Source organism: Pseudomonas pseudonitroreducens (assembly GCF_021603645.1).
In the GTDB taxonomy this organism is placed as follows: Bacteria; Pseudomonadota; Gammaproteobacteria; order Pseudomonadales; family Pseudomonadaceae; genus Pseudomonas; species Pseudomonas pseudonitroreducens.
Genome location: NZ_BQHJ01000004.1, coordinates 1 through 56,749, shown reverse-complemented (window position 1 = coordinate 56,749; position 56,749 = coordinate 1). Strand labels below are relative to the sequence as shown.

Below are 56,749 nucleotides of genomic sequence, written 5' to 3'. Positions count from 1 at the left end.
GCCCTGGGCGTGACCAAGCAGGCACTGAATGTGCCGTTGCGCCAATTGCTCGAGCGCGACCTGATCCGCAGCGAAGCCTGCGACAACGACAAGCGCCGGCGCCTGCTGGCGCTGACGGCCGAAGGCAGCAAGCTGGAGAAGGCCCTGCGCCGTGAGCAGGAACAGCTGCTGCAGCGTGCCTTTGGCGAGGCCGGGGAAGAAGCGGTGAACGGCTGGCTGGCGGTGAACCAGGCCATCGCCAGGTTGCAGCACCACGACTAGCGGGCGCCACCTTCCAGCTCGCGCGCGGCACGCAGGAACATCAGCGCCAGCGGCAGCAGGCTGGCCATCGCCAGCGCGGTGCCGGGCAGGAACAGCAGGACGCTGAGCAGGCACACGCCGGAGGAAACCTCCAACCAGCCCATGACCTTCACCGACGGGTAGGGCAGCTCGATCTTCAGCAGGCGGATGCCGTACCACAGGGTGACGATGCCGGTTGGTACGAACAGGCCCATGAAGCCCATCAGCGCGCCATTGAATTCGCCGCTGAGCTGCTCGTCGAAGATCAGGCTGTAGAGCTGCATCAGTAGCGCGACAGCGATTGACAGCCCGACCGGCCAGGCCAGCCCGCGGGCATTGAAGCGATCCTCGAGAAAGCGCCGGGTGCGCCACAGCAGGAAGCAGCCAAGCAGCGTGCTGAGCACGCCAACCCAGAGCTCGTAGCCTTGCCAGGTGGCCGATTCATGCAGCGCGGTGGCGAAGGACAGGACGAACAGCACCACATTGCACAGCAGCAGCGCCAGGCTCAGGCCACCGAGCAAGCGCAGATGGCCGGGGTTCCAGCGTCCGCCGAGGAATGCGCGCGGAGCGCTCTGATCCACCAGCTCGACCTTGGGGGCGGCGTAGGGATTCTGTTCCATGCTGGCGATTTTCCATCCGTTGCGCGGCTTTCCCGAACCATACCGAGGCACTCCCGCACACGCCACTGCCACTCGCACTGTACGGGCCACTCGGCCACTGGCTGTTATGGGACAGCTTCGCGGTGGCGGGATTAGTCTGGCTCCAGAACAAGACCGGTACCCCGCCATGCCCCTCGAACTCCTCGGCGCCTTCGTGCTGTTTGCCTTCGTCACCTCCATCACCCCCGGCCCCAACAACATGATGCTGCTGGCCTCGGGCGTGAATTTCGGCATCCGCCGCACCATTCCGCACATGCTCGGTATCAGCATCGGCTTCCTGCTGCTGGTGGTCGCCGTGGGCCTGGGCCTGCACCAGCTGTTCGAGCGCATCCCGGCAACCTACACGGCGCTGCGCTATGCCGGCGGCGCCTACCTGCTGTATCTGGCATGGAAGATTGCCCGCTCTGGCGCCCCCGAGGCGAAGGGCGAGAATGCCGCCAAACCCATGACCTTCCTCCAGGCCGCCGCCTTCCAGTGGGTCAACCCCAAGGCCTGGGTGATGGCCGTGGGCGCCATCGCCACCTACCTGCCAGCCAACAGCTGGATCGGCAATGTGGTGTTGATCGCTACGTTGTTCGCCGTGGTCAACCTGCCCAGCGTGGGCGTCTGGACCATACTGGGCAGTCTGCTGCGACGCTGGCTGGAAGACCCGCTGCGGCTGCGCCTGTTCAATCTCGGCATGGCCGCCCTGCTGGTAGCCTCGCTCTACCCTCTGTTCACCCGCACCTGATGGAAGTTCGTGCATGACTGACAGCACTCCCGCCGCCGCGCCCTTGCGCCCGCTGGCCGACTCCTCCCCCGCCGCCATCGTCGCCGGGTTCGTCGCCATGCTCACCGGCTACACCAGCTCGCTGGTGCTGATGTTCCAGGCCGGCCAGGCCGCAGGGCTGAGCACCGCGCAGATTTCCTCATGGATCTGGGCGCTGTCCATCGGCATGGCGTTGACCACCATCGGCCTGACCCTGCGCTACCGCACGCCCATCGTCATCGCCTGGTCCACCCCCGGTGCCGCGTTGCTGATCAGCAGCCTGCCGGGCGTGCCGTATGGCGAGGCCATCGGCGCGTTCATCGTCTGCGCCGCGCTGATCACCCTGTGTGGGGTCACCGGCAGCTTCGACCGCCTGATGCGCCAGGTGCCGGGGTCGCTGGCCTCTGCCCTGCTGGCCGGCGTGCTGTTCCGCATCTGCATCGAGATCTGCAACGCCGCGCAGCAACAGACGGCGCTGGTGGTGGCGATGTTCGTCAGCTACCTCGTCGCCAAGCGCCTGTCGCCACGTTACGCGGTGTTCGCTGCGCTGCTGGTTGGGGTCGCCCTGGCCGGTTTCCTCGGCCTGCTCAACTTCAGCCACTTCCAGCTGGAGATCGCCCGCCCGGTGTGGACGACGCCGAGCTTCTCCCTGGCCGCCACCATCAGCATCGGCATCCCGCTGTTCATCGTCGCCATGGCCTCGCAGAACATGCCGGGCCTCGCCGTGCTGCGCGCCGACGGCTACCAGGTGCCCGCTTCGCCGCTGATCTCCACCACCGGCATCGCCTCGCTGTTGCTGGCGCCCTTCGGCTCCCACGGCATCAACCTCGCAGCCATCAGCGCGGCCATCTGCACCGGCCCGGAAGCCCACGAGAACCCGCACAAGCGCTACACCGCCGCGCTCTGGTGCGGACTGTTCTACGGCATCGCCGGCATCTTCGGCGCCACCCTGGCCGCCCTGTTCGCCGCGCTGCCCAAGGCGCTGGTGCTATCCATCGCCGCGCTGGCGCTGCTTGGCTCGATCACCAACGGCCTGACCAACGCCATGGCCGACGCGCGCCAGCGCGAAGCGGCGATGGTCACCTTCCTGGTCACCGCTTCAGGCTTCACCCTGTTCTCCGTCGGCTCCGCCTTCTGGGGCCTGGTGGCGGGCCTGCTGACACAGTTGGTACTGAACTGGCGCCGCGCCGGCTGAGTGAGCTCTGCTAGCATTCGGGCGTTTCCAGTCCACGGATCGCCCGCATGCTGCACACCCTGGCCGTCGCCAATTACCGCTCGATCAACTCGCTGGTGCTGCCCCTGGGCCGGCTGAACCTGATTACCGGCGCCAACGGCAGCGGCAAATCCAACCTCTATCGCGCCCTGCGCCTGCTCGCCGAGACGGCGCAGGGCGGCGTGGTCAATGCACTGGCGCGCGAGGGCGGGCTGGAATCCACCTTCTGGGCCGGCCCGGAAAGCCACTCGCGGCGCATGCGCACGGGCGAAGTGGAAGTTCAGGGCGGCCCGCGCAATGAGGTGAAGCGCCTGCGCCTGGGCTTTGCCGGCGAAGACTTCGGTTACGCCATCGCCCTTGGTCTGCCGCCGCCACCGGTGCTCAGCGCTTTTGGCCTGGACCCGGAAATCAAGCACGAGAGCATCTGGGCCGGCCCCTGGTACCGCCCCGCCGCGCAACTGGTAGAGCGCAACGGCCCGATGCTGCGTGCCCGCGAAGGCCGCAGCTGGCAGGTGCTGGAACAACACATCCCGACCTTCGACAGTCTGTTCACCCAGATCGGCACTGGCTCGGATTGCGCCGAAGCCCTGCTGCTGCGCGAGCAGATTCGCGGTTGGCGCTTCTACGACCACTTCCGCACCGACGCCGACGCCCCCGCGCGCCAGCCGCAACTGGGCACGCGCACACCGGTGCTGCACCACGATGGCCGCGACCTCGCCGCCGCCCTGCAGACCATTCGTGAAATCGGTGATGCCAGTGCACTGGAGGCCGCCATCAGCGATGCCTTCCCGGGTGCCGAGTTGCTGATCGACTGCCAACCGGGCGGGCGCTTCGCCGTGGCGCTGAAGCAATACGGCCTGCTGCGGCCATTGAGTGCGGCCGAACTCTCCGACGGTACCCTGCGCTACCTGCTGCTGGTCGCCGCCCTGCTGACCCCGCGCCCGCCGTCGCTGATGGTGCTCAACGAACCGGAAACCAGCCTGCACCCGGACCTGTTGCCAGCGCTGGGGCGGTTGATCATCGAGGCCTCCAGGCACACCCAGGTCTGGATCGTGTCCCACGCCAGCCGGCTGATCGCCACGCTGGAAGAACACCCCGAGTGCAACTGCCTGCACCTGGACAAGGAGCTGGGTCAGACGCGCATCCGTGACCAGGGCATGTTCGATGCACCGGCCTGGCACTGGGCGGACTAGGGCTGCTCATGTGTATCCGGGGAGCCGAGCCGCGGGATGACGTGGCGCTTGCGATACCCATCCTGCTGCGTGAAATCGATGGGTATCGCTGCGCTCCACACCATCCTACGTCGGGTTCACCCGGCAGACCGTGCAGTCGTAGGATGGGTGGAGCTTGCGATACCCATGCTGCTGCATGGAATCGATGGGTATCGCTGCGCTTCACGCCATCCTACGTCGACACCGTGCAGGCGCTGCGCTGTGAGGGGATTCGCAAGCAGGCTCGCTCCCGTGAACACCTCTGGGATGCGAGGGAGGAGGAAGGCATCCCGTCAGTTCCCACGGGAGCGAGCTTGCTTGCGAACCCGGTTCCTCAGGCCTTCAGCGCACTTGGCAAGGCGGCGCCCATCAGGCGCTGCTGCACGCGCCAGAGGAACGCCGTTTCGAAGGCCACACGTTCTGTGTAGGTCTCCTGTTCATTGCGACCGATGAAGAAGGCCACCCACAAGTCGGCCTGCTGTTCCTCATCGTCGATCCAGCGCTCGACGCGCCGGACCGCTTCGTTCATGGCGGCCTGGCAATCGACTGGCCATCCCAGCGCCAGCCCGGGCTGGCCATCGGCCGGCGCTACCTGGCTCCAGAACTCGCCAGGGTGATTCGGTAATCGGCTTCCCATGTCTCGACTCCTTGCAAGCCGTGCGGGTATGCAGCGGGTATGTATCGAAGAACAGCCAAAGGGCCGTCAGGCCGGCAATGCACCCGACGGCCAGCCGCAAGCCTCAGATACTCGGCCGAGTGAGCATCGAGAATCGGCAAGCAATGACATTCGATAGAAGGAATCTCACGGGACAAAGCCGGTGGTGCTCGGGCGTAAAAGCGGGGTAATGCATCTTTCAGTACTCCTGCAAAGGGTTAACCCACCTCATCTCTTTCCACGGAGTAAGGAGGCGGGCCGCGCAAGGGTGGAAATACCGGCTTTGCAGGAGCCCCGGCCGGGCCGAAGCCCGCCTCGCACGACCCGCCATAACAGCAACTGACGGGCGCGTAAATAGCGCCAGCCAAACTGCCTTGGCGCTACTGCACCTGCAAAGAAAGCCCGGGTTTCCACGCCCAGGTCACGACAACCGTCGCGACCCGGAAACCTTACCGGCGGCCTTGCAAACGCAGCAATGCGGGATGCTACAGGCTCTTCCGATGGGTGTGCAGGACGCTTCCTGAGTACCTTGTCGCATTTGCCTAGGATCATCCCGCGTCATCCAGTGCCTGGTGGACGACGACATTCTGGGCCCGTTCGGACCAGAGAAGCCTGGCAGCTGTGTCATCCGCCTTGAGCCCCGACGACAGGTGCCGCTGACGCGAACCCCGGCCACAAGGACCCTCGGCCGAAGACAGGATCGAAGAAGCTTGCCGCCCGAACGGATACGTCTCCTGCGACCCGTGAATCACGCACGGGGTAAAGTCGGGCAGCGCAGGTTCCGACAATTCCGGCGCTGATCAACCTGCCCTCCTCCATTCCACAGGAAGCAAGGCAGAACCGGGCAACCGTGATGCCGAGCCGCGCGCGGCGTCGGTGCCTACTGATAGGACAGGGTGAACGTGGCGACGGCATTCGCATCGCCGCCCCGCACCACGGCGTCGGTCTTGATGAAATTGGCCGTGAACGGGACGTCCAGCGCACCGTCAGGCGCCGCGCCCAGGGCAATCTGCCCGGCATTCCCGGCTACCGAGGAGTCCGGCCCGAACTTCACCGGCGTTCCCAGGCGCCGTACTTGCAGGGCTACACCGCTGGCCTGTTGCGGCGAGGCAGAAAGGCCGAGGCGGTCGCTGGTGTTGCCAGGGTTGCTTGAGTCGGTGAGGGTCATGAAGACGTTCATGCCCGAAGAGCAGTCCAGGCGGATGTTGAAGGACGCGTTGCCCGCCGTGGTTCCCACCGGCCCGGCGAGTTTCAGTACGCTGATCTCCCCGACCGGGACGGTGAAGTTCTTCGAGCCCGCATCCACCGAGCAGGTTTGCGCAGTGATGGTCGAGGACGTGATCTTGATCGGCGAAGGCGTAGTCGTGGTGCCAGTGCTCTTGTCGATCAGGCTGAACTCAGCAACCTGCTTGCCGATGAGCACACCGGAACTGATCGGCTCCCCGGTCGCAATCAGACGAACCGAGGCAGACGCACTCCAGATGCTGCCCCAGCCACGGTAGAGATCAACCGCTGTCGAACCAACGGGTTTCCAACTGGAGGAGCTGAAGGACTTGGCCGACAAGATGATCCCTACTCCAGGCAACCCAGTCTCGAACAAGCTGTAGGTCACCCCACCATCCAGGACGGTTTTCCCCGTCGGTTGAAGTGCTGTTCGGGCCTGCAGCCAGACGTTACTGGTATCGCTGGCCGAGCAATCTGATTGCACTAGTTCAGAGGAAGAGGTAATCCACGCCGTCAGCACAGTGCCGAATTTTCTATCGCGGGGTACCGAGATACTCGGCGGCAGGTTCAAGGTAATACCCGCCGTGGGGGCACAGGTCAGGTCGGCCTGGGCCGTATCGGCGAACGCCCCCAGCAGGATGCCGGCGAGCAGGCTGAACGAGGCGAGAAGGCGACGATTGGCTTTCATGACTGCTCTCCCTTGAACCGCGCCGGCAGCCCGGCAATCACTTGCAGGTTTCATTGAGGGTCTCCATCGGCGCACTGGCGCCGCCCGCGGCGCGCGGAGCAACGCGATAGTTGATCGAGCACTGCGCGGCGGAGTCGAGAGCAACATGCAGTACGCCTTGATCGGCATCGACCCGCACAAATATCTTGCCGCCCTGCCCGACCATGCCGACTTCCTGGCTCTGCTCGTCGCGCACCGTGGCGCCGAACGGCAGCGCGCTGCCGTCGGCCCGGCGGCTCTGGATCAGCAACGCATGGCCCTTGACCGTGTCGTACTTGACCAGCATCACTGCACCGCTGCGCGGGACGACATCGTGCAGGGTGCTCTTGAGCTCCACATCGTCATCGAGCCCTTTGGGATCGAGTTCGACCGTGTTGACCCGGTATGGCGCCAGGTACGGCACTACGGCCTGGCCCTGGCCGTCGAGCTTGACGTTGGCGGCACTGGTCACGCTGGCTCCGGCAGCGCCGGGGGCATCGACGATGGCGATGCTGTCACCCAGGCTCTGGCCGAAGGTGACGCCGCTGGGGTGCGCAACCACCGAGCCACTCATGCCAGCGGAAAGCTGGCGGTAGTCGGAACTCTCGCTGACCGAGCCGTTCAGGGTACCGAAGGAGGTACGGTACTGGCTGTTGGCGCCGACGCTGGAGCTGCTGTCACCGGTGTCGGGACTGTCATGGGCCGCGGTGAGGCCGTAGCTGACCTGGCCCTCCTTCCCGGCGGTGCCGCTCAGCGTGCTCTGCAGGTTGCTCGAACCCTTGCTGCTCTGGCTGTAGCTGCTGCTCAGGTAAGGCCGGTTGGTGCCTGCCTTGCCGATCGGCAGCGACACGCTGAACAGGGTCCGGTTGTCTGCCGTGCCGTAGGCATCCTGGGTCCGGGCGGCACTGACCGAGGTGCTGCCCCAACTCCAGTTGTGGGTGTAGCCGGCCTGGTACTGGGTGTCGAAACCGGTGTCGTTCCAGTAGTTCTGGCGCGAGCCGTTGACGTACAGGTAGCCGCGGCTACCGACGTTCTGGCTGACGTTGACCTCACTACGGCTGCGGGTGCGGCGGATGGCGTCGACGCCGCCCTGGCTATCGCCGTATTCGTCCAGTTGGTCGCGGGCATTGAGGGCGTCGCTGAAGCCGAAATAGCCATCGGTGGAGTAACGGTAAGCGGCCACCGTGAAGTGCGTGCCGGTGGTCTGCAGAATCTTGTTGTAGCTCAGTTGCAGCGATTGGCCGGTAAAGGTCTGTGCTTCAAGCTTGGTGCTGGCGTGGGTAATGTCTGCCCCGAAGGCGCCGTACTCGGTGGTCAGTACACCACCGAGCAAGGCCGCTGCGTAGCCCTCGGAGGCCGTTGCGCCGGTGTAGCCGGTGACGCTGTTGGTCAGGCCGCGCTGGTAAGTGGCTTGGGCAACCTTCGGTGTTGAACCGTAGCTGAGGTCGCGGGCCTGGCCGGCGCTGAGGGTGTAGCGGGAAACGCCCGGGCGCAGGGAGCGCGCGACGGAGGAGAACGGCACGGTGAAATGACTTTCCTGGCCATCGGCCTCGGTGACGGTCACGTCCAGGTCGCCGTTGTCGCTGGTGGGGTTGAGGTCGTTGATCTCGAATGCCCCCGGGGCGACGGTTACCTCCTGGATGACATAGCCGTTCTGGCGGATGGTGACGCGCGCGTTGGTGGATGCAACGCCCCGCACCACCGGCGCGTAGCCGCGCTGGGAGTCGGGCAGCATGCGGTCATCGGTGGCCATGCGCAGGCCGCGGATCGACACCGAGTCGAACAGGTCGCCGTCAGTGAAGGCGTCGCCCAGGGTCAACTGGGAGCGCAGGCTGTCGATATCGCGCTGGGCATAGGTGCTGAGGTTCTGGAAGTCGCTGCCCGAGTCGCTGTCCCAGTTCAGTGAGGAGCGCTGGCGCAGCCGCCAGTCACCCAGGTTGACGCCGCCGTTGAGGCTGGCGTAGGCGTTTCGGTTGGTCTCGCCGTGTGTGACGCTCTGGTAGGCGTTGGTGTTGTAGTCGAGAAACGCCGCATTGACGCCGCGGTCCCAGCGCTCCGGGCTGACGTAGCCGCGCGGATTGCTGCGCAGGAAGGCCTGCGGAATGCTCAGGAGCAGGCGCTGCTCGCCGGCATCGAGACTGGAGCTGGCGCCCTGGATCAGGGTCGGCAGGTCGACACAGGCTTCGGCGCTGGCCTCGGCGACTGGCGGCAGTTTCTCCAGGTTCACGCCGACCGTTTCAAGCTGCAGCCGGGTCAGGCAGGCTGCGCCACGCCCCGATTGGCCGGCGGCGATGAAGCGAATGTCCTGACGCCCCACCGTCTGCTCATTGACCCAGACGTCGAGCGTATGCACACCGGGTTCGAGGGTGTTGCCTTCGCGAAAGCGGCTCAGGTTCAGCGACTGGGCTCCGTGCCCCCAGAGCATGTCGTTATCGAAGGTGACTGCGTCGCCTTCCGCTGCATCGGCCATGCCGCCCGACAGCGCCAATGCCAGCGCCAGAGCCAGCGGCTTGAGCGCGAAGGCAAAGCGTTGAGCGGGATGGCGTCTGCGCGTATTCATGGCTCACCTCGGTTGCTCGCGAGTACGTCCGTGGACGAGTTTTTTCGGGCATGAGCAGCCCCCTCCCGGCAAATAGCGGGTGAGGAAGAGGGCTGGGAAACTTAGGGCTTCAGGGCTTGCGAATACTCGGCAATACCGCCGAAATCGTTGATCGCGGAGTAGCTGACCTTGCCGCCATTGGCATTCAGCGCGGCGCCCTTGATCGGCAGTTGCTTGTGCTCGCCGGGGGCGATCAGGCTGGAGTTGATGTCCAGTTCCACGTCGCGGCTCTGGCCACCACTGCTGAGGCTGACCTTGCCCAGCGACACGTAGTAGGGGCTGGCGTTGAAGCCCTCGGGCACGGAGCCCTGCAGGCGCCATTGCAACTGCTCGGCAGCGGCCGTCGCATTTCCTGCCAGGGATGCCGGGCGGTAGAACATCTTGATCCGGCTACGGAATGCCACCTTGAGCCGGTTTTGCCCGTCATCGGAGGACGGTGGTACTTCCAGCACGTTGAGCCAGAACAGCGACTCCTTGTCCTGCGCCAGGCTCTTCTGCCCGGTGTAGCGCACACGCAGCGCCTGGCCCTTGGCCGGGTCGATACGCGCAATCGGCGGGGTCAGCAGAAACGGTGCGTCAGACGCATCCGGTGTGGCCTGGACGTTGCCTTCATCGATCCAGGACTGCACGAGCATCGGCGATTGGCCGTCGTTGCTCAGTTTCACCGTGACTTCGCGCTGGTCGGAGGGGTAGATCACCCGGGTGCCGGTAATGACAATGGACGCCTGGGCCTGGCCTGCCAACATGCAGCCAGCCAACAGCATCGCGTGCAATACACGACGGCTCAGCAGAGATACTTTCATCGTTGGGACCTCGCCAGAGTGGGGGCGGATCAGGGAGTCCGGGAGCCATTGGCATTCGACGGCCCCCGGCGGCAACCGGTGTTACCCGGCTATTACGGGTAAATGATCGAGTAGGTAACGCTGGACTTGACTTCCCCGGCACCCGGAGTAGCCGATTTGGAGTAGTACTTCACGGTGAAGGGCATATCGGCCTGCTCACCGCTAATGGTGGTGAACGGGATCACCGGCTTGCCACCCAGGTTCAGGGCGCCAGCCTGGCCATTCCGGTAGATAGCCAGCTCAACATCAGCGGGGCCGGTGCCGGTGTTTTTCAGGTTGCCCAAGGCGGTTACGTTAGGGCCCGGTTCGAAGAACACAGCGACACCGGGGCCACCGGCAACTTCAGTACCCGTGCAGTTGCTGAGCTTGATGGAGAAGTTGGTGTCACCACCGGTGGTGCCAACACCCTTGAGGGAGGTTTTGGAAACGGTCGGCAGGGTGACCGAACCATCACCGGTACCTGCACCATTCACCTGGATGGTGCAGGTGACGTCCTCCACCTTGCCGGTGAAGTTGATGGTGCCATCGGAGGCCTGAGCCTGCATCACGGATGCAGACAGGCCAGCCAGGGTGGCGAGAGCGATCAGGGATTTTTTCATCTGAGAGAGTCCTACATGAGTGAGTTGGCTCCCAGCACCGACATTGGTGAAGGAGAGGGCCAGATTTTGACGTCAGCCCGAAACTCCTCCAGCCGTAACATCCCCATCACCGTGTAGGAAAAATCTATATCCCCTCATTAATTCCCAGACTGGACCGTAACCCTCGGCCCAGAGCCTCCGGCGCCCTCCGCTGGAGCATCACCTGACGCTCTCGGCGGCCGCGTAATACTCCAGTAGGCGGGCGAGTTTGCCGACTCAGGCAGGCGCTCGCTCCGACGCGGTGGTCGCCACGCCACGACTGACCCACCAGCCGAATATTCCAGCGGTGAAGAACATCAGCACGCCATAGATGGCGGCCGGGATGGCCATGGTCTTGTTGTTCAGCAGCATGGGGCTGAGCGCCAGGGCGATGGCGAGGGTGCCGTTGTGAATGCCGATTTCCATGCCGATGGCGATGGATTGCGGCTTGGAGAGTTTCAACAGGCGCGGAATCCAGTAGCCCACGGCGAGGCTCAGCAGGTTGAAGCACAGCGCTGCCGCGCCAACGATGGGCGCATAGGCGAGGAAGGTCTGCCAGTCCTTGGTCACCGCCACACCGATGATCACCGCCAGCAACAACGCGGAGAGAATCTTCACCGGCTTCTGCAGCGCCGCCGCCACGCCCGGCAGCAGACGCCGCACGAGCATGCCGATGGCCACGGGGCCGAGGACGATGGCGAACACCTGCAGCACCTTGCCGAACTGCAGCGGGATGGTCTGGCCGTCATTCATGAAGTACAGCAGGGACATGTTCACGATCAGCGGCATGGTGAGGATGGCGATCACCGAGTTCACCGCAGTCAGCGTGATGTTCAGCGCCACGTCACCATGGGCCAGGTGGCTGTAGAGGTTCGCCGTGGTGCCGCCGGGGGATGCGGCGAGCAGCATCATACCCACGGCCAGCGCGGCTTCGAGGGCAAAGCCGACGGTAATGAGGAAACACGCCAGGGGCAGCAGGATGATCTGGCAGACCAGACCGATGAGCACTGGCTTGGGATAGCGCACCACGCGGGCGAAGTCGGCGACGGTGAGGGACAGGCCGAGGCCCAGCATGATGATGCCCAGGGCGATGGGCATGAAAAGCGTCAGCAAGGGATCGTTGGTCATTGTCATTATTCTCCAACTGGGGTGGGCCGATTGTTTCGGCCTCTTGGGCGCTTGTAACTGGCCTTGCAGGCCAATACCACTTCATCGTGTAACAGAATGCGAAGTCTTGTAGCGAACGCGATGGGATCTTGCGGATGGGGCGGTGCAGGAGCGGCCATACGCGCGATCACGGGCATGGCCTGCTCCTGGACGTTGATGCCGAGATCAACGCTGCGTAGGAGCGGACTCCGTCCGCGATCGATTCCCCGCCGCTCCGAACTGGCCGGCACCCCATCGCGGACAGAGTCCGCTCCTGCGAGATACCTCTGCGCTCGGGCCGGCCCTCACCCTAACCCTCGGCTTTGGCATCCTGCGTCGCTCTACCTCCTGCATCCATGCAGTCGTCTCCCGGAGGGAGAGGGAACCAGTCGGTGCAGGGTGAAACCATGGCGTCAGTCGGCACGATCTGCCCCCTCTCCCCTTGGGAGAGGGCTGGGGTGAGGGGAATTCAGTGGCACAGAGTGACCGAAGAAGACAGTTGCTCCTACGAGATGATCGGCGCTCGGGGGTGCACCACGAGGATCAGATCGCCGTGGCCCCGCCATCCACCGGCAGCGCGATGCCGGTGGTGAAGCCAGCATTGTCGCTACACAGGTAGAGCACGGCGCCGGCGATTTCCTCGACGCGACCGACGCGGCCCACCGGGTGCATGGCGGCGGCGAACTCGGCCTTCTTCGGGTCGGCCTCGTAGGCGCGGCGGAACATGTCGGTGTCGATCACCGCCGGGCACACGGCGTTGATGCGGATTTTCTTCTTCGCGTACTCGATGGCGGCGGACTTGGTCAGGCCGATCACCGCGTGCTTGGAGGCGGCGTAGATGCTCATTTTCGGCGCGGCGCCCAGGCCAGCCACGGAGGCGGTGTTGACGATGGCGCCGCCGCCCTGCTCCAGCATCACCGGAATCTGGTGCTTCATGCACAGCCAGACGCCCTTCACGTTGACGCCCATGATGGCGTCGAACTCGCTTTCCGCGCCGTCGGCCAGCTTGCCCTTCTCGATCTCGATGCCGGCGTTGTTGAAGGCGTAGTCCAGGCGGCCATAGGCGGCCACGGTGCCCGCCACCAGCGCCTTGACCTCGGCGTCGCGGGTCACGTCGCAGCGGATGAAGGTGGCCTCGCCGCCCGCAGCGCGGATCAGCTCGACGGTGGCTTCGCCGCCCTTGGCGTCGACGTCGGAAACCACGACTTTCACGCCCTGCTGGGCGAAGGCCTGGGCGGTGGCGCGACCGATACCGTTACCGGCGCCAGTGACCAGGGCAACCTGGCCGGAAAGCAGCTGACTCATGAGCGAACCTCGAAGCGGGTTGAGAAATAACCGCTGCAGTCTAGCCAGCGCTCCAGCGGCGCGAAGCACTATCAGGCGGGGCGACGTCGCTGCATCCACGGCGATGATGATTCGCGCAAAGCCGGATCACTGGGACCGATGGACGGACATTCCTCCGGCGGACGGAACTTGCCCCGGCGCGGCAGGCGGACTATCACCTAGGCTTTCCCCCTGACTGAGTCCACTGCCATGTCTGCCCAGATCAACCGCCAGTTTCAACTCGCCCAGCGCCCGGTCGGCGCCGCCACCCGCGACACCTTCGCCTATGTGGAAACCCCAGTCGGCGAGCCCGGTCCCGGACAGATCCTGGTGAAGAACCAGTACCTGTCGCTGGACCCGGCCATGCGCGGCTGGATGAACGACGCCAAGTCCTATATCGCCCCGGTGGCCATCGGCGACGTGATGCGCGCCCTGGGCGTAGGCAAGGTGATCGCCTCGCAGCACCCGGACTTCAAGGTCGGCGACGAAGTGAACGGCGCCCTCGGGGTGCAGGATTACTTCCTCGGCGAGCCGAAGGGTTTCTACAAGGTCGACAGCCAGCGCGCGCCGCTGCCGCTGTATCTCTCGGCGCTGGGCATGACCGGCATGACCGCCTACTTCGGCTTCCTCGACGTCGGCCTGCCCCAGGCCGGTGACACCGTGGTCGTCTCCGGCGCCGCCGGCGCGGTGGGCAGCGTGGTCGGGCAGATCGCGAAAATCAAAGGCTGCCGTGTGGTCGGCATTGCCGGCGGCGCCGACAAGTGCCGCTACCTGATCGATGAACTGGGCTTTGACGGCGCCATCGACTACAAGGCCGAGGACGTCCATGCCGGCCTCAAGCGCGAGTGCCCCAAGGGCGTGAACGTGTTCTTCGACAACGTCGGCGGCGACATCCTCGACGCCGTGCTGGCCCGCCTGGCGCCCAAGGCGCGGGTGGTGATCTGCGGCGCGATCAGCCAGTACAACAACAAGGAAGCGGTGCGCGGCCCGGCCAACTATCTGTCGCTGCTGGTCAACCGCGCACGCATGGAAGGCATGGTGGTGATGGATTACGCCCACCGCTTCCAGGAAGGCTTCAAGGACATGGCGACCTGGATCGGCGAAGGCAAGCTGAAGTCGAAGGAAGACATCGTCGAAGGCCTGGAAACCTTCCCCGAAACCCTGGCCAAGCTGTTCAGCGGCGAGAACTTCGGCAAGCTGGTGCTGAAGGTCTGAGGCGCCGTAGGAGCGGACTTCGTCCGCGATGGTCTCCGGCGCGACGCGGGCCTATCGCGGACGGAGTCCGCACCTACCCGAAGCCGATCATCGGCAGGCAGCGGCAAGCTCGCTCCTGCAGTTTCCCTGCATTTCCGTTCGTGGTGGCGTTACGGGCCCGGCCGGTCGGCCGGATCGCGGATGTATCCGCTCCTACAAGAGCAAAAGCCCCTCCTCCTGGCCCTGGCTGCGCTCCCCGTTCTTGAGGGAGAGGGGACCGGTTGTGCCGGCTTAGATCATGCCTTCATCCTGCACCGAACTACCCTCTCCCTGAAGGAATCGAAACCGATTGTGCCGGCTGACGCCGTGGTTTCATCCTGCACCGTACTGCCCCCTCTCCCCCCGGGAGACGACTGCATGGATGCAGGAGGTAGAGCGACGCAGGATGCCAAAGCCGAGGACTGGGGTGAGGGGCAAGCCCGGCAGCGGAGCCGCCAACCGATGACCGTCCTTCTTTCAGACCTCTATCTCGATGATTTCCGACAAGCTCTGAGGCGCCTTTCCAGCTAGGATTTCCCTTGGCCGATTCCAAGGAAGATCCCCGATGTCCCTCGCCCGCTGGCTGCCCGGTCTGGACAGCCTGCTGCACTACCGCTACGACTGGCTGCCGCGCGATATCCAGGCCGGCCTGTCGGTGGCTGCCGTGCAGATTCCCACCGCCATCGCCTACTCGCAGATCATCGGCTTCCCGCCCCAGGTCGGGCTCTACGCCTGCATCCTGCCGATGCTGATCTATGCGATTGTCGGCAGCTCACGACAACTGATGGTCGGCCCGGATGCCGCCACCGCCGCGATGGTCGCGGCGGCCATCACGCCGCTGGCGGCAGGCAACCCGGAGCGGCTGCTGCAGTTGTCGATGATCGTCGCGGTGCTGGTGGGCATCCTGTCCATCGCCGCCGGCTTCGCCCGCGCCGGTTTCGTCGCCAGCTTCCTCTCGCGGCCAACCCTGGTGGGTTACCTCAACGGTATCGGCCTGAGCCTGATCGCCGGGCAGCTGGGCAAGATCCTTGGCTACCACAGCGAAACCAGCGGCTTTGTCCGTGGCCTGATCGCGCTGGCGCGCAACCTCGCCGATACGCACCTGCCGACGCTGGCACTGGGCGTCGGCACCCTGGTGCTGATGATCCTGCTGCCGCGACGCTACCCGAAGATTCCCGGAGCCCTGGTGGGCGTGTTGTTCGCCTCGGTCATCGCCGCCCTGTTCGGCCTCGACCAATACGGCATCAAGCTGCTCGGCGAGGTGCCGCAAGGCCTGCCGCACCTGAGCTGGCCCAAAACCAGCGTCGAGGAGGCCGGCAGCCTGTTCCGTGATGCCATGGGCATCACTATCGTCAGCTTCTGCAGCGCCATGCTCACCGCGCGCAGCTTCGCCGCCCGCCACGGCTACGCCATCGACGCCAACCACGAGTTCATGGCGCTGGGCATGGCCAACATCGGCGCGGGGATATCCCAGGGCTTCGTCATCAGCGGCGCCGACTCGCGTACCGCGGTGAACGACATGGTCGGCGGCAAGAGCCAGATGGTCGGCATAGTCGCCGCGCTGGTGATCGGCCTGGTTCTGCTGCTGTTCAGCAAGCCGCTAGGCTGGGTGCCGATGCCGGCGCTGGGCGCGGTGCTGCTGATGGCCGGCTGGGGCCTGATCGACTTCCGCGCGCTGCGCGGTTTCTGGGCGCTGAGCCGGTTCGAGTTCGGCCTGTGCGTACTGACCACGGTCGGCGTACTCAGTGTTGGCGTGCTGCCGGGCATCTTCGTCGCCATCATGCTGGCCCTGCTGCGCCTGCTCTATCTCACCTATCGCCCGCACGACGCGGTGATGGGCTGGGTGCACGGCATCGACGGCCAGGTGGAGATCGAGCAGTACCCCAACGCACGCACCTTGCCGGGGCTGGTGATCTACCGCTTCGACGCGCCGATCCTGTTCTTCAATGCCGACTACTTCAAGCAGCGCATCCTCGAGGTGGTAGCCCGGACGCCGCATGCCCGCGCCGTGCTGCTCAATGCCGAAGGCATCCTCAACCTGGATATCAGCGGCCTGACGACGCTGCGCGAGGTGCAGCAGACCCTCGACGCGCAGGGCGTGCACCTGTCATTGGCGCGGGTCACCGGCGAGACGCTGGGCCTGCTCAAGCGTTCGCAACTGCTCGGCGAGATAAAACCGCCGCTGGTGTTCAGCTCGGTGCGCGCGGGCGTCAACGCCTACCGGCGCTGGCACCAGCAGCGCAAGCGCGAGCAGGAAGCCGCCGAGCGCGCCGCGGTGGCATCACAGCCGGAACTGCCCGACCAGCCCTTGTAGTTCGCGGCTGAGCTGCGCCAGCTCGACGCTGGAAGACGCCGTGGACTGCATGGCCTGCGCCGATTCGTCGGCAATGCCGCGGATGCTGGTGACGCTGCGGCTGATCTCCTCGGCCACCGCGCTCTGCTGCTCGGAGGCGGCGGCGATCTGCTGGTTCATCTGGTGGATCACCGCCACCGCCGCGGCGATGGTGCCCAGCGCAGCCTCGGTCTGCACCGCATCACCCACGGTCATCTCCACTAGCGCGTGACTGCGCTGCATGCGCTGCACCGACGTATTCGCGCCACTCTGCAGGGCGGCGATCAGCGTCTCGATCTCGGCGGTGGACTGCTGGGTGCGCCGCGCCAGCGCCCGCACTTCGTCGGCGACCACGGCAAAGCCCCGGCCCTGCTCCCCCGCCCGCGCCGCCTCGATGGCCGCGTTGAGCGCCAGCAGGTTGGTCTGCTCGGCGACGTTCTTGATCACGTCCAGCACGCTGCCGATGCTCTGGCTCTCGCGACCCAGCTGCTCGATGCTCTGCGTGGCGGCACGCACGGCTTCGGCCAGTTGCTCGATGCGGCCGAGGGTCTGGCGTACCACGTCCTGCCCGCTGGCGACCTTGCCGTCGGCCTGTTCGGCAGAACTGGCGGCTTCCTCGGCGTTGCGCGCGACGTCGTGAACGGTGGCGGCCATCTGGTTCATCGCCGTGGCGACCTGGTCGGTCTCGGCCTTCTGCGAGTTCACCCCATGCTGGGTACGCTCGGTGACGCTGGACAGCGCCTGCGCCGAGGCGGTGATCTGCCCCACGCCCGCGCTGAGCCGGCTGACGATGCCGCGCAGGCTGTCGGCCATGCTGCCCACCGCCCCCATCAGTTGACCGACCTCGTCCTTGCGCCGCACGTCGATACTGACGCTCAGGTCCCCCTCGGCGATGCGGCTGGCCATGCCGATGACCTGGCGCAGCGGCCGCACGATCATCCAGGTGATCAGCAACGAAGCCAGCGCGCCCACCAGCAGCGCCAGCGCCGCCGAAGCGACGATCAGCAGCGTATTGGTGCGCAACTGGGTCTGCATGGCCGCGCGCTGAGCGGAGTAGGCGTCGTCGACCTGCTGCATGACCTGAGCCGCACGCTCGTTCATCTGTGCGTGGACCTGTTTTTCCTGCTCGAGGCTGGCGGTGTATTCGTCGAGTTTTTCGACGAAGGCGTTGATGTTGGTGATGACATCCTTGAGCACCGAAACATAGGTCGGGTCGGTGATAACCTCCTGCAGCTTGGCGGACAGCTCCAGCGCCTCGGCGGCGGACTTGATGCGACCCGCCTCGGCCTTCTCGGCGCTGCCCTCCTTCGCGTCGCTGCCGGCCTCCAGGCGCGAGCGCGCCTCGTTCAGGCCCTGCAGCACCAGGCGGTAGAGCTGGCTGACCTGGGCGGCCTGCTGCAGCAGTTCCTCGCCCTTCTGGCCCTGGGATTCCTTGAGTTCGTAGGCGCCGTCGTCGGCCAGGCTCGACTGCAGGATGTCCAGGCTGTTGGAAGCGCCGTTCACCGACCAGGTGGCGGCGTCCAGCGACAGGCGTCGGCTCTTGCTGGATTTCTCGAAACTGGCGAAAGCCGCCAGGTAGTCGGCGACCCCCTGCTCCACGCCGGCCATGGCCGTTGCCTGCTGCGGCTGCGCCTTGAGCCGCGCCACCGCTTCGCCGAGGTTGCCGGCGTGCTCGCGCAGACGCTTGGCGGAAGCATCGCTGGCGTCGATCACGAAGTCCTTCTCGCTCTGGCGCATCTCCAGCAACTCGCGGTTGATGGTCGACATGTCGCCGAGCAGGTCAAAGCGCTGGGCAATGCCCCGCAGCGAAGTAACGCCGATTACCGCCACCAGGGCGGTAAGCAATAGCACCAGGCCGAAGCCGATGGCCAGTTTCTTCGCCGTACCCATGTCGGCCAGACGACGCTGCACGAAGGCAACCATGGCATCTCCCCCCATCCGCAATGGCGTTTCAGGAAATCCTCGAAGGTCTCCTGATCGTTATCGCTGCTTTTGGGCGGAACATTAGGAGCGCCGCCCGCTGGCTGGATAGAGGGCGAGACGGTGATGGCACGGTGATGCTGCGGAGAGATACGTGAAGGTCGCATCCAGAACACTGAACAGGATTTTCCTGACACGGTTACGGAACTCGCCGACAGCGACCTAGCGCTCCGACCGTGCAGATTCCGGCACCTGACTTTCCACTCCTGGTTGCGGATGAACGCCTACTACCAACTGGTCCTGCAGCGCCCTCTGGCAGGATACGCCGACACACTGTGCCTGCCGGAGCTGTACCGCGAGCAACGGCGCCTCGATCCGTTGCTGCTGGCTCGCGGCAACCTGCCGATCCGTGAGTTCGTCTACCCGCAGGCCTACGACGAGGCCAGGGACGAATGGCTGGACTGCTGGTTCGATGCCCAGACTGGCTGGCAGATGGTGCATGACATCGTCAGCCTGGTTCACGGCAGCGCGCAGCAATACCCCCATCGCGACGCTTTGCTCTCGGAACTCTTCAGCCTTGGCGAGCGGCTGGACGTGGCGCGCATGGGCGGCATCGATTGGCAGCTAGGCCTGGAGCTGGAGTTCACCTGACAGCACTGCGCCAGGCGCCAGCACCTACCTGGGGCGAATCATGCTGAAGGTGTCACGGGTATAGCTGTACTGGGTACCGCCCAGACGACCCACCAGGTCCAGCTTCACCGGGTCGACATGACGCTCGTCGTGCATCACCGATTCATCGATATGCGCCAGCAGCACACGGGCGAAGATCAGCATGCTGGAGGGGTTTTCCGCCGGGTACGGCAGGATTTCCGCCAACTGGCACTCGAAGGCCACCGGCGCGCCAGCCACCCGCGGCGGCGCCACGCGCTCGCTGGGCACGGTAGCGATGCCGGCGTGCTCGATCTCACTGACACCGTGGGGCAGCCAGGCGGCCGTGGCGTTCATATCCCCGGCCTGGGCGGCGCTGACCAGGTGGATCACCAGTTCGCCGGTCTCGCGCACATTGCGCAGGGTGTCCTTGACGCTACCGTCGTCGCGCACGCTGGTGTTGACCAGCAGGGTCGGCGGCGAATCGCTGATGACCTGGAAGAAGCTGAACGGCGCGAGGTTGCTCTGGCCGTCCGCGGACAACGTGGAGACCCAGGCGATCGGGCGCGGCGTGACGGTGGAGGCCAGCCAGCGATAAGCCTCGGCCTTGGACAGTTGGGTGAAGTCGAGTTGCATGGGTAGATCCCGGACAGGACGGTGGGCGATGCGATGGGACGTTGCGGGCCGCCCCAGGCGGCCCGGCTGCGCGCGGCTCAACGGCCGGCGCGGGATTCCTTGATGTAGAAGCGCGCGCGGCTGGCCTTGTCCGAGCATCCGTCATAGGCCTCGACCTGCTGCTGGGTCTTGGCGGCGGTGAGCAGGCCCAGGGCCTTGGAGTAGCTCACGGTGCCGGCGAAACCTTCGGCCTTGGCCAGGTCCAGTTCGTGCCAGGAGGCGTTCAGCTCGTTGGCGCAGCTGTCGCGGTTGACGGTCTTGCCCGAGCAGCCAGCGACGGCCAGCAACAGGGCGATGATCAGGGGAATGCGCGGCATGACGAAACTCCTGCGGGTGTTCGGGATGGTTCCAGCTTAGAACGCGGCGCAGAGGCCTGCCGGACGGCGCCGCAGTATGCCATCGGACGGATGGCATTCAAGCGACTACTACACTGATTGCCCACGGGATATCCCGACAAGGAGACGGATCATGGTGCACCAGGGCAGCTGCCATTGCGGGCAGATCGCGTTCGAAGTGGAAGGGGATGTCGGTGAAGTCGTGTCATGCAACTGCTCGATCTGCCGACGCAAGGGTTCGCTGCTGTGGTTCGTGCCGCGCGGCAAGCTGAAGCTGACGACTCCCGAGAGTGCGATGAGCACCTACACGTTCAACACCCACCGCATCGAACATCGCTTCTGCCCCACCTGCGGCTGCGCTCCCCTGGCCTACGCCAGCGCACCGGACGGCACGCCGATGGCGGCGATCAATGTGCGCTGCCTGCCGGGCGTGGAGCTGGCGGGGCTGACGGTGAAGGAGTACGACGGCAAGAGCCGGTGAGAAATGCCTGCTCCGCCGCAGGCCTGACGACATCGCGGACGGAGTCCGCTCCTACGCACATGCGGGACCTTGTGTAGGAGCGGACTCCGTCCGCGATTGGCCCAGCGTCGTACCGATTCAAACGGGCTCGCGAGCAAGCTCGCTCCTACAGAGAGCCAGCACGTTGGGCGGATAACCCGGAACGGGTTATCCGCCGATGCCATGACGGCGGATAACGCTACCGCGTTATGCGCCCTACGAAGCTCCGCCACCCTTTCCGGCGAACGCTTGCGTAGGATGGTGTGGAGCGCAGCGATACCCATCGTTCTCATGCGCAGACAGCAGCATGGGTATCGCAAGCTCCACCCATCCTACGGTAATGCTCCATCGTGGCGCCGGTGCAAGTCCCCACCAGGGGAGCGCCGGGATCAGCGCTCCGCGCGGAAGCGCAGGTACTCCACTACTTCGTCCTGTGTTCCGCGGAACTCCACGCGTTCGCCCTTGCTCTCGCGCTGGAAGGCATACATCGGATCGTAGTATTCGCCCAGCAGGCCCTCGATCCAGCCGCGGTGCAGGTCTACCGCGCCGCTGCGCTTCTGCTCGTCCAGAGCCGCGTCCATGATTGCCGCGAGGCGCTGGTAGCGCTCGCCGCCCAGGCGTTTGACGATACCCGCCAGGCTCTTGCGCAGGTAAGCCGCGAAGGAGTCGAAACCGCCCTCCTCGCCCACCACCTGCACATGGTCGGCGCACAGGTTCACCACGTAGTCCTGGAGGATGCGCTCCACACGCTGCTCGAAACTGTCCTCCAGCCACACCAGCGGGTAGTGCTGCATGCCCTGGTACAGCTCCAGCGGCACCGAGCAGCTGCCGACGATGCGCCCCTCATCCTCCAGCACGAACTGCTCCATGCCGGCGTGGCGCTTCTTCAGGATGTCGATGGCCAGGTGGTTCTCGAAATCGATCTGCGCCGGCTGCGGCGTGGCGCGGCGGCCGAAGGCGGAGCCGCGATGGTTGGCGTGGCCTTCCAGGTCCAGGCTGTTGGCCAGTTGCGCGATGACCTCGGTCTTGCCGGTGCCGGTCAGACCGCCCACCAGCACGAACTGGCATTCCTCGGTGGCGGCGCGGGTGGTATCGAAGAGGAAGCCGCGCATCGCCTTGTAGCCACCCACCACACGCGGGTAGTCGATGCCGGCCTCGGTCTTCAGCCACTGCTGGGTGATCTGCGAGCGCAGGCCACCGCGGAAGCAGTACAGGTAACCCTCGGGGTTGGCCTTGGCGAAATTTGCCCAGGCTTCGATCCGTTCGGCCTTGATCTGGCCGCAGACCAGTTCGTGGCCCAGGGCAATGGCCGCCTGCTGGCCATGCTGCTTGTAGCTGGTGCCGACCTTTTGCCGCTCGATGTCGTTCATCAGCGGCAGGTTGATCACGTTGGGGAAGGCGCCCTTGCCGAATTCGACCGGGGCGCGCACGTCCATCATCTTCACGTCGCCGAGGAACAGCTCGCGGTAGTGGCGGGTGTTGTCGCGCATCACTCCACCTCGACCGCGTGGCTCTGTCGGCCAACCAGCTCGCCGATGGGCGCCAGGTCCATGCCCAGTTCCCTGGCGGTGGCGAGGAACTGCCCCTCGCCCGCGGGCTCGACCGCCACCAGCAGGCCGCCGCTGGTCTGCGGGTCGCACAACAGCAGCTTGTGCAGTTCCGGCAACGGCGCGATGCGCTCGCCGTAGCTGTCGAAATTGCGCAGGGTGCCGCCGGGCACGCAGCCGGCCTCCAGGTAGTACTCGACGCTGGCCAGGCGCGGCACGGCGTCGTAGCGCACGCGAGCGGTCAGGCCGCTACCGTCGGCCATTTCCACCAGGTGGCCGAGCAGGCCGAAGCCGGTGACATCAGTCATCGCCTTCACCCCGTCGAGCTTGCCTAAGCGCGCGCCGGGCTTGTTCAGGGTGCACATCCAGTCGCGCGCGACGCCGACGTCCTCGGTGCGCAATTTGGCCTTCTTCTCCGCGGTGGTGAGGATGCCGATGCCCAGCGGCTTGGTCAGGTACAGCTTGCAGCCGGCGGTGGCGGTGTCGTTGCGCTTCATGAAGCGCTTCTCCACCAGCCCGGTGACGGCCAGGCCGAAGATCGGCTCGGGCGCGTCGATGGAGTGCCCGCCAGCCAGCGGAATGCCAGCCTCGTCGCAGACCTTGCGGCCGCCGGCGATCACTTCGCGGGCGATTTCCGGCGCCAGCACGTTCACCGGCCAGCCGAGAATGGCGATCGCCATCAGCGGGTCGCCGCCCATGGCGTAGATGTCGCTGATCGCGTTGGTGGCGGCGATGCGGCCGAAATCGAAGGGATCGTCGACGATCGGCATGAAGAAGTCGGTGGTGGACACCACGCCGCGCTCGGCGTCGATAGCATAGACGGCGGCGTCATCGCGCGAGGCGTTGCCGACCCACAGCTTCGGGTCGAGGTTCTGCGCGCCGCTGCCGGCGAGGATCACCTCCAGCACCTTGGGGGATATCTTGCAGCCGCAACCGGCACCATGGCTGTACTGGGTCAGGCGGATCGGTTCGCTCATCGGGAGGCTCCGGCAGGGAAAACAAACGCCGATTCTAGCAAAGCCCGGCTTGGCTCGACCGCCGACCCCGGCGTATCGTCGGGCAGTTCGTAACGCGGAGTTGCCCTATGTCAAAACAGATCGCGCTGGTACTCGGTTCCGGCGGCGCGCGCGGTTACGCGCATATCGGAGTGATCGAGGAGATCGAACGGCGCGGCTACGAGGTGGTGTGCATCGCCGGCTGCTCCATGGGCGCGGTGATCGGCGGCATCTACGCCGCTGGCAAGCTCGGGGATTACCGTGACTGGGTGGAAAGCCTGGACTACCTCGACGTGCTGCGCCTGCTCGACGTCAGCTTCCGCCTGGGCGCCATTCGCGGCGAGCGGGTGTTCGGCAAGATTCACGAGCTGCTCGGCGAGATCAACATCGAGGACTTGCCGATTCCCTACACGGCAGTCGCCACCGACCTGACCAACCAGCAGGAAATCTGGTTCCAGGAAGGCTGCCTGCACCAGGCCATGCGCGCCTCGGCGGCGATTCCCAGCCTGTTCACCCCGGTCATGCAGGGCTCGCGCATGCTGGTGGACGGCGGCCTGCTCAACCCGCTGCCGATCGTCCCGGTGGTCTCGACCCACGCCGACCTGATCGTCGCGGTCAACCTCAACGCCACCAACCAGCGCCAGTACTCGCTGCCGGTGATCGAGCGCCCCGCCGCCCTGAAAGGCCGCTTCGACGCGGTGCTCTCCGGGCTGTCCAACAAGCTCAGTTTCTTCCGCAAGGGAGAGTCCGAGCCGCCACCCGAGCTGATCGCCGACGCCCTGCTGCACCCGGTCCCGGCCACCTCGGAGGAGCCCGCCGAGCCGGAGATGCAGCAACCCGCCGCCGCCCCCCAGGCCAAGGGCTCGCCACGCTCGGCCACCGGCAGCCACGTGATCGACAGCAGCAGCCCGGCTTCCTTGCTGGAACTGGTGAACCAGAGCTTCGAGGTGATGCAGACGTCGCTGGCGCAGTACAAGATCGCCGGTTACCCGCCGGACATCCTGATCAACGTGCCCAAGCGCGTGTGCCGCTTCTTCGAGTTCTACAAGGCTCCGGAACTCATCGCCCTTGGCCGGCAGATTGCCAGCGATACGCTGGATCGGTATGAGGCGGAGAATCCGTATTGACCGGTTGATCCGGTGCCGTGCGGGTTCGCGAGCAAGCTCGCTCCTACAGAAACCCGACTCGCGCCGCTTTGGCTCTGGCTCTGGTTTTTGAAGACTTCCAGAGAAACACCCGCGCACGCCGAACGCCCCATTCAGGAGGCCTCGTTGAAGCGGAGTTTCAGGGGTTGAGCGACATGGATGTCGCGAGAGCCACGATGGGCCAGGGATGGCCCGTCGTGGCGTGCCCCTGAAACTTCGATTCAACGAGGGTATTTTTCGCCTGAGCGAAAAACCGGATGTCCGGGGCAAGACTTTTTGGTTCCTTTTGTGGCGTCTGACAAAAGGGACTCGCCCGAGGGGGCGAAACAGAAAGTCCACGCGTGCGCCACAGCGGCGGGGGAATACACGGCGCGAGGCATACACATCGCGGACGGAGTCCGCTCCTACGCGGGAACGTACCTCGCGCGGTCAGGCCTCGCGCAGGCGGTAACCGACTCCCGCCTCGGTCACAATGAAGCGCGGACTCGTCGGATCATCGGCAAGCTTCTGCCGCAGATGACCGACGACCACTCGCAGATAGTGAGTGTCCTCGGTGTGCGTCGGCCCCCAGATATCCTTGAGCAACTGCTGCTGGGTCACCACCCGCCCGACATGCCGGGCGAGGGTCGAAAGCACTGCGTACTCCTTGCGGGTCAGCGAGACTTCCGCGCCGTCGAGCAGCACCCGGCGGTAGGAGAAATCCACGCTCAGCGGCCCGACCGCCACCACCGCCTCCTGCGTCTCGCCACTACCGCCCTGGCGCAGCAACACACGGATGCGCGCAAGAAACTCCTGGATGCCGAAAGGCTTGGTCACGTAGTCATTGGCGCCGCTGTCCAGCGCCAGCACCTTCTCGCTTTCGCTGGCGCGTACCGAGAGCACCAGCACCGGCACCTGCGACCATTCGCGCAGTTCACGCAGGACGTCCTGGCCGTCCTTGTCCGGCAGGCCGAGGTCGAGCACCACCAGGTCCGGGCGGCCCAGCGCGGCCTGGGCCAGGCCCTCTTCGCCGGTGCCGGCTTCGAGCACCTTGTAGCCGCCAGCGCTGAGGCTGATGCGGAGGAACTTGCGGATCTGCGGTTCGTCGTCGACGACCAGGATGGTGGCGGCGCTGGCGTTCATCGGCAGTCCGGACTGGCTGGGGGCGTCCAGCTTGAGCCTTTCAGACAGCAGCATCAAGCTGCTCCAGGTCCGGCTGCTGCTGCAGTGGCAGGTGCAGCACGAGGGTGGTGCCGCGCCCATCGATACCATCCTCGACGGTGATACGCCCGCCGTGGGCGCCGACCATGCCCTGGCAGATCGCCAGGCCCAGCCCGGTACCCTGCCCGCCACGGTCACCGCGCGCAGCGGTGTAGAACATGTCGAAGATCTTCTCCCGCTCGGCTGGCGGAATGCCCGGCCCCTCGTCGCTGACCAAGAAGCGCAGCTCCCCGTCGCCCTGCTCCACCACCACCCGCAGGCGGCCTTGCGGCGGCGAGAAGCGCGCGGCGTTTTCCAGCACGTTGACCAGCGCCTGCTCGATCAGCGCAGCATGTACGTAGAGCAGCGGCAGCTCCGGCGGCACGCGGGTTTCCACGCGATACGGCGCGACCACCGCGCGCAGGCGGTTGAGCGCGCTGCCGACGATGTCGCCGGGCGATACCCAGTCCCGCGAGAGTTTCAGGCCGCCGTGGCCCAGGCGGGTCATGTCGAGCAGGTTCTGGATGTAGCGGTCCAGCCGCTCGGCCTCGTCGCGGGTGCTTTCCAGCAGTTCGCGGCGGTCCGGCGGCGGGATCGCGTCACCGAGCGCCAGCAGGCTGTCGATGGCGCCGCGCATGGAGGTCAGCGGCGTGCGCAGGTCATGGCTGACCGAGGCCAGCAGCGCACTGCGCAGTTGTTCGGTTTCGCCATGCAGGCGCGCGGCTTCCAGGTCATCGGCCAGGCGCGCACGGGCCAGCGCCTGGCCCAGGGGCTGGCCGAGGGCGGCGAGCAGGCGGCGACGCGAGCCCGGCAGCGGCTGACCGTCACGCGGGCTGACGCCGAGCAACGCCAACGGGCCGTCCTCGCCGGATAGCGGCCACCACCACCAGCGCCCGCCCGGTAGCGTGCCGGTACCCAGGCCGGCCGGCTGGTCGTGTTGCCAGGCCCAGTCGGCGGCGGCGCGCTCCTGATCCTCCAGCGCTCGACTCAGGCCGCCTTCGATTTTCCACTCGCGGTTGACCTGCCCGAGCAGGCAGATATCCAGCCCCTCCCAGCCACCCAGTTGCTGCGCAGCGGCGGCCATCACCGCCTGGCGGTCGGTGGCGGCGGTGAGCTTGCGCGACAGGTCGAGCATCTGGCTGGTCTCCTCCTGCGTCTCGCGCAGCGCCTGCAACTGCCGGCGCTGACGGGCGGCGAGGTTACCGGTGAGGCCAGCCATGAGCAGGAAGAACAGCAGGGTCAGCACGTCCTCTTCGCGCTGGATGGAGAAGGAGAAATGCGGCGGGATGAACAGGAAGTCATAGGCCAGGAACGACAGCACGGCGCAGGCCAGCGCCGGGCCGAGGCTGCTGCGCACCGCCACCAGCAACACCGCGGCAAGGAACACCAGGGAGATGTTCGGCAGTTCCAGTATGCTGGCCACGCCCCAGGCCAGCGCACTGGCGCAGGCAGCGGCCAGGGCGGCAAGCAGGTAGTTGCCCCAGGGCCAGGGCGTTTGCGGGCGAACCCTGGGCGGCGTGAGGTCGGCCTCGCTGTCGAGCACGCTGATTTCCAGGCCGTCGCCCAAACGCAGCAGGCGCGCCGCGAGCCCGCCGCCGAACAACCGGCGATACCAGCGCTGCCGCGACCGGCCGACCAGCAATAGAGTGGCGCGACGCTCCTTGGCATGCTCGACCAGGGTGCGTGCGACTTCGCCGCCACGCAGTTCCACCACGTCGCCGCCGAGACGCTCGGCCAGTTGCTGGGCGCCCTGCAATTGCATGCGCGACTCTTCGCTGCGTGCTTCGCCGGTGTCGACGTGCACCAGCGACCAGGGCAGGTGCCGGCGCTCGGCCACGCGGCTGGCGTGGCGCACCAGGCGCTCGGCGTGGTGTTCGCCATCCACGCCGACCAGCAGGCGCCCGCGCACCGCCGGCGCTTCCCCGCCCTGCTGCCGGTAGCGGTGGGCAAGGTCGGCGTCGACCCGCGCGGCGGCGGTCTGCATGGCCAGTTCGCGCAGCGCGGTGAGGTTGGTCTGACTGAAGAAGGCGTCGATGGCGGCGCGCGCCTGCTCGGGTACGTAGACCTTGCCTTCGCGCAGGCGCTCCAGCAGTTCGCGCGGCGGCAGGTCCACCAGCAACAGTTCGTAGGCTTCCTGCAGCACCCAGTCAGGCACGGTTTCGCGCACCTGCACGCCGGTGATGTCACGCACGTGGTCGTTGAGGCTTTCCAGGTGCTGGACGTTGACCGTGGTGTAGACGTCGATGCCGGCCGAGAGCAGTTCCTGGATGTCCTGCCAGCGCTTGGCGTGGCGGCTGCCGGGGGCGTTGCTGTGGGCCAACTCGTCCACCAGCGCCAGCGCGGGCGGGTCGGCGAGCAGGCCGTCGAGGTCCATTTCCTCTAGGGTGATGCCACGGTAGTCGGAGCGCTTGAGCGCCTGCTGCGGCAGGCCGGCGAGCAGTGCCTCGGTCTCCGCGCGACCGTGGGTTTCGACGATGCCGACGCGCAGTTTCACGCCCTGGCGCAGTTGACTCTGGGCAGCCAGGAGCATCGCGTAGGTCTTGCCGACGCCCGGCGCGGCGCCAAGGAATACCTTGAGACGGCCACGGCCCATGGCAGGCAGGTCGGCCAGCAGGGCATCGGCGCGGTTGGGGTCGGTCATGTCGCTATCCTCGAAGTGCTTGGTGGCGCGCGTTCATGTGTTGCTGGAGAAGGGGCGAAACCTCTTTCCCACGGGGAAATACCGTCAGCCAGCACCGCCTCCCTGCATGGCATCGGCCGGCGCGTCTGCCAGAACAACGCATGCGCGTGCTGTGCAGGGTGCATAACGCGCCAGCGTTATCCACCACGATCAGAGCCGGCGGATAACCTGCTCCAGGTTATTCGCCCTGCGTTCCAACCCTGGCCGCACCCTGCCATGCAGGCGCTGGAGTCTAGCGAGGCAGGCTGGCCAGGGCCATGTTCAGCGCCAGCACGTTGACCACGGCGGGGCCGATCAGCGGGCGCTCGGTGTTGGCCTCCACCAGCTTCTCCAGGCTCGCCGCCGGGACGCCGCGTTCCAGGGCGATGCGCGGCACCTGATACAGCGCGGCGGCCGGCGGCAGTTGCGGGTCGAGGCCGCTGCCGGAAGTGGTGACCAGCGCCAGCGGCACCGGTTGGCTGCCGATCTGCTGGGCGGCGGCGTCCTTGGCGATGCGCTCGGCCAGCGCCGGGTTGCCGGGCGCAAGGTTGCTGGCGCTGCTGGAAACGGTGGCGAAGTCGCCGGCCGAAGGGCGCGAATGGAACCACTGGGCGCCGTCGAATTTCTGTGCGATCAGGGCCGAGCCGCGAACGTTGCCGTTTTCGTCGCGCACCAGGCTGCCGTTGGCCTGCTCGTGGAAGGCGACCTGGGCGATGCCGGTGACGGCCAGCGGGTAGGCGACGCCGGTAACAGCGCTGAGCAGGACCAGCGAGACAATGGCGGGGCGGAGTTGCTTGAGCATGTTGGTGTTCCTCTGTTGGGTTCGGAGCGAGAGGCTTCCCCTCACCCCAGCCCTCTCCCAGGGGAGAGGGGGTAATTCGGCGCCGGACCTTAACGGTAGGAGCGAGCTTGCTCGCGAACAGTCATCCGGCTGCTCCGGCGCTCGGGCGGTTCGCGAGCAAGTTCGCAGGATGGGTGGAGCGGAGCGATACCCATCGCGGTCCCGCGATCTGTTGGGTATCGCTTCGCTCCACGCCAACCTACAGAGAGCATCAGGCGAGGCCGATGGCGACGAGCAGCATGTCGATCAGCTTGATCCCCACGAACGGCGCGAGCAGCCCGCCGACGCCGTAGATCAGCAGGTTGCGCCGCAGCAGCTGCGAGGCGTCGCTGGCCTGCACGCGCACGCCGCGCAGGGCCAGGGGGATCAGGGCGACGATGATCAGCGCGTTGAACACGATGGCCGAGAGGATCGCGCTCTGCGGGCTGGCCAGTTTCATCACGTTGAGTACGCCCAGCTGCGGGTAGATGCCGGCGAACAGCGCGGGGAGGATGGCGAAGTACTTGGCCACGTCGTTGGCCACCGAGAAGGTAGTCAGCGCGCCACGGGTCACCAGCAGTTCCTTGCCCACCTGCACCACGTCCAGCAGCTTGGTCGGGTCACTGTCCAGGTCTACCAGGTTGGCGGCCTCGCGGGCGGCCTGGGTGCCGTCGTTCATGGCCATGCCGACATCGGCCTGGGCCAGCGCGGGGGCGTCGTTGGCGCCGTCGCCGCACATGGCGACCATGCGACCTTCACCCTGCTCCTGGCGGATGCGCGCCAGCTTCTTCTCCGGGGTGGCTTCGGCGATCACGTCGTCCACGCCCGCCTCGGCAGCGATGGCGGCAGCGGTCAGCGGGTTGTCGCCGGTCACCATCACGGTGCGGATGCCCATGCGCCGCAATTCGGCGAAGCGCTCGCGGATGCCTGGCTTGACCACGTCCTTCAGGTGGATGGCGCCCAGCAGCTTGCCGTCGGCCACCACCAGCAGCGGCGTGCCACCGCTCTGGGCGATCCGTTCGATTTCCTTGGCCAGGCTTTCCGGCATCTGCGCGCGCTCCAGGCCAACGAAGGCCAGCGCGGCGTCGACGGCGCCCTTGCGGTAGACGTGGCCGTCCATGTCGATGCCCGACAGGCGCGTCTCGGCGCTGAAGGCGATCGGCGTCACGCGACTGCGCTCCGGCTCCGGCTCCGGCAGGACGATCTGCGCACGGAGGAACTCAACGATGGACTTGCCCTCGGGCGTGTCATCGGCCAGCGAGGCAAGGAACGCACCCTCGGCCAGCTCCAGCGGCTGCACGCCGGGTGCGGTGTGCAGCGCGCTGCAGCGGCGGTTGCCGAAGGTGATGGTGCCGGTCTTGTCGAGCATCAGTACATGCACGTCCCCCGCCGCTTCCACGGCGCGGCCGGACTTGGCGATGACGTTCAGGCGCACCAGGCGGTCCATGCCGGCGATGCCGATGGCCGAGAGCAGGCCGCCGATGGTGGTAGGGATCAGCGTCACCAGCAGCGCCACCAGGAACACCAGCGGCAGGTTGCCGCCGGCGAACAGGGCGAAAGGCTTCAGGGTCACGACCACCAGCAGGAAGATCAGCGTCAGACCGATCAGCAGGATGTCCAGCGCGACTTCGTTGGGGGTCTTCTGCCGCTTGGCGCCTTCCACCAGGGCGATCATGCGGTCGAGGGTGGACTCGCCGGGATTGGCGGTGATCTTCACCAGCAGCCAGTCGGACACCAGCCGGGTGTTGCCGGTGACGGCCGAGCGGTCGCCGCCGGATTCGCGGATCACCGGCGCGGATTCACCGGTAATGGCGGCCTCGTTGACCGCCGCCACGCCCTCGATCACCTCGCCATCACCGGGGATCAGCTCGCCGGCTTCGACCCGCACCACGTCGCCCTTGCGCAGGCTGCTGGCGGCGACTTTCTCGAACTTTCCGGTCACCGCCATGCGCATGGCCTGCAGGCCCTGGGTACCGGCCTTGAGGCTGTCGGCGCGGGCCTTGCCGCGGCCTTCTGCGAGAGCTTCGGCGAAGTTGGCGAAGAGCACGGTGAACCACAGCCACACCGCGATCTGCACGGCGACGAAAGTGGGCACCGCCTCGCCACCGACCACGCAGAGCACGGTGGTCAGCACGGCGGTCAGGGCCACCACCAGCATGACCGGCGAGCGTTGCAGCTGGCGTGGGTCGAGCTTGATGAAGGCCTGCAGCAGCGCTGGCTTCCAGAGGGCGGACAGCGCGGTGGTCGGACGTTTCTCGACGGCCTTGTTCAGGGCCAGTTCCTGGGTTTTAGCGTTCATTGCAGGTTCCTCAGAAACCGAGCGTCAGGTGATCGGCCACCGGGCCCAGCACCAGCGTCGGCAGGAAGTTCAGGCCACCCACCAGCAGGATGGTCGCGGTCAGCAGGCTGACGAACAGCAGGCCGTGGGTCGGGAAGCTGTTGGGGCCGACCGGGGTGGCCTTCTTCGCCGCCAGGCTGCCGGCGATCGCCAGCACCGGGAGGATGTAGCCGAAGCGGCCGATCAGCATGGCCAGGGCGATCATCAGGTTGTGGAACGGCGTGTTGGCGCCGAAGCCGGCGAAGGCCGAGCCGTTGTTCGCGGTGCCCGAGGTGTAGGCGTAGAGCAGCTGGCTGAAGCCGTGGGCACCGGGGTTGCTCACCGCCGAGGCCGGGCCGGGCAGGCTGGCGGCGATGGCGCCGAGTACCAGCACGCCCACCGGCATCACCAGCAGGGTCGCCACCAGCAGGCGGACTTCGCGGGCTTCGAGCTTCTTGCCGAGGTATTCCGGGGTGCGGCCGACCATCAGCCCGGCGAGGAACACCGCCACCAGAACGAACAGCAGCATGCCGTAGAGCCCCGCGCCAACGCCGCCGAAGATCACTTCGCCGACCATCATGTTGAGCATCGCGACCATGCCCGACAGCGGGTTGAGGCTGTCATGCATGGCGTTTACCGAGCCGTTGGAGGCGGCGGTGGTGGTCACCGACCAGAGCACGCTGGCCGTGGTGCCGAAGCGGCTCTCCTTGCCTTCCAGCGGCGCGACCTGCTCCACCGGCAGCGCGCTGAGTGCCGGGTTGGGCTGGTACTCGGCCCACAGCGAGGCGCCCAGGCCGAGGGCGAACAGCAGCAGCATGCAACCGAGGATGGCGCGGCTCTGGCGCAGGTCCTTCACGTAGTGGCCGAAGGTGAACACCAGCGCAGCCGGGATCAGGATGATCGAGACGACCTCGAACAGGTTGCTCCAGATGGTCGGGTTCTCGAACGGGTGCGCCGAGTTCACGCCGAAGAAGCCGCCACCGTTGGTGCCCAGTTGCTTGATGGCGATCTGGCTGGCCGCCGGGCCCAGCGGAATGGACTGGTCGGCACCCTGCACGGTCAGTGCGTGGGCATAGTCGAGGAAGGTCTGCGGCACGCCCTGCCAGACCAGCAGCAGCGCCAGCAACAGGCACAGCGGGATCAGCCCGTAGAGGGTGGCGCGAGTCAGGTCGACCCAGAAGTTGCCGAGGTTGTTCGTCGACTTGCGCGAGATGCCGCGGGCCAGCGCCACCAGCACGGCCAGGCCGACGGCGGCGCTGACGAAGTTCTGCACGGTCAGGCCGAGCATCTGGCTCAGGTAGCTCAGCGAGGCTTCGCCACTGTAGGCCTGCCAGTTGGTATTGGTGACGAAGCTCACCGCCGTGTTGAACGCCAGCGTCCACTCCAGGCCCGGCAGATGCTGCGGATTGAGCGGCAGGCCACCCTGCAGCAGGAGGATGGCGAACAGCAGCACCAGCCCGGCCAGGTTGAAGGCCAGCAGCGCCAGGGTGTAGCTCTTCCAGTCCTGCTCGTCCTCGGGGTGGATGCCGCAGGCGCGGTAGGTGGCCCGCTCCACCGGCAGGAACAGCGGACTGAGGAAGGTCCGCTGGCCCTCCATCACCTTGTAGTAGAAGCGCCCGAGGAACGGCGCCGGCACCAGCACCAGCGCCAGGAAGGCAACGATCAGCAACACGTCATGACTGTTCATGGCATCCCCTAGGAGCGGTCGGCGCGCAGCAGCGCCACCAGCAGGTAGATGAACAGTCCCGTGGCCAGGACCAGGGATACACCGTCGAGCACGCTCATGATTGCTTTCTCCTCACGCGGGCGATTCCATCGCTTGATGCGGCTGTTGCCGCTTGACGGAAATTTTCCGCAAGGAGCGCGTAAAGGAGCGATTCCCAGGCTCGCCGGGCAGCGTAAAGAAGGCGTAAAAAACCGCCTGGAATCGCCGCCTGGCGGGCATGTATCGAAACCGATACAGAGCGGACACGCTGACGACACCCGTCGGCCGCAGCCTCGCCGACCATGGCCCGCGCACGTGATGACGGGTTAGCATGCATCCGTCGCATGCCCTGGCGGCCCCTGGCCACCCTGCCCCACGATTCCCGCGACAGGTTTCCTCATGTACCCGAGCACTTCCGACGACCCACGCCGCTGGACCACCCGCGCCCTGCTGGTGGATGACGACGAGCCGATCCGCGAGCTGCTCTGCGGTTATCTCGCGCGTTTCAACATCGAGGCCCACGGCGTCGCCGACGGCGTCGAGATGCGCCGTGCGCTGGAGAGCGACAGCTACGACGTGGTGGTCCTCGACCTGATGCTGCCCGGCGAAGACGGCCTGTCGTTGTGCCGCTACCTGCGCGCCGAGTCGGATATCCCGATCCTCATGCTCACCGCGCGCTGCGAGCCGGCGGACCGCATCATCGGCCTGGAACTGGGCGCCGACGACTACATGGCCAAGCCCTTCGAGCCGCGCGAACTGGTGGCGCGTATCCAGACCATCCTGCGCCGTGCGCGCGGCACCAGCGCCTCCAGCGAAGAAGGCGCACGCGGCGAACCGCGCGCCCAGGTGCGCTTCGACCAGTGGCGCCTGGACAGCGTGCTGCGCCAGCTGCATGCGCCGGATGGTCTGGTGGTGCCGCTGTCCAACGCCGAATTCCGCCTGCTCTGGGTATTCCTCGAACGCCCGCGGCGGGTGCTCAATCGCGAACTGCTGCTGGACGCCGCCCGCGGCCGCACCATCGAGGCCTTCGACCGCAGCATCGACCTGCTCGTCTCGCGCCTGCGGCAGAAGCTCGGCGACGATCCGCGCTCGCCCCGGCTGATCAAGACCGTGCGCGGCGAAGGCTATCTGTTCGATGTCCGCGACATCGCCTGAGTCCGCGCCCGAGCGCGCGAAGGAAAAACCGCTGGAGCGCGCCGACAGCCTGTTCGCCCGGCTGTTCGGCGTATTCCTGCTGGCCATCGTGGTCGCGCACCTGCTGGCATTCACCTGGTTCCATCACTACGGGCCGCGCCACGAGCCGCCACCCCCGTCGCCAGCGGAACAGGGATTGCAACGCGGCCCGCCGCCGGACGGTTTCCCGGCAGGCCCCGAGGGCTTCCGCCCGCCGCCACCACCGCCGCCGCGCCTGCCGTTCTGGAGTGTGCCGTTCGCCTTCCAGTTGCTCACGCTGATCCTCGCCGCCTACGTCGGTGCGCGCCTGCTGGCCCGTCCGGTGCAACACATGGGCGACGCCGCGCTGCGCCTCTCCGAAGACCTCGACAGTCCGCCCCTGCCGGAAACCGGCCCGCGGGAAGCACGCCAGGCCGCCCATGCCTTCAACCGCATGCGCGAACGCATCCGCGAGCAGGTCCAGCAGCGCAGCCGCATGCTCGTGGCGGTCTCCCATGACCTGCGCACACCGCTGTCGCGCCTGCGCCTTCGTGTCGAGGAAATCGACAACCCGCAACTGCGTACCCGCATCGGCCAGGATCTGGCCGAAATGATCGGCATGCTCGACTCCACCCTGCACTACCTGCAGCAGGAGCGCGCCACCGAGCCGCAACAGTGGTTCGACGTCAAGGCACTGGCCGACTCCCTGGCCGAAGACGCCTGCGAACGCGGTGCCGACGTCGGCGTGGAAGGCTATTGCGCGCCGCTCAAGGTGCAACCCATGGCGTTGCGCTCCTGCCTGAACAACCTGCTGGACAACGCCCTGCGCTATGCCGGCGATGTCAGCATCGAGCTGCGCGACGGCAGCCGCGACGTGGAAATCCGCGTGCGCGACCACGGTCCGGGCATTCCCGCGGAACTGCGCGAGCAGGTGTTCGAGCCATTCTTCCGCCTGGAAGGTTCGCGCAACCGCAACTCCGGCGGTGTCGGCCTCGGCCTGGCCATTGCCCGCGATGCCGCGCGGCGCCAGGGCGGCGACCTGGCCTTCGAGGAAACCCCGGGCGGCGGCGCCACCGCCGTGCTCCGGCTCCCGCGCAACTGAACCCTGCCGCGCGGCTGATGTAGAAGCCTGCATACAAAGCACACATACCCGCGACACAGACGCCACCGAGGCTGCGAAAACCGGAGAACCCTCCGGGCAACCATGGAGACAGTCCTATGATCAGCGGCGTCAGCAGCTATTCGAGCTATTACACCGGCTCGACGCTCGCCAAGACCCAGACCGCCGCCAGCAGCACCACCGGCATCCGGACCGGCAGCTGCGGTGGCGCCCAGGGCGCGGCGAAATTCCAGGAAGACCTGTTCAAGTCCATCGACAGCGATGACGACGGCAGCATCAGCAAGGACGAGCTGACCAGCGCGCTGTCGTCCTCCGATGACAGCGACAGCAGCATCAATGTCGACGACCTGCTCGCCCAGCTGGACAGCGACGGGAGCGGCGGCATCTCCCAGGACGAACTGTCGGCCGCCATGCCGCCGCCCCCGCACGGCGGCATGGGTGGCCCCGGTGGCCTGGGCGGCGCCGGTGGTTCCAGCGAGGACCTGATCAGTTCGCTGGACAGCAACGGTGACGGCGTCATCAGCGCCGACGAACTGGCGGCCGCCGGCAAGGGCGACGACAGCGACCAGCTCAGCCAGCTGTTCAGCCAGCTCGACACCGATGGCAGCGGAGGCATCAGCAGCGACGAGCTGAACAGTGCCTTCCAGGCGCGGAGCGACGGCCCGCCGCCTGCCCCGCCCTCCGGTAGCCAATCAGGCGGCCAGTCCAGCACAGACGCCAACACCAGCGCGGCCTACCAGAAGCTGGTGGCCAATCTGCTCAAGCAGTACCAGAGCAGCGATCCCACCACGCTCCAGGCCACCAGCGGCAGCCTGCTGAACATCGCCGCCTGAGCCGCGCGCGTTGCCTTGCCGCCGGAGCGCCCCCCGCTCCGGCGGTTTCACTGATTGGCCAGATTGCCAACACCGCGTACCTGCCCTAGTCTTGGCTTCCGAAAATTCATCCGATGATTGGATGTTTCCATGCCAAGCCCTGTCCAGAAACGTTCGCTGGTGGATATCGCCCTCGAACAGATCCGCCTGCGAATCGACGATGGCACCTGGCCGCTCGGCCAGCGCCTGCCGCCAGAACCCGAACTCGCCGAGATCCTCGGCATGAGCCGCAACACGGTGCGCGAAGCCGTGCGCGTGCTGACCTTCTCCGGCGTGCTGGAGGTGCGCCAGGGCGACGGCACCTACGTGCGCGCCTGTGCCGATCCGCTGGACACCATGCTGGTACTGGCCCGCAGTTCGGTGGAGCAGGCGCTGGAGGCGCGCGGCATCATCGAAGTGGAAGCCAGCCGGCTGGCTGCCGAGCGTCGCACCGAGGCGGACCTCGTCGCCCTGCGCGAGGCGCTGGAAGCCTCTGCCGTGCATCACGGCGGCTCGCTGGACGACTACATTGCCCATGACCTGGCCTTCCACCAGCGCGTGGTGGACAGTGCCCACAACCCGGTGCTTAGCGAGTTGTACCGCTACTTCTCGCAGGTCATCCGCGCCGGCCTGGAGCGCACCATCGGTGACCCGAGCCGGCCGCAGCCGAGCTTCGAGCTGCACCGCGAGCTGGTCGACGCCATCGCCCGGGGCGACGCCGAAGCCGCCGCAACAGCGAACCGCGCGCTGCTGATCTGACGCTTGTTTCTTCCTGCCAATTCTGACTGCCTTGCTGCCCTGGAATGCCCACCATGTCCCAGCCCAATGACCCGAAAGACGCCGAACACAAGGTGTCCTGCCCGCCCGAAGAACTGCTGATCGACGCCGAAGACGACAGCGCGCCAAATATTGCACCGCCCCCGCAACGCACCTGGCTATTGCTGCTGGGCCTGGTGCTGGTGGCGATCAACCTGCGTCCGGCGCTTTCCAGCCTGTCGCCGCTGCTCAACACCGTGCGTGACAGCACCGGCCTTTCCGCCGCTGCCGCGGGTCTGCTGACCACCCTGCCAGTGCTCTGCCTGGGCCTGTTCGCCCCGCTGGCGCCGATGCTCGCGCGACGCCTGGGCGCCGAGCGCACGGTGCTGCTGATCCTCTTCACCCTGGCCGGCGGCATCGTCCTGCGCAGCTTGTTCCCGGTCGCCGGGCTGTTCCTCGGCAGCCTGGTGGCTGGCGCCAGCATCGGCATCATCGGCGTGCTGCTGCCGGGCATCGTCAAGCGCGACTTCCCGCACATCGCCGGGACCATGACCGGCGTCTACACCATGGCCCTGTGCCTGGGCGCCGCTACCGCGGCCGGTTCCACCGTGCCGCTGGCGGGGCTGATGGACAACAGCTGGCAACTGGCGCTGGCGTTCTGGGCGATACCCGCCGTGGTCGCGGCGGCGATCTGGCTGCCGCAAACCCGCCAGAACCACCACGCCCACCGCGCGGTGTACAAGGTGAAGGGGCTGTGGCGCGATCCGCTGGCCTGGCAGGTGACGCTGTACATGGGCCTGCAGTCGTCGCTGGCCTATATCGTTTTCGGCTGGGTGCCGTCGATCCTCATCGACCGTGGCCTGAGCGCGGTGGAAGCCGGGCTGGTGCTCTCCGGTTCGGTGATGGTGCAGCTGTTCAGCGCACTGGCGGCGCCCTGGCTGGCCACCCGCGGCAAGGACCAGCGCCTCGCCGTGGTGATCGTCATGAGCCTGACCCTGGCCGGCCTGCTCGGCCTGCTGCTCGCCCCGCTCTCGGGTATCTGGGGCTGGGCGGTGGTGCTCGGCCTCGGCCAGGGCGGCACCTTCAGCATCGCCCTGGCGCTGATCGTGCTGCGTTCGCCGGACTCGCATGTCGCCTCCAACCTCTCCGGCATGGCCCAGGGCGTCGGCTACACCCTGGCAGCCTGCGGGCCGTTCCTGGTCGGCGTGGTGCACGACGCCACCGGCGGCTGGGCAGCGACCGGGGTGATCTTCGTGGTGGTGACAGTCGCCGCCATCGTGTTCGGCCTGGGCGCCGGGCGGGATCGGTTGGTGCAGGTGAAGAGCGAGCACGTCTGACTCAGCCCCTCCCGTAGGGCGCATAACGCCTCAGGCGTTATCCGCCATTGCGGCTGACACTCTGCTCCGGGCTACTCGCCCTACATTGCTGACCTGCAAGACCGTGAGGCGCAAACCTCGCTCGGGATTGCGCCTCACCTGTAGGAGCGAGCTTGCTCGCGAACCCACCCAGCACCTGAGCCGCCGGGCAACCCGTTCGCGAGCAAGCTCGCTCCTGCAATGTGCAACGGCTAACGTGGCGCGGTCATCCTCACCACAGGGCCGCAGGGCGCATTCTGCATGCTTCAAACCACCGGCGGCGGCGGTGGTCGGTGCGAGCTATCGACCCAGGCGCTGATCAGGTTGTAGACCACCGCCAGCAGCACCGGCCCGAGGAACAGGCCGATGAAACCGAAGCTGAGCAGCCCGCCGAGCACACCCAGCAGCACCACCACCAGCGGCAGGTTGCCGCCGCGGCTGATCAGGTAGGGCTTGAGGATGTTGTCCACACCGCTGATCACGAAGAAGCCCCAGATCGCCATGAACACCGCGTAGCCGTAGCTCTCCTGGTAGAACAGCCAGAGCACCGCCGGCCCCCAGATCAGCGGCGGCACCATCAGCAGGCTGCAGACGAAGGTCAGCAGCCCCAGCACCAGCGGGCCCGGCACACCGGCAATGAGGAAGCCGACGGTCGCCAGCACCCCTTGCGCAGCGGCGGTGCCGATCACCCCGTTGACCACCCGCTGCACGGTGCCGGCGATGATGTCCATGTATTGCTGCGCGGTGTCGCCGATCAGACGCTGCAGCATGCCGTGGGCGAAGGCCTGCAGGCGCAGGCCGTCGCGGTAGAAGAAGAAGATCAGTACCAGGCTGAGCACCAGTTCGAAGATGCCGGCGCCCAGCTTGGCGCTGCGCGCCAGCATCCAGTTGCCCACTTCGCCCATGTACGGCTTGAGTGCGGAGAACATCGCCACGCCCTGCTGGTCGGCCTGGTACCACCAGCCGATCAGGCGATCGCCGATCAGCGGCACCCGCGCCATCCACTCCGGCGGCGGCGGCAGGCCGGACACCTGCAGGTTCTTCACCAGCTCGACGCCTTCGCGCACCCGGTCCACCAGCCCGAAGCCGAGCCACACCAGCGGCAATGCCACCAGCACGATCCAGCACACGGTGAGCAAGCCGGCCGCGGCTGCCTGGCGACCGCCGAGCAACTGGGTGAGCAGGCGCATCAGCGGCCAGCTGGCGAAGGCCAGCACGGCCGCCCAGACCAGGGCCGACCAGAAGGGCAGCAACACCCAGATGCTGGCCGCGAGCAGGCCAAGCAACAGCAGGCGCAGCAGCAGGCGATCATTGTCGAACATCGGAACTCCGCAACAGGCTCGTGAAGCGCCCAGTGTAGAGCGCTTCGGCCTTATCAGCGTAGGTGAATCAGCGCAGCCAGGTCAGGTGCAGGCCGTCGCTGTCATCCTTGCCCTGCTCCAGGCGCGCATCGCGCACTCCCTGGGCGGTCAGTGCCGAGCGCCAGTCTCCGGCATGCTTGCCGGCCAGCTCCACACGCACGCCGGTGTCCAGGCGCAAGGTGCGTACCAGCAGGTCGAGCCAGGCGCCGCCCGGCTCCTGCGGGACGTGGCTGAGGGTCAGCTCGCCGTTGGCCTTGAGCAGACGCATCAGCGTCGCCGGGCTGGGCAACAGCTCGCCCAGCGGCGTGCCGCTGTCCAGTTGCTCGGCATGCAGGTAGGCGCGGCGGTTGCCACGGGTGATGGTGTAGACCGCCAGCAGGCTGTCCTCGTGGGGCGCGGCCAGGCGCACCAGCAGATAGGCCTGCTGGTCATCCGGGCCGAACAGCTTGGAATTGCCGAACACCGAATTGGCCAGCAGGTTGCTGGAGCCGCAATCGCGGCTCTCGCACCAGAACAGTGGCGTGGCGTCGGCCTTGAGCAGGTCCTTGCGCGCGGCGGCGAAGGCGCTCTGGCTGGAGTCCTCGTCGGGCAGGCGGTAGGTCACGGCGGTCAGGTCGCCGATGGCGCGCACCTCGCCTTCCATGCGCAGGCGCCCGCTGATGCGGCTGATCGAGCCTTGCGGGTAGATGCGCTCCTGGCTGCCGGCCTGGTTGAAGTCGACGATCTCCGCACGCGGGAAGCGCGGGAGGATGTCCAGGTCGTGGCTGTCGGGAAGGTCGGCGGCGCCAGCAGCGGCGCTTGCACCGAGCAGGCCGGTGAACATCAGGGAGTGAAGGAGCCGTGAAATCCGGGCCTTCTGCGCGTCCGCCGAAAGGTTTTTGCCGTCTTGGCGCGCGTTGGTCTGGACGTCGAGCATGCACAATCTCCCTGAAACGATCCGTGCAGACTCGCGGCAGGCCCCGCTTTAGTCAAGCTACCCGCCGCTACAGGGTGTTGCTCAGTCCGCCAGCAGGAAGGGCCGGAAGATCGCCGCGACGGCTTCGGCACCGGCCTCGTCATCCAGGTGCAGGTGATGCTGGCCCGGCAGTTCATGAACCTCGAAGGGCCTGTCCTTGAGCAGTTCGCGGGTGGCTGGCTCGACCATCATCAGCCCCTGCTGCGCCAGTACCAGGCTGGTCGGGCACTGCACCGACCGGACGAATTGTCGCGCGTGGGCGCGGGTCAGGCGCAGCGGCGACGGCAGGGTCAGGCGCGCGTCGGTGCGCCAGGTGTAGCCGCCAGGTACCGGCACCAGCCCTCGGGACGCCAGCAGCTCGGCCGCTTCGCGGCTCACAGCGCCGACGCCTTTCATGCGCGCTTCCACCGCACGGTCGATGACCTCGTAGACCGGCTTGCGCTTGTTCGGCAAGGCCAGTTGCGCACGCAGGGCTTCGCCGAGCTTCTGCGGCGAGGTGTCCGGCTCGCCGGTGTAGGGCACCAGGCCGTCGATCAGCGCCAGGCGCTCGATGCGCTCGGGCATGGCGCCGGCCAGCAGCACCGAGACGATGGCGCCCATGGAGTGCCCGAGCAGGGAGAAGCGCTCCCAGCCCATCTGGTCGGCCACCATCAGCACGTCCAGCGCGTAGTCCCACAGCAGGTAGCTGGCCCCCGGCGCGCGGTGGCCGGAGTGGCCGTGGCCGGCGAAATCCAGGGCGAGGATGCGCACACCCTCGAGCTTGGGCGCCAGACGGGCGAAGCTCATGGCATTGTCCAGCCAGCCATGCAGGGCGATTACCGGGCGCCCGTCTTCCGGGCCGAAGAGGTGTGCGGCCAGTTCGATGTGCGGCAGGTTCAGGCGGATTTCCTGGACTTTGGCGGTCATGGCGATTCCTTAGGCGTTGGCGCGCTGTTGCCAGCGGGCGAAGACGGTCTTGAGCAGCGCGGCGGTATCCTGCGGGCGCTCCAGCGGGAACATGTGCCCGCCGGGCAGCGACAGGCTTTCGCCCATGGGGATGCGGCCGATCATCCGCGCGTGGTGCGGCAGTACTACGCGGCTGTGGCGGCCGCGCACCATGGTCAACGGCACGGCGAGTTGCTTCGCGCGGCCCGGGCTGGTGTGCGGCACGTTGCGGTAGATGGAGATTTCCGTGGCCGGATCGAACTTCAGCCGCAGTCCCCTTGCGTCAGCCGGCGCCAACCCATGACGCACGTAGGCTTCCAGGCAATCGCGGTCGAAGCGCTTGAACAACGGCTTGCCGGCGAAGTACTCCAGCGCCTCGGCAAAGTCGTCGAAGTCCTCGCGGCGGCCCAGGGTGCGGCCGGCGGGTGTCAGTCGGTCGATAAAGCCGAAGCGCTTGGCAACGCGGATCACCAACTGGTCGGCCAGCGTCAGCAGCGGCGAATCGAGCATCACCACACCGCGATACAGTTCGGGTTTGCGCAGCGCCGCGTGGTAATGCAGCACGCCGCCGAGGGAGTGGCCGACGCCCCACACCGGCTCGTCCAGCGACTCGAGGTGATGCAGCAACTCTTCCACCAGGTTTTCCCAGTTGGCGTTCACCGGGAAGCGCGGGTCATGGCCATGCATGTCCAGCCGGTGGACCCGGTAATCCGGCTCCAGGGCGTCGAACAACTTGCCGTAGGTACCCGAAGGGAAACCATTGGCGTGGGCGAAGAAAACCGCTTGCGACATGCTGGGTGAACTCAGGGAGATGACAGCCTGGATTTTCCGACAGCACCGGGGGCGCGGCAATGACCCGCACTCCCGCGAATGACGGCACTACGGCCAAAGTCCATGGCGCTCCGGCGGTTCTGCCCTGATCCGCTCTCGCACCAGGCCTTGTTGGCGGATAACCGCGAACGGTTATGCGCCACCAACCATCAGACCCAATGCACCGCGTGGTTCACCACGCTGAACAGGATGCCACCGGCCACCAGCAGGAACACCAGCCCGCAGGCGCCATCGATGATCGGTACCGCGCGCAGCAGGCGCTTCTGCCAGACCGTTCGGGTCAGCAGCACGCTGAGCAGGCTGAACCAGAGGAAGCCGGTGCCGAACAGCATCACCGCCACCGACACCTTGCCTGGCACCGACATGTCGGCCGGAATCAGGCTGGTCAGCAGTGCCAGGAAGAACACCAGCGCCTTGGGGTTGAACAGGTTGGTTGCCAGCCCGCGCAACCACGGCCCGAGCTTCGACTCGGCCAGTTCGCCGTCGATCCGCCCTGCCCCGCCGGGCTTGCGCAGCGCGCGAAGAGCGCCAAAGCCGAGCCAGCCGAGATAGACCGCCCCGACCAGTTGCAGCGCGTTGAACAGCAGTGGCGAGCGGCTGAGCAACAGTGACACGCCGGTCAGCACCAGTGTGCCGTGGACCAGGATGCCGCAGGCCAGGCCCAGGGCGCTGAGCACGCCGGCGCGGCGCCCCTGGTGCAGAGCGGTGCGGACGACCAGTGCGACGTCGGGGCCAGGGCTGACCAGTGCGACGGCGAACACGGCAGTGAGCATGGGCAAGACGTGAACCTCCTGCATGGCGGGATTCTCCAGTGGGAAAGGGAAATGAAAAGTGGCTGGATCAGCGCTGGCGTAGTCGCGCGGGCGGCAAGCCGTAGGTGCGGCGGAACAGGCGGCTGAAATGCGCCTGGTCATAGAAGCCCAGGCTCAGGGCAATCTCCGACAGCGGCTGGCCCTTGAGCACCCGTGGCAAGGCACGCTCCAGGCGCAGTTGGGTCAGCCATTGGTGTGGCGGCAATCCACACTGGTGGCGGAAGCGGCGTAGCACCTGCCAGGGGCTGAGGTCGCAGAATTCGGCGATCTCTTCCAGGGTTGGCGGGGTTTCCAGGCGCGACTCCAGCCACTCGCGCAGGCGCCCCCAGGTCGGCGCATCGAAGCCCTGCCCCGGCTCACGCACACGCAGGCTGGAAGCGCGCTCCAGCAATGCGGCCAGCGCCTGCCAGAGCTGGCCTTCCTGGGCCAGCCGTTCGCCGCCCAGCATCAGCTGGTGGGCACGCTGCAGTTCGACCTGCAGCAGCGGATCGCGCAGTTGCGCGGCAGTCAGCCGGGGCGCGCCCTGGCGGCCATCACTGAAGGCGCGGCAGGCGTCGTCCAGCCATTGCGGGTCGATGGACAGCACGCGGATGCGATAGCCGTTCTCACCATCGCTGGAGCCATCGTGGATGCTCTCGGGGCTCATCAGCAGGATGTCGCCATTCCCAGCCAGCGAGCGCTCACCGCGATGGGTGTAGCGCTGGCAGCCGCCAAGCATCAACCCGACGTGATAGTCGAGATGAAAATGCCGGGGAAAGGCGAAACGGCGGTACTCGGCGTCGATGAAACGGACGCCGGGCAAGCCGCTGCTGTGGTGTTCGATGCGTTCCATTGGCCTACTTTACCGGCGCGGGAACGGCAGGTCTTGGACAAAATTGCGAGTGGTCGTCACCCATCACATGGCAGCCGCAGCGGAGCGCTTCTGTAGGATGGGTGGAGCCTAGGCGAAACCCATGCTGCCGGTGCAGGGATTGATGGGTATCGCTTCGCTCCACGCCATCCTACATCCGAGCCAGATCACGGCCTGGTCAACGCTCCAGCGGCACCACCGCCATCGTCAGCCGGGAGATGCAGCTCGGTTTGCCATCATCCCCATGCAGGCGGATTTCCCAGACGTGGGTCGAACGGCCGATGTGCACCGCCTTCGCCACCGCCGTCACCCGCCCACTGCGCAGGCCGCGCAGGTGGTTGGCGTTTACCTCCAGCCCGACGCAGTAGTACTTGGACGTATCCAGACACAGGTAGCTGGCGGTGGAGCCGACGGTCTCCGCCAGCACCACCGAGGCGCCACCGTGCAGCAGGCCGTAAGGCTGGTGGGTGCGCGAATCGACCACCATGCTGGCGGTCAGCGAGTCGTCGTCGAACGCCTCGAAGCGGATATCGAGCACTTCACCAATGGTGTTCTTCAGGTTCGCGTTGAGCTTTTCCAGGTCGGGCGTGGTGCGCCAGGTCATTCGAAATTCCTTCTGTCATTCATGCCATTGCACCGCCTCGCGGCGCTCCGCCCATTCATTGAAGCGCTGACCGTAGGTGCCTTCAACCACGTTGCGCTTGATCTTCAGAGTGGGCGTGAGGAAGCCGTTATCCACCGTCCAGACGTCCTTGACCAGCACCAGCCCGGCCAGGCGTTCGTGCTTGTCCAGCGCCTCGTTCACCTCCGTCAGCAGCGCCTGCAGGCTCTGTTCAAGCTCGATGCGCGAGCCGTTGGCGGCTTCCTGGCGGCCGACTTCGGAGAGCACGCAAAGGCCCAGCGGAGCGATCAGGCCGTCGCCGACCACGCAGATCTGCTCGATCCGCGAATGCACGGCGAGGCGGTTTTCGATGGGCGCCGGGGCGACGTACTTGCCTTTGGCGGTCTTGAAGATCTCCTTGATCCGTCCGGTCAGGCGCAGATGGCCTTCGGCATCCTGCTCGCCCTTGTCACCGGTGCGCAGGAAGCCGTCCTCGGTGATGGTCTCGGCGGTGCGCTCCGGGTCCTTGAAGTAGCCGATCATGGTCGCGCCGCTGCGCACCTGCACCTCGCCCTCGTCGCTGATACGCACTTCCACGCCGGGACTGTTGCGACCGATCCAGCCGGTCTTCTGCTCGCCGGGACGGCAGACGTGGGAGTAGCCGCAGTTCTCGGTCATGCCGTAGACCTCGAGCACGTTCAGGCCCAGGCGCTGGTACCAGTCCAGCAGCGCCTCGGGCACCGGCGCGGCGCCGCACAGGGCATAGCGCACGGCATCCAGGCCGAGGCCGGCGAGTACCTTGCGACCGACTAGGCGGCCGACGATGGGCAGGCGCAGCAGGCGGTCGAGCTTTTTCGCCGGCATCTGCGCGTAGACGCCCATCTGGAACTTGGTCCAGATGCGCGGCACGCCGAAGAATACCGTGGGCCGCGCGCGACGCATGTCGGCGACGAAGGTATCCAGGCTCTCGGCGAAGAAGATTGTCTGGCCCGCGTAGATCGACGCCATCTGCACGAACATCCGCTCGGCCACGTGGCACAGCGGCAGGTAGGAGAGCAGGCGGTCCTCTTCGCCGACGCCGAACAGGTCAATGGCATGGCTGGCGGCAAAGGCGAAGTTGCCGAAAGTGTGCATCACGCCCTTGGGCGTACCGGTGGTACCGGAGGTGTAGATCAGGGTCGCCAGGGTAGCGGCGTCCGGACGCGGATCGTCGCTGATCGGCGCCTGCTGCTGCAGGTCGCCCCACTGGTGGTCGAATCGCCCTTCCGGATGCAACGGCAAGGCCACGGTGGGCACACCCTCGGGGATGCCGTCGGCCATCGCCGGCCAGTCGTCCAGCTTGCCGATGAACGCCACCCGCGCTTCGGAGTGGCTCATCACCTGGCGCACGGAGTCGGCGGTGAGGTTGGGGTACAGCGGCACCGAGACATGGCCGGCCATCCAGATGGCGATGTCGGCGACTATCCAGTGCGCACAGTTCTTCGAAATGATCGCCACCCGGCTGCCTTCGGGCAGGTCCTGGCTGCGCAGCCAGGCGGCGGCGCGGCGGGCCTGTTCGCCCACTTCGCCCCAGGTGAGGCTCTGCACTTCGCCGCCGGTGAGCGGCTGCACCAGGTAGCGTTTGTTCGGGTGGCTCTTCTCGCGCTGATAGAACAGGTCGAGCGGTAATCGGACTGCTTTAACCACGTGCCCCTCCTTTGTTCTTTTTGTCAGAGGTGTAGCTCAGGGAAATAGCGATGGATCAACCAAGCACTTGCTTGGTTGAATATTCCACGCGGCGCAGCAGCAGACAAGACTGGTCGTGTGAACTTTTGTAGGATTTAGCCGAAGGATCGGCAGCAGCCGCTCTGCAATGGGCGTTGCGCGGAAACATCCCGGCACGATTTGTCGGCAACAGCATGCAAAAGGCCCCTGTCAGGGGCCTTTTTCGGATGCGGGCAACTCAGGAATGCCGGGGATGGTAGAGCGACACCAGTTCCATCAACCCCGCCACCGGCACCTCGCCTTCCAGCTCCGCCAGCGTGGCGGTGCTGAACGGCACGGCATCGCTGCGGCTGCCATGCACCAGCAGGCCCGCCAGCGCGCCCACCAGCGGCTGGTGGGTGACCAGCAGCAGATGCTGCTCGTTACGGCCGTCGAGGAAGCGCAGCACGTCCTTCGGATCGTCGTCCGGCGTCAGCCAGGGCGCGGTGCCGACCGAGCCCTCGAAGCCGAGCGCCTCGCGAACCAGTTCGGCGGTTTCCTGGGCGCGCACGTAGGGGCTGGCGAGGATCCCGTCCAGCGGCTGGCCGGCCAGTTGGGCGGCGCTTTTCAGCGCCTCCTTGATGCCATGCGCGGTCAGCCGGCGCTCGGCATCACGGCGTGCCTGGGGCTCGGCCTCGCCATGGCGCAGCAGCCAGAGCTTCAAAGCTTCGGCTCCTCGTCACGCACCGGGTGCGCCGCCGGCGGCACGTCGTGCGGGGCCTCGCCTTGCGGAGCATGGGCGGTCGGCCAGTCGGCGAACGGCCAGGGCTTCTCTTCGGTCTGGAAGGTGCCGAAGCGGCCGATCTGCGCGAAGTACTGGCTCAGGCTGTCGCCGAAGCCCATCAGGCTGCCACTGGGCGCGCCGTAGATAATGCGGTAGATCAGCTGGATGATCACCACGGCGCCGAGGATCATCTCGGCGACGAACCAGACCAGCGCGAAGACCAGCATCCAGACGACGCGCAGGACCAGGGACTCCTTCTCTAGACGTTCAGCGGACATGGTGAGACCTCCTCAGAAACCGGTGGTGGGAATGAAGTCGACGTCGGTCTTCGGCTCGCCGCTCATCAGCGCACCGATGACCTGCTCCAGGGTGCGACCGCCGAACAGGATGGCGTTGAGGCCGGCCACCAGCGGCATGTAGACCAGCAGCTCGTCAGCCTTGGCCTTGAGCACCTTGAGGGTGTTCACGCCCTCGGCGGTCTCGCCCATGCGCGCCACGGCGTCTTCCAGGGTCAGGCCCTCGCCCAGGGCGAAGCCCACCTGATAGTTACGGCTCTTGGGTGACGAACAGGTGACGATCAGGTCGCCTACGCCAGCCAGGCCAAGGAAGGTCATGGGGTTGGCGCCGAGCTTGACGGCGAAGCGGGTCATCTCCGCCAGGGCGCGGGTGATCAGCATGCCCTTGGTGTTCTCGCCCATGCCCAATGCGGCGGCCATGCCGGCAATGATCGCGTAGACGTTCTTCAGCGCGCCGCCCAGCTCGACGCCGAAGCGGTCGCCACTGGCGTAGACGCGGAAAGTGCGGCCGTGCAGGGCCTGCTGCACCTGGGCACAGAGGTCTTCGTCCTCGCTGGCAACCACGGTGGCGGTCAGCTCGTGCTCGGCGATCTCGCGCGCCAGGTTCGGGCCGGAGATCACCGCGATGCGGGATTTTGGCGCGATCTCTTCGAGTACCTGGCTCATCAGCTTGAAGCTCTGCGCCTCGATGCCCTTGGTCAGGCTGACCAGCATCTTGCCCGCCAGCTCCTCGCTGCGGCCATCGAGCACTTTGCGCAGGGCGCTGGAAGGCACCGCGACGAAGATCATCGCGCACTCGGCCAGGGTCGCGGTCAGGTCCGTGGTCGGCTCCACGCCGTCGTGGATACGCACGCCCTTGAGGTAGTTGGGATTCTCGCGGCGGGTGCGGATCGCCTCGGCCTGCTCCTCGTCGCGCATCCACTGGCGAACGCGCTGTCCGTTTTCTGCCAGCAGGTTGGCGAAGGCGGTGCCGAAACTGCCACCACCGAGGACGGCGATCGGTTGCTGCTGTGTCATGTCTGTTCCATTGGTGGCCGCCCAAGGGCAGCGATTGGGGCATTATAAGGCCGCATTGGCGACCGGCCAGTCCGGATCACGGGACTGGCATTCAGCGCAGCCTCGTTTAACATCCGTCCTGTGGAGAATGTCTAGTCGTAGACATTGACCGCCCCCCATAAGAACCGAGAACAAGGCCGTTCCGTGTATCGTCCCGTCCGCGCTCCCCTGCCGCTCTCCCTGCTTGCCGCGCTGCTGGCTGGCGAGGCCGTCGGCGGCGATCTGTTCGTGGACAGCCTCGACGTTCCGCAAGTTCTGACCGCAACGCGATTGAAACAGTCCGCCGCCGAAGTCCCCGGCAGCATGACGGTGCTCGACCGCGACCTGATCAAGGCCTCCGGTGCCCGCGACATTCCCGAGCTGATGCGGCTGGTGCCGGGCATGATGGTCGGCTACCTGTCTGGCAACCAGGCGACAGTGAACTACCACGGCACCAACGTCACCGAGGCCCGGCGCCTGCAGGTGCTGGTGGACGGCCGCTCGGTGTACCGCCCGGGCCTCGCCACGGTGGACTGGAGCGACATCCCGGTGGCTATCGAGGACATCGACCGCATCGAGGTCTTCCGCGGCCCCAACGCCGTCAGCTACGGCGCCAACGCGCTGATGGGCGTGATCAACATCCTCACCCGCCACCCTGCCGACAGCCAGGGCACAAGGCTGAAATACACCGCTGGGCAGAACGGCATCCGCGACTGGTACGCCAGCCAGGGCATCCATGACCATTCCGGCGACTACCGGCTATCCCTCTCCGGCCAGGAAGACGATGGATTCGACCACGACCAGTTCGGCCGTGACTACCGCGATGGCCGCCGCCTGAGCCGCTTCAACCTGGTGGCCAACCACAGCCTCGACCTGCGCAACAGCCTCGACTGGCAAATTGCCGCGAAGGAAGGCAGTAACCAGCGGCCCTACGACTACGAACCAATCTTCGGCAAGATTCCCGACGGCGACGACAATTCCGACCTGACTGCCCGCGATTACGCCGGCTCGCTGCGCTGGACCCTCGATATCAATCCCGAGCACAGCCTCTATGTGCAGGGCTACGCCGAGCACTGGGAGCGCCTGCAGGACTTCGGCGCGTGCGAAGCGCAAGTCGCCTTCAGCCCGCAGCTCGCACAGCTGTGGGAGCTGGACCCGAAGTACGTGCAGAGCTTCGCTGACTCGCTGCCGCGCATTCCGCGCGGCACGCCACAGGAGCAGGCGCTGGCGCGGCAGGTCGTCCAGCAACTGGCAGCCGGCGCCTACCTGCCAGTGTGCGGGCAGGTCAACCAGAACATCCGCGAAACCCGCTACGACCTGGAAATCCAGGACACCCTGAACCTCGCCGAGGGCCTGCGGCTGGTCAGCGGCATGAGCTACCGCCACGACCAGGCGACCTCGGAAACCTATTTCGATGGCACGGTGAACAACGACATCTGGCGCCTGTTCGGCCAGGTGGAGTGGCATCTGACGCCGCACTGGCTGCTGCAGGGTGGCGCGATGGTGGAGGACGACCAGCTGTCCGGCAGCTCGGTCAGCCCGCGCATCGCCCTGAACTACCTGATCACCCCGCGCCACAGCCTGCGCGCGGTGTACTCGGAGGCGGTACGCTCGCCGGACATGTACGAGAACGACGTGAACTGGAGCTACCGGGTGCGCAACCTCTCGCCGCTCGCGTACGGCCAGTCCAGCGCTTACTACTTCGCCCGCGCCCAGGGCCCGGGAGACCTCGACCAGGAGCGCATGCGCTCGCGGGAAATCGGCTATAACGGCCAGTTCGACGAACTCGGGCTCGCCCTCGACATCAAAGCCTACTACGACGAAATCCACGGGCTGATCAGCGATCCCTTGAAGGTCTCCGACTTCGAACCGACCAACGACAACGAAATCCGCTTCAGTGGCACCGAAACCCAGCTCGACTGGCGCCTGACGCGGCAGGATCGCCTGCGCCTGACCTACGCCTACGTCGACTACGACGCCAGCAGCCGCTACGACCAGCGTCTCACCGCGCGCAACAGCGGCTCGGCCGGCTGGATGCGCGACTGGGGGCGTGGCTGGTCGAGCTCGATCTTCTACTACGGTGACGATGCGCTGAACGAGCACCGCTTCGAGCGTATCGACCTGCGCGTCGCCAAGCGCATCCCCCTGGGGCGGGCCGCGCTGGAGCTGGCCGGCGTGCTGCAGCAGCGCCTGGACGACGAGCCGCTGACCTGGCCGGAAAACCGCTACGACAGCCGACACCTGCTCTACTTCAGCGCCGAGGTGGACTTCTAGCATGTCTACCCGCCGCTCATGGACGAGCCCCGGAACCCTCCTCACGGCCCTGCTCCTGTGGCTGGCCTGCCTGTTCGCGCTGCCGGCCCAGGCCCGCGATATTCTGCTGGTCAGCACCGAGCGCAGCGCCGCCCTGCAGGACTTTGCCGAAGCACTGGCGCAACGTCGCCCGAATGACCAGGTGCGGCTGGAATCCCCGGAGAACCTGCCGCCCGCCGCCAGCCTGGATGGTGAAACCCGTCTGCTGCTGCTCGGCAGCGGTGCACTGAACTGGCGTCTGGCCAGCCACGCGGCTCCCCCAGCGCTGACTCTGCTGGTCAGCCGCGTCGAAGCCCGCCAGGTGCTGGGCGACCGTGAGCCGCCGCATCTCAGCCTGCTGTGGAGCGACCCGCCGCCAGTCCGCCAACTGCAACTGGCACTGCAGCTCAGCCCACGCCCACAACGCATTGGTGTGTTGCTCGGCCCGAGCAGCGAATTTCTGCTGGCGGAACTGGACCACGCAGCGCAGAAGCTCGGTGTCGAACTGGTCAGCGAGCTGCAAACCCGCAGCGAAGACAGCCGTCCGCTACGAGAACTGCTCGGTCGCAGTGACTTGCTGCTCGGGCTGGACGACAAACAGCTTTATAACGCGCAGACCATCAAGGGCATCCTCCTCAGTGCCTACGCCGAGAACCGGGCGCTGATCGGTCCGACTGCCGCCTTCGTCAAGGCCGGCAGCCTGGCCAGCACCTACAGCGACCAGAGCGACTGGCTGGAGACCCTCGACACCCTGCTCGACGAGCCGGCGGAGCAATGGCCCCGCAGCCTCTACCCCGAACGCTTCAAGGTGCAGAGCAACCGCCAGGTGGCGCGCTCGCTCGGCATCGACCTGCAAGGCGACGCGGAACTCGCACAGCGCCTGGCCGAAGGAGAGAAACCATGAGTTCCCGCAAGAGCTGGAACATCCAGACGCGCATGCTGGCCATCAGTCTCGGCCCGGCGCTGCTGCTGACCGTGCTGCTGACCGGCTATTTCACCTATTCGCGCCTGCAGGACCTGCGTCTGGAGTCCAACCACACCGGCCAGCTGATCGCCAACCAGCTCGCCCCGGCGGCGGAATACGGGGTGATCTCCGGCAACCTGCCAGTGTTGCAGAGCCTGCTGCGGGCGACCCTGAGCACCGCCCATGTACGCTTCATCGAAGTCCGCGACCGCGGCGACAACATCCTCGTCTACGTCGAGCACGCCGCCGACCCCGCGCAGGCGAGCAGCAAGGTGGAGATCTTCCACGCCTCGATCCAGCGCGAGAACATCGCCCTGAATGGCAGCGACCTGGCCAGCTCCAACGACATGCTGCCGGCCGCCGCGCCGCCCAGCGGCGACTATCTGGGCCGCGTGGTGGTCGGCATGGCCAGCGACGCCTTCAGCGAACGACAGCAGGAAATCCTCCTCAAGGCCAGCCTGCTCGCCCTGTTCGCGCTGATCCTCACCTACCTGCTGGCCCGCCGCCTGGCCCGTCGCCTGGCCGCGCCGATCCGTACCATGGGCCGCGCCGTACAGGCGATCCAGACCGGCGACTACCACACCACCCTGCCGGTACCGGATGACGGTGAGGTCGGCGACCTCGCCCGGCACATCAACAACCTCGCCCGCGGCCTGCAGCAGGCCAGCCTGGAGCAGGAACGCAGCATTGCCCAACTGGTGGCGGCGCGGGAGGAAGCCGAAGAGGCCAACCGCGCCAAGTCCGACTTCCTGGCGATGATGAGCCACGAGCTGCGCACCCCGATGAACGGCGTGCTGGGCATGCTGCAACTGCTGGAAACCACCGAGCTGAATCAGGAGCAGGCCGAGTACAGCGCACTGGCCACCGAGTCCACCGAGCACCTGCTCAAGGTGATCAACGACATCCTCGACTTCTCCCGCGTCGAGCGCGGCGCCCTGGAACTGGAGCGTATCCCGTTCAACCTGCTGGAGCTGATCCAGAGCTCCATCCAGGTCTTCCAGCACAGTGCCCAGCAACGCGGCCTGGAGCTGGAGATGAACGTACAGGACGGCCTGGACAACCTCGAGGTACAGGGTGACCCGACGCGCATCCGGCAGATCCTGGTCAACCTGCTGGGCAACGCCCTGAAGTTCACCGAAGAAGGCGGCGTGCGCCTGGAAGCCACCTGGCAGGCGCTGGACGACGAAGTGCTGTGGCTGAGCTGCTCGGTGCAGGACAGCGGCATCGGTATCTCCCAGGAGCGCCTGGAGCACATGTTCGAGGCGTTCCAACAGGCTGACTCGTCTACTTCGCGGCGCTACGGCGGCACCGGGCTGGGCCTGTCCATCGCGCGCACCCTGGCCGAACGGATGGGCGGCACCCTCGGCGCGGTCAGCGAGGAGGGTTGTGGTTCGACCTTCACCCTGGAGATTCCCCTGCCCTTCCGGGAGCGCCAAAGTGCCGCAGAGGGCGGAACGAACGGCGGCGATGCACTTGCCACTGGTCAGTCCGTGCTGCTGGTGGAAGACAACCCGGTGAATCAAACGGTCATAGAAGCTATGTTGCGCAGCCTGGGTTATCGCGTCACGCTGGTGGGTGACGGCGCCCAGGCGGTGCGCACCTCGGAGCGCGGCGAGTTCGCGGCGATCCTGATGGACTGCCGCCTGCCGGTACTCAACGGCTACGAAGCGACCCGGCAGATCCGTGCGAAACCGGGCGGCGAGCAGGTACCGATCATCGCCCTGACCGCCAATGCGCTGCAGGGTGACCGCGAGGCGTGCCTCGAGGCGGGAATGAACGACTACCTGGCAAAGCCGTTCAAACGCGCGGAGCTGCAAAGGATTCTGCAGCGCTGGGTTGCTCCAGGTCGTTGATCGGCGGAGCACTTGCCCGCAAACTGCGGACCGGCCCGGGGCCTGCGTCCCGACAGGGAAACCTGGCGTCGGCGAAAAGTGAACAAGCGTTCGCCGATTGCTGTGACTTTCACTTAAAGGCAATAGTCTATGACTAGGCTGCCGCATGACACCGTGACAATAACAACGGAACGCGGCGCCGCAGGCACAAGCCAAACAACGCCTGCTATCCAGGATTTTTGAGGAGCTCGCATGACCAAACAAAACGCCTTCACCCGAGAAGACCTGCTGCGCTGCAGCCGCGGCGAGCTCTTCGGCCCGGGTAATGCGCAACTGCCCGCCCCGAACATGCTGATGATCGACCGCATCACCCACATCAGTGATGTCGGCGGCAAGTATGGCAAGGGCGAACTGGTCGCCGAGCTGGACATCAACCCGGACCTTTGGTTCTTCGCCTGCCACTTCGAAGGCGACCCCGTCATGCCGGGCTGCCTGGGCCTCGATGCCATGTGGCAACTGGTCGGCTTCCACCTCGGCTGGCAGGGCAATCCCGGCCGCGGCCGCGCCCTGGGTTCGGGTGAAGTGAAGTTCTTCGGCCAGGTCCTGCCGACCGCCAAGAAAGTCACCTACAACATTCACATCAAGCGTACGATCAATCGTTCGCTGATCCTGGCCATCGCCGACGGCACCGTCAGCGTCGATGGCCGCGAAATCTACAGCGCCGAAGGCCTCCGCGTCGGCCTGTTCACTTCCACTGACAGCTTCTAAGGGTATCCGCATGCGTCGCGTCGTGATCACCGGTCTGGGCATCGTTTCCTGCCTGGGCAATGACAAAGACACCGTCTCCGCCAACCTGCGTGCAGGCCGTGCTGGCATCCGCCACAACCCGAGCTATGCCGAGATGGGCCTGCGCAGCCACGTGTCCGGTTCGGTCAACCTGAACCTGGAAGAGCTGATCGACCGCAAGGTCTTCCGCTTCATGGGCGACGCCGCCGCTTACGCCTACCTGGCAATGGAACAGGCGATCAAGGACTCCGGCCTCACCCCCGAGCAGATCTCCAACCCGCGCACCGGCCTGATCGCCGGCTCCGGCGGTGCTTCCACCCTGAACCAGATGGAAGCCATCGACACCCTGCGCGAGAAGGGCGTCAAGCGCATCGGCCCATACCGCGTGACTCGCACCATGGGCAGCACCGTTTCCGCGTGCCTGGCCACTCCCTTCCAGATCAAGGGCGTGAACTATTCCATCTCCTCGGCCTGCGCCACCAGCGCGCATTGCATCGGCCAGGCCATGGAGCAGATCCAACTGGGCAAGCAGGACGTCGTCTTCGCTGGCGGCGGTGAGGAAGAACATTGGAGCCAGAGCTGCCTGTTCGACGCCATGGGCGCCCTCTCCACCCAGTACAACGACACCCCGGAAAAGGCCTCCCGCGCCTACGACGCCAAGCGTGACGGTTTCGTCATCGCCGGCGGCGGCGGCATGGTCGTGGTCGAAGAGCTGGAACACGCCCTCAAGCGTGGCGCCAAGATCTACGCCGAAATTGTTGGCTACGGTGCGACTTCCGATGGCTACGACATGGTCGCCCCGAGCGGCGAAGGCGCCATCCGCTGCATGCAGCAGGCCCTGGCCACCGTCGACACCCCGATCGACTACCTGAACACCCACGGCACCTCCACTCCGGTTGGCGACGTCGCCGAAATCCGTGGTGTGCGTGAAGTGTTCGGCAGCAACGCCCCGGCCATCAGCTCCACCAAGAGCCTGTCCGGTCACTCCCTGGGCGCTGCCGGCGTTCACGAGGCGATCTACTGCCTGCTGATGATGGAAGGCAACTTCATCGCCGGCTCGGCGAACATCGACGAACTGGACCCGGAAGTCGCCGACATGCCGATCCTGCGCGAGACCCGCGAGAACGCGAAGATCGACACCGTCATGAGCAACAGCTTCGGCTTCGGCGGCACCAACGCCACCCTGGTCCTGAAACGCCATAACGGCTGATCAGTGATCCAAACGAAGAAGGCGCCCTGGGGCGCCTTTTTTGTTGCCTGCGACTTCGCTCTACCCTTGAGCTGCCGATCCCGTCAGGATGAGCAGGCTGATAACAGGGAGAGCATCGAGTGGAACTGACGATCAGAGAAGCCCGCAGCGACGACGCCAAGGCCATCAGCCAAGTGATCGTAGCGGCCGTCAGAGAGAGCAATGGACAGGACTACCCGGCGAGCATCATCGAATCGGTGGCGGCGAACTTCGCGCCTGAGCGGGTGATCGAGCTGCTGGAAAAGCGCCTGGTCTTCGTCGCATTGCTGAGCGACAAGATCGTCGGTACAGGTGCACTGGATGGCAATGCCGTACGCAGCCTCTTCATAGCCCCGCTACAACAACGCAAAGGTATCGGCCAAGCCCTGATGAGCCGAATCGAGAAAGCCGCCCTGCAACGCGGCGTAGAGGCCCTGCTGGCCCCTTCCTCACTCACCGCTGAAGGCTTCTATTCTCGTCTGGGCTATCGCGTCATACGCGAGCAACTCCAGGGCGAAGAGCGCACCCTCATCATGACCAAGCCCCTCTACCCTTTGTAGGAGCGAGCTTGCTCGCGAACCGCATCACTCTTGCCTCACCAGCTAACAGCGAGCCAGCTCGCCGCACCAGTCGGCCGCCTCAGGGAGAGGACCAGGGACAGGGCGATAGCCTATTTGCACAGTGAGCTTTTTTCACCGCAAAAAACAAAGCCCCGATCAGCTTTCGCTGATCGGGGCTTTGGAATTAGAAGCTTGACGATGACCTACTCTCACATGGAGAAACTCCACACTACCATCGGCGATGCATCGTTTCACTACTGAGTTCGGGATGGGATCAGGTGGTTCCAATGCTCTATGGTCGTCAAGCAATTCGGTTGGATGCTCGCCTTGGCGCTCATCCGAATTCGGGTTGCTTACACTAATAAGCAAAACCCCCGGCCAGCGATGCTGACCAGGGGTCTTGGGATAGGAGCTTGACGATGACCTACTCTCACATGGAGAAACTCCACACTACCATCGGCGATGCGTCGTTTCACTACTGAGTTCGGGA

At 66.2% G+C, this 56,749-nt stretch carries 50 protein-coding genes and 2 rRNA genes (1 of these 52 cut by a window edge); 20 read left to right on the top strand and 32 right to left on the bottom strand.

Translation table 11 applies throughout. The features are described from left to right. Positions 1-261, top strand: the 3' portion of a protein-coding gene (locus L6D89_RS10830; RefSeq protein WP_236199690.1) for a MarR family winged helix-turn-helix transcriptional regulator. It extends 183 nt beyond the left edge of the window; 261 of the gene's 444 nt are visible here — the last part of the coding sequence; the start codon falls outside the window, past its left edge; its stop codon occupies positions 259-261. On the opposite strand, the gene L6D89_RS10825 is transcribed toward L6D89_RS10830, so the two are convergent. After that, complete coding sequence (locus tag L6D89_RS10825) at positions 258-899, bottom strand: hypothetical protein (RefSeq protein ID WP_236199689.1); 642 nt, start codon at positions 897-899, stop codon at positions 258-260. The genes L6D89_RS10830 and L6D89_RS10825 overlap by 4 nt on opposite strands. A 166-nt stretch (positions 900-1,065) precedes the next feature. On the opposite strand from L6D89_RS10825, the gene L6D89_RS10820 reads away from it, so the two are divergent. The 3 genes from L6D89_RS10820 to L6D89_RS10810 are packed head-to-tail and all read left to right on the top strand — an operon-like array spanning position 1,066 to position 4,092. Continuing rightward, positions 1,066-1,668, top strand: a complete 603-nt coding sequence (locus tag L6D89_RS10820) for a LysE family translocator (RefSeq protein ID WP_236174542.1) — start codon at positions 1,066-1,068, stop codon at positions 1,666-1,668. A 13-nt stretch (positions 1,669-1,681) separates the two neighbouring features. Next, the gene (locus L6D89_RS10815; RefSeq protein WP_236199688.1) at positions 1,682-2,881 is read left to right on the top strand and encodes a benzoate/H(+) symporter BenE family transporter; all 1,200 of its coding nucleotides are present in this window, start codon (positions 1,682-1,684) and stop codon (positions 2,879-2,881) included. A gap of 47 nt (positions 2,882-2,928) precedes the next feature. Beyond that, positions 2,929-4,092 (top strand): AAA family ATPase, encoded by a 1,164-nt coding sequence (locus tag L6D89_RS10810; RefSeq protein ID WP_236199687.1) that lies wholly within the window; start codon positions 2,929-2,931, stop codon positions 4,090-4,092. 352 nt (positions 4,093-4,444) lie between these two features. Here the strand turns inward: L6D89_RS10810 and L6D89_RS10805 are convergent, their stop codons facing one another. The 7 genes from L6D89_RS10805 to L6D89_RS10775 form a co-directional block, all read right to left on the bottom strand. After that, the gene (locus L6D89_RS10805; protein ID WP_236199686.1) at positions 4,445-4,747 is read right to left on the bottom strand and encodes a LasR-specific antiactivator QslA; all 303 of its coding nucleotides are present in this window, start codon (positions 4,745-4,747) and stop codon (positions 4,445-4,447) included. 898 nt (positions 4,748-5,645) lie between these two features. Beyond that, a complete protein-coding gene (locus L6D89_RS10800; protein ID WP_236199685.1) occupies positions 5,646-6,677 on the bottom strand; it encodes a fimbrial protein in 1,032 nt (343 codons plus the stop codon). A gap of 37 nt (positions 6,678-6,714) precedes the next feature. Further along, positions 6,715-9,255: a fimbria/pilus outer membrane usher protein gene (locus tag L6D89_RS10795; protein ID WP_236199684.1), complete on the bottom strand. Its 2,541-nt coding sequence runs from the start codon at positions 9,253-9,255 to the stop codon at positions 6,715-6,717. A 101-nt stretch (positions 9,256-9,356) separates the two neighbouring features. After that, on the bottom strand, positions 9,357-10,097 hold the full coding sequence (locus tag L6D89_RS10790) for a fimbria/pilus periplasmic chaperone (protein WP_236199683.1): 741 nt from the start codon (positions 10,095-10,097) through the stop codon (positions 9,357-9,359). A 92-nt stretch (positions 10,098-10,189) separates the two neighbouring features. Further along, a complete protein-coding gene (locus L6D89_RS10785; protein WP_236199682.1) occupies positions 10,190-10,735 on the bottom strand; it encodes a fimbrial protein in 546 nt (181 codons plus the stop codon). Positions 10,736-10,990: 255 nt separating this feature from the next. Beyond that, positions 10,991-11,881: a bile acid:sodium symporter family protein gene (locus tag L6D89_RS10780; RefSeq protein WP_236199681.1), complete on the bottom strand. Its 891-nt coding sequence runs from the start codon at positions 11,879-11,881 to the stop codon at positions 10,991-10,993. Between the two features lie 561 nt (positions 11,882-12,442). Further along, entirely contained in the window at positions 12,443-13,204 is a 762-nt protein-coding gene (locus L6D89_RS10775; protein WP_236199680.1) for an SDR family oxidoreductase, read from the bottom strand. Positions 13,205-13,432: 228 nt separating this feature from the next. Here L6D89_RS10775 and L6D89_RS10770 point away from each other — a divergent pair, with 228 nt between their 5' ends. Further along, positions 13,433-14,437, top strand: a complete 1,005-nt coding sequence (locus tag L6D89_RS10770; RefSeq protein WP_236199679.1) for an NADP-dependent oxidoreductase — start codon at positions 13,433-13,435, stop codon at positions 14,435-14,437. Positions 14,438-15,020: 583 nt separating this feature from the next. Beyond that, positions 15,021-16,769, top strand: a complete 1,749-nt coding sequence (locus L6D89_RS10765) for a SulP family inorganic anion transporter (protein ID WP_236199678.1) — start codon at positions 15,021-15,023, stop codon at positions 16,767-16,769. Here the strand turns inward: L6D89_RS10765 and L6D89_RS10760 are convergent. After that, on the bottom strand, positions 16,737-18,710 hold the full coding sequence (locus tag L6D89_RS10760; RefSeq protein WP_236199677.1) for a methyl-accepting chemotaxis protein: 1,974 nt from the start codon (positions 18,708-18,710) through the stop codon (positions 16,737-16,739). The two genes, L6D89_RS10765 and L6D89_RS10760, sit on opposite strands and share 33 nt — an antisense overlap. Before the next feature lie 273 nt (positions 18,711-18,983). Here L6D89_RS10760 and L6D89_RS10755 point away from each other — a divergent pair, with 273 nt between their 5' ends. Next, the gene (locus L6D89_RS10755) at positions 18,984-19,358 is read left to right on the top strand and encodes a hypothetical protein (RefSeq protein WP_236199676.1); all 375 of its coding nucleotides are present in this window, start codon (positions 18,984-18,986) and stop codon (positions 19,356-19,358) included. A gap of 24 nt (positions 19,359-19,382) precedes the next feature. Here L6D89_RS10755 and L6D89_RS10750 read toward each other — a convergent pair whose 3' ends face one another. Together L6D89_RS10750 and L6D89_RS10745 are read right to left on the bottom strand one after the other, a co-directional pair. Continuing rightward, positions 19,383-19,991, bottom strand: a complete 609-nt coding sequence (locus L6D89_RS10750; protein ID WP_236199675.1) for a flavin reductase family protein — start codon at positions 19,989-19,991, stop codon at positions 19,383-19,385. A gap of 77 nt (positions 19,992-20,068) precedes the next feature. Further along, positions 20,069-20,347 carry a hypothetical protein gene (locus L6D89_RS10745; RefSeq protein WP_236199674.1) on the bottom strand — a complete coding sequence of 93 codons (279 nt, stop codon included), beginning with the start codon at positions 20,345-20,347 and terminating at the stop codon, positions 20,069-20,071. Between the two features lie 151 nt (positions 20,348-20,498). Here L6D89_RS10745 and L6D89_RS10740 point away from each other — a divergent pair, with 151 nt between their 5' ends. Beyond that, positions 20,499-20,846, top strand: coding sequence for a GFA family protein (locus L6D89_RS10740; RefSeq protein WP_054908434.1), 348 nt, complete (start codon positions 20,499-20,501; stop codon positions 20,844-20,846). 407 nt (positions 20,847-21,253) lie between these two features. Here the strand turns inward: L6D89_RS10740 and mnmH are convergent, their stop codons facing one another. After that, on the bottom strand, positions 21,254-22,354 hold the full coding sequence (gene mnmH, locus L6D89_RS10735) for a tRNA 2-selenouridine(34) synthase MnmH (RefSeq protein ID WP_236199673.1): 1,101 nt from the start codon (positions 22,352-22,354) through the stop codon (positions 21,254-21,256). Beyond that, positions 22,354-23,388 carry a selenide, water dikinase SelD gene (gene selD, locus L6D89_RS10730; RefSeq protein WP_236199672.1) on the bottom strand — a complete coding sequence of 345 codons (1,035 nt, stop codon included), beginning with the start codon at positions 23,386-23,388 and terminating at the stop codon, positions 22,354-22,356. Before selD ends, mnmH begins: the two co-directional genes overlap by 1 nt. A gap of 107 nt (positions 23,389-23,495) precedes the next feature. On the opposite strand from selD, the gene L6D89_RS10725 reads away from it, so the two are divergent. Then, positions 23,496-24,533 carry a patatin-like phospholipase family protein gene (locus tag L6D89_RS10725; RefSeq protein ID WP_236199671.1) on the top strand — a complete coding sequence of 346 codons (1,038 nt, stop codon included), beginning with the start codon at positions 23,496-23,498 and terminating at the stop codon, positions 24,531-24,533. Positions 24,534-24,980: 447 nt separating this feature from the next. Here L6D89_RS10725 and L6D89_RS10720 read toward each other — a convergent pair whose 3' ends face one another. From L6D89_RS10720 to kdpF, 6 genes are all read right to left on the bottom strand, one after another. Further along, a complete protein-coding gene (locus L6D89_RS10720) occupies positions 24,981-25,673 on the bottom strand; it encodes a response regulator (protein WP_236199995.1) in 693 nt (230 codons plus the stop codon). A 40-nt stretch (positions 25,674-25,713) separates the two neighbouring features. After that, positions 25,714-28,371 (bottom strand): sensor histidine kinase, encoded by a 2,658-nt coding sequence (locus L6D89_RS10715; RefSeq protein ID WP_236199670.1) that lies wholly within the window; start codon positions 28,369-28,371, stop codon positions 25,714-25,716. Positions 28,372-28,642: 271 nt separating this feature from the next. Further along, positions 28,643-29,191 (bottom strand): potassium-transporting ATPase subunit KdpC, encoded by a 549-nt coding sequence (gene kdpC, locus L6D89_RS10710; protein WP_236199669.1) that lies wholly within the window; start codon positions 29,189-29,191, stop codon positions 28,643-28,645. A 250-nt stretch (positions 29,192-29,441) separates the two neighbouring features. Further along, complete coding sequence (kdpB, locus tag L6D89_RS10705) at positions 29,442-31,508, bottom strand: potassium-transporting ATPase subunit KdpB (RefSeq protein WP_236199668.1); 2,067 nt, start codon at positions 31,506-31,508, stop codon at positions 29,442-29,444. Between the two features lie 10 nt (positions 31,509-31,518). Further along, positions 31,519-33,213 carry a potassium-transporting ATPase subunit KdpA gene (kdpA, locus tag L6D89_RS10700; RefSeq protein ID WP_236199667.1) on the bottom strand — a complete coding sequence of 565 codons (1,695 nt, stop codon included), beginning with the start codon at positions 33,211-33,213 and terminating at the stop codon, positions 31,519-31,521. An 8-nt stretch (positions 33,214-33,221) separates the two neighbouring features. Beyond that, on the bottom strand, positions 33,222-33,311 hold the full coding sequence (kdpF, locus tag L6D89_RS10695) for a K(+)-transporting ATPase subunit F (protein ID WP_009618573.1): 90 nt from the start codon (positions 33,309-33,311) through the stop codon (positions 33,222-33,224). 319 nt (positions 33,312-33,630) lie between these two features. On the opposite strand from kdpF, the gene L6D89_RS10690 reads away from it, so the two are divergent. From L6D89_RS10690 to L6D89_RS10670, 5 genes are all read left to right on the top strand, one after another. Next, positions 33,631-34,386 carry a response regulator gene (locus L6D89_RS10690; RefSeq protein WP_236199666.1) on the top strand — a complete coding sequence of 252 codons (756 nt, stop codon included), beginning with the start codon at positions 33,631-33,633 and terminating at the stop codon, positions 34,384-34,386. Beyond that, a complete protein-coding gene (locus L6D89_RS10685) occupies positions 34,367-35,485 on the top strand; it encodes a sensor histidine kinase (protein ID WP_236174567.1) in 1,119 nt (372 codons plus the stop codon). Before L6D89_RS10690 ends, L6D89_RS10685 begins: the two co-directional genes overlap by 20 nt. Before the next feature lie 116 nt (positions 35,486-35,601). Further along, positions 35,602-36,336: an EF-hand domain-containing protein gene (xopAW, locus tag L6D89_RS10680; RefSeq protein ID WP_236199665.1), complete on the top strand. Its 735-nt coding sequence runs from the start codon at positions 35,602-35,604 to the stop codon at positions 36,334-36,336. Between the two features lie 129 nt (positions 36,337-36,465). Beyond that, positions 36,466-37,113: a FadR/GntR family transcriptional regulator gene (locus L6D89_RS10675; RefSeq protein WP_236199664.1), complete on the top strand. Its 648-nt coding sequence runs from the start codon at positions 36,466-36,468 to the stop codon at positions 37,111-37,113. A gap of 53 nt (positions 37,114-37,166) precedes the next feature. Continuing rightward, positions 37,167-38,447 (top strand): CynX/NimT family MFS transporter, encoded by a 1,281-nt coding sequence (locus tag L6D89_RS10670; protein ID WP_236199663.1) that lies wholly within the window; start codon positions 37,167-37,169, stop codon positions 38,445-38,447. A gap of 284 nt (positions 38,448-38,731) precedes the next feature. Here L6D89_RS10670 and L6D89_RS10665 read toward each other — a convergent pair whose 3' ends face one another. The 11 genes from L6D89_RS10665 to L6D89_RS10615 all read right to left on the bottom strand — a co-directional run bounded on the left by L6D89_RS10665 (position 38,732) and on the right by L6D89_RS10615 (position 48,579). After that, the gene (locus L6D89_RS10665) at positions 38,732-39,787 is read right to left on the bottom strand and encodes an AI-2E family transporter (RefSeq protein WP_236174571.1); all 1,056 of its coding nucleotides are present in this window, start codon (positions 39,785-39,787) and stop codon (positions 38,732-38,734) included. Between the two features lie 67 nt (positions 39,788-39,854). After that, the gene (locus L6D89_RS10660; protein ID WP_236174589.1) at positions 39,855-40,649 is read right to left on the bottom strand and encodes a DUF4892 domain-containing protein; all 795 of its coding nucleotides are present in this window, start codon (positions 40,647-40,649) and stop codon (positions 39,855-39,857) included. A 174-nt stretch (positions 40,650-40,823) separates the two neighbouring features. Continuing rightward, positions 40,824-41,687: an alpha/beta hydrolase gene (locus L6D89_RS10655; RefSeq protein ID WP_236199662.1), complete on the bottom strand. Its 864-nt coding sequence runs from the start codon at positions 41,685-41,687 to the stop codon at positions 40,824-40,826. A 9-nt stretch (positions 41,688-41,696) separates the two neighbouring features. Further along, positions 41,697-42,497 (bottom strand): alpha/beta fold hydrolase, encoded by an 801-nt coding sequence (locus tag L6D89_RS10650; RefSeq protein WP_236174573.1) that lies wholly within the window; start codon positions 42,495-42,497, stop codon positions 41,697-41,699. A 188-nt stretch (positions 42,498-42,685) separates the two neighbouring features. Continuing rightward, a complete protein-coding gene (locus tag L6D89_RS10645; protein ID WP_236199661.1) occupies positions 42,686-43,333 on the bottom strand; it encodes a LysE family translocator in 648 nt (215 codons plus the stop codon). A gap of 43 nt (positions 43,334-43,376) precedes the next feature. Beyond that, entirely contained in the window at positions 43,377-44,180 is an 804-nt protein-coding gene (locus tag L6D89_RS10640) for an AraC family transcriptional regulator (RefSeq protein WP_236199660.1), read from the bottom strand. A 196-nt stretch (positions 44,181-44,376) separates the two neighbouring features. Further along, entirely contained in the window at positions 44,377-44,802 is a 426-nt protein-coding gene (locus L6D89_RS10635; RefSeq protein ID WP_017517381.1) for a hotdog fold thioesterase, read from the bottom strand. Between the two features lie 15 nt (positions 44,803-44,817). Continuing rightward, a complete protein-coding gene (locus L6D89_RS10630) occupies positions 44,818-46,485 on the bottom strand; it encodes an AMP-binding protein (protein WP_236199659.1) in 1,668 nt (555 codons plus the stop codon). 256 nt (positions 46,486-46,741) lie between these two features. Beyond that, positions 46,742-47,206, bottom strand: coding sequence for a phosphohistidine phosphatase SixA (sixA, locus tag L6D89_RS10625; RefSeq protein WP_236199658.1), 465 nt, complete (start codon positions 47,204-47,206; stop codon positions 46,742-46,744). Beyond that, entirely contained in the window at positions 47,203-47,544 is a 342-nt protein-coding gene (locus L6D89_RS10620) for a DUF4389 domain-containing protein (protein WP_236199657.1), read from the bottom strand. The genes sixA and L6D89_RS10620 overlap by 4 nt, the downstream gene beginning before the upstream one ends. Before the next feature lie 12 nt (positions 47,545-47,556). After that, positions 47,557-48,579 (bottom strand): NAD(P)H-dependent glycerol-3-phosphate dehydrogenase, encoded by a 1,023-nt coding sequence (locus tag L6D89_RS10615; protein ID WP_236199656.1) that lies wholly within the window; start codon positions 48,577-48,579, stop codon positions 47,557-47,559. Positions 48,580-48,762: 183 nt separating this feature from the next. Between L6D89_RS10615 and L6D89_RS10610 the strand changes: the two genes are divergently transcribed. The 6 genes from L6D89_RS10610 (at position 48,763) to L6D89_RS10585 (ending at position 56,259) form a co-directional block, all read left to right on the top strand. After that, entirely contained in the window at positions 48,763-50,871 is a 2,109-nt protein-coding gene (locus tag L6D89_RS10610) for a TonB-dependent receptor plug domain-containing protein (protein ID WP_236199655.1), read from the top strand. Between the two features lies 1 nt (position 50,872). Next, on the top strand, positions 50,873-51,793 hold the full coding sequence (locus L6D89_RS10605) for an ABC transporter substrate-binding protein (protein ID WP_236199654.1): 921 nt from the start codon (positions 50,873-50,875) through the stop codon (positions 51,791-51,793). Further along, a complete protein-coding gene (locus L6D89_RS10600; RefSeq protein WP_236199653.1) occupies positions 51,790-53,706 on the top strand; it encodes an ATP-binding protein in 1,917 nt (638 codons plus the stop codon). The genes L6D89_RS10605 and L6D89_RS10600 overlap by 4 nt, the downstream gene beginning before the upstream one ends. 231 nt (positions 53,707-53,937) lie before the next feature. Continuing rightward, positions 53,938-54,453 (top strand): 3-hydroxyacyl-[acyl-carrier-protein] dehydratase FabA, encoded by a 516-nt coding sequence (gene fabA / locus L6D89_RS10595; RefSeq protein WP_017517389.1) that lies wholly within the window; start codon positions 53,938-53,940, stop codon positions 54,451-54,453. Between the two features lie 10 nt (positions 54,454-54,463). Continuing rightward, positions 54,464-55,681, top strand: a complete 1,218-nt coding sequence (gene fabB, locus L6D89_RS10590) for a beta-ketoacyl-ACP synthase I (protein WP_236174583.1) — start codon at positions 54,464-54,466, stop codon at positions 55,679-55,681. Between the two features lie 119 nt (positions 55,682-55,800). Beyond that, the gene (locus tag L6D89_RS10585) at positions 55,801-56,259 is read left to right on the top strand and encodes a GNAT family N-acetyltransferase (RefSeq protein ID WP_236199652.1); all 459 of its coding nucleotides are present in this window, start codon (positions 55,801-55,803) and stop codon (positions 56,257-56,259) included. Positions 56,260-56,449: 190 nt separating this feature from the next. On the opposite strand, the gene rrf (L6D89_RS10580) is transcribed toward L6D89_RS10585, so the two are convergent. Together rrf (L6D89_RS10580) and rrf (L6D89_RS32940) are read right to left on the bottom strand one after the other, a co-directional pair. Next, positions 56,450-56,565: ribosomal RNA gene (gene rrf / locus L6D89_RS10580) — 5S ribosomal RNA — on the bottom strand. 105 nt (positions 56,566-56,670) lie between these two features. Next, positions 56,671-56,749 (bottom strand): 5S ribosomal RNA (gene rrf / locus L6D89_RS32940); the annotation flags it as partial.

Coding starts and splice junctions, on each gene's coding strand:
- L6D89_RS10755 (WP_236199676.1), top strand. CDS start 18,984: ATGAACGCCTACTACCAACTGGTCCTGCAGCGCCCTCTGGCAGGATAC.
- L6D89_RS10615 (WP_236199656.1), bottom strand. CDS start 48,579: ATGACACAGCAGCAACCGATCGCCGTCCTCGGTGGTGGCAGTTTCGGC.
- L6D89_RS10750 (WP_236199675.1), bottom strand. CDS start 19,991: ATGCAACTCGACTTCACCCAACTGTCCAAGGCCGAGGCTTATCGCTGG.
- L6D89_RS10665 (WP_236174571.1), bottom strand. CDS start 39,787: ATGTTCGACAATGATCGCCTGCTGCTGCGCCTGCTGTTGCTTGGCCTG.
- L6D89_RS10670 (WP_236199663.1), top strand. CDS start 37,167: ATGTCCCAGCCCAATGACCCGAAAGACGCCGAACACAAGGTGTCCTGC.
- L6D89_RS10620 (WP_236199657.1), bottom strand. CDS start 47,544: ATGTCCGCTGAACGTCTAGAGAAGGAGTCCCTGGTCCTGCGCGTCGTC.
- mnmH (WP_236199673.1), bottom strand. CDS start 22,354: ATGCGCGACAACACCCGCCACTACCGCGAGCTGTTCCTCGGCGACGTG.
- L6D89_RS10605 (WP_236199654.1), top strand. CDS start 50,873: ATGTCTACCCGCCGCTCATGGACGAGCCCCGGAACCCTCCTCACGGCC.
- L6D89_RS10655 (WP_236199662.1), bottom strand. CDS start 41,687: ATGACCGCCAAAGTCCAGGAAATCCGCCTGAACCTGCCGCACATCGAA.
- L6D89_RS10600 (WP_236199653.1), top strand. CDS start 51,790: ATGAGTTCCCGCAAGAGCTGGAACATCCAGACGCGCATGCTGGCCATC.
- L6D89_RS10645 (WP_236199661.1), bottom strand. CDS start 43,333: ATGCAGGAGGTTCACGTCTTGCCCATGCTCACTGCCGTGTTCGCCGTC.
- selD (WP_236199672.1), bottom strand. CDS start 23,388: ATGAGCGAACCGATCCGCCTGACCCAGTACAGCCATGGTGCCGGTTGC.
- L6D89_RS10635 (WP_017517381.1), bottom strand. CDS start 44,802: ATGACCTGGCGCACCACGCCCGACCTGGAAAAGCTCAACGCGAACCTG.
- L6D89_RS10805 (WP_236199686.1), bottom strand. CDS start 4,747: ATGGGAAGCCGATTACCGAATCACCCTGGCGAGTTCTGGAGCCAGGTA.
- L6D89_RS10790 (WP_236199683.1), bottom strand. CDS start 10,097: ATGAAAGTATCTCTGCTGAGCCGTCGTGTATTGCACGCGATGCTGTTG.
- L6D89_RS10725 (WP_236199671.1), top strand. CDS start 23,496: ATGTCAAAACAGATCGCGCTGGTACTCGGTTCCGGCGGCGCGCGCGGT.
- L6D89_RS10675 (WP_236199664.1), top strand. CDS start 36,466: ATGCCAAGCCCTGTCCAGAAACGTTCGCTGGTGGATATCGCCCTCGAA.
- L6D89_RS10795 (WP_236199684.1), bottom strand. CDS start 9,255: ATGAATACGCGCAGACGCCATCCCGCTCAACGCTTTGCCTTCGCGCTC.
- L6D89_RS10770 (WP_236199679.1), top strand. CDS start 13,433: ATGTCTGCCCAGATCAACCGCCAGTTTCAACTCGCCCAGCGCCCGGTC.
- L6D89_RS10765 (WP_236199678.1), top strand. CDS start 15,021: ATGTCCCTCGCCCGCTGGCTGCCCGGTCTGGACAGCCTGCTGCACTAC.
- L6D89_RS10720 (WP_236199995.1), bottom strand. CDS start 25,673: ATGAACGCCAGCGCCGCCACCATCCTGGTCGTCGACGACGAACCGCAG.
- L6D89_RS10760 (WP_236199677.1), bottom strand. CDS start 18,710: ATGGTTGCCTTCGTGCAGCGTCGTCTGGCCGACATGGGTACGGCGAAG.
- L6D89_RS10685 (WP_236174567.1), top strand. CDS start 34,367: ATGTCCGCGACATCGCCTGAGTCCGCGCCCGAGCGCGCGAAGGAAAAA.
- L6D89_RS10810 (WP_236199687.1), top strand. CDS start 2,929: ATGCTGCACACCCTGGCCGTCGCCAATTACCGCTCGATCAACTCGCTG.
- L6D89_RS10825 (WP_236199689.1), bottom strand. CDS start 899: ATGGAACAGAATCCCTACGCCGCCCCCAAGGTCGAGCTGGTGGATCAG.
- L6D89_RS10740 (WP_054908434.1), top strand. CDS start 20,499: ATGGTGCACCAGGGCAGCTGCCATTGCGGGCAGATCGCGTTCGAAGTG.
- L6D89_RS10820 (WP_236174542.1), top strand. CDS start 1,066: ATGCCCCTCGAACTCCTCGGCGCCTTCGTGCTGTTTGCCTTCGTCACC.
- L6D89_RS10800 (WP_236199685.1), bottom strand. CDS start 6,677: ATGAAAGCCAATCGTCGCCTTCTCGCCTCGTTCAGCCTGCTCGCCGGC.
- kdpB (WP_236199668.1), bottom strand. CDS start 31,508: ATGAACGCTAAAACCCAGGAACTGGCCCTGAACAAGGCCGTCGAGAAA.
- fabB (WP_236174583.1), top strand. CDS start 54,464: ATGCGTCGCGTCGTGATCACCGGTCTGGGCATCGTTTCCTGCCTGGGC.
- xopAW (WP_236199665.1), top strand. CDS start 35,602: ATGATCAGCGGCGTCAGCAGCTATTCGAGCTATTACACCGGCTCGACG.
- L6D89_RS10775 (WP_236199680.1), bottom strand. CDS start 13,204: ATGAGTCAGCTGCTTTCCGGCCAGGTTGCCCTGGTCACTGGCGCCGGT.
- L6D89_RS10715 (WP_236199670.1), bottom strand. CDS start 28,371: ATGACCGACCCCAACCGCGCCGATGCCCTGCTGGCCGACCTGCCTGCC.
- L6D89_RS10785 (WP_236199682.1), bottom strand. CDS start 10,735: ATGAAAAAATCCCTGATCGCTCTCGCCACCCTGGCTGGCCTGTCTGCA.
- L6D89_RS10660 (WP_236174589.1), bottom strand. CDS start 40,649: ATGTTCACCGGCCTGCTCGGTGCAAGCGCCGCTGCTGGCGCCGCCGAC.
- kdpC (WP_236199669.1), bottom strand. CDS start 29,191: ATGCTCAAGCAACTCCGCCCCGCCATTGTCTCGCTGGTCCTGCTCAGC.
- L6D89_RS10640 (WP_236199660.1), bottom strand. CDS start 44,180: ATGGAACGCATCGAACACCACAGCAGCGGCTTGCCCGGCGTCCGTTTC.
- kdpA (WP_236199667.1), bottom strand. CDS start 33,213: ATGAACAGTCATGACGTGTTGCTGATCGTTGCCTTCCTGGCGCTGGTG.
- fabA (WP_017517389.1), top strand. CDS start 53,938: ATGACCAAACAAAACGCCTTCACCCGAGAAGACCTGCTGCGCTGCAGC.
- L6D89_RS10690 (WP_236199666.1), top strand. CDS start 33,631: ATGTACCCGAGCACTTCCGACGACCCACGCCGCTGGACCACCCGCGCC.
- L6D89_RS10780 (WP_236199681.1), bottom strand. CDS start 11,881: ATGACCAACGATCCCTTGCTGACGCTTTTCATGCCCATCGCCCTGGGC.
- kdpF (WP_009618573.1), bottom strand. CDS start 33,311: ATGAGCGTGCTCGACGGTGTATCCCTGGTCCTGGCCACGGGACTGTTC.
- L6D89_RS10745 (WP_236199674.1), bottom strand. CDS start 20,347: ATGCCGCGCATTCCCCTGATCATCGCCCTGTTGCTGGCCGTCGCTGGC.
- L6D89_RS10815 (WP_236199688.1), top strand. CDS start 1,682: ATGACTGACAGCACTCCCGCCGCCGCGCCCTTGCGCCCGCTGGCCGAC.
- L6D89_RS10650 (WP_236174573.1), bottom strand. CDS start 42,497: ATGTCGCAAGCGGTTTTCTTCGCCCACGCCAATGGTTTCCCTTCGGGT.